A 57671-nucleotide genomic window follows, 5' to 3' on the forward strand; every position below is an offset into this window, starting at 1 on the left:
AGGGCGCGCGGGTTCGTTGCCCTCCGCACGGGGGCGGAGGGCAGGTTTTCATAGCGATCAGGCGCTTTTGAACTTGTTGACAAACTCGGTCCGAGTTTCAGCGTACCACGGAGCCTCAGCCGGCCACGGGTTGAGGTTCGCCAGCGAGTCGCCCGGATAGGCCTCGGCAAAGTTCTTCTTGTAGGTGTCGCCCGAATACTGGTCGGCACCCAGAACGGGCGAATTGTAGCCGTGGCTGTCGATCGCCACACCAGCCGGTTTCGCCTGATAAGCGAAGTCGATAAAGGCATAGATCTGATCGATATTGGCCGCACCCGTGGGCATCGCAATACCGTCAACCCAGGCCATCGCTCCTTCGATCGGCGCCTGGTAGTGGACCGGCTCACCCGCCGATTTCAGCGCAAGCGGCGGACCATCCCAAGTCTGACCGACAACAACGCCCTCGTTCAGCAGGCCGTTCTTCTGGGTGTCGGCGTCGTTCCAGATCAGTTTGATCCGGTTCTTACGCTCGATGCACCAATCGGTGATCTGGCCCCAAACCTTACGCATGGTTTCTTCGTCGCCATATGCGGCCCAGACAGAACCCGGCTCCATCTCGCCTGCGCGCTCCATGTAGAGGCCAGCGCCCAGCATCATCGAATGCGCGCGACCCATGGTCTTTCCAGCGTTCTCTTCCGACCAAACGTCGCCATAAGACGGCGCGTCGCCCTCAGGCAGCCACAGGTCCGTACGATAGGCAATTCCTTCGGTGCCCCAGATGTGCGGCAGCCAGTGCACGCCACTGTCACCGAAGTTCCACGCATCAGTACCGATTTGCGCCATCGCCGGGTTCACCAGATCAATCGGAACCTTGTTCATGTCGAAGGGCTGCAGCAGCTCCAGCGGCTCCCACTGCAACGAGCGGTTGTTGGTCGGCGAGACAATGTCAAAGCCCTGACCTTTGGTGGCCTTCATTTTGTTGATGATTTCTTCGTTCGACCCGATGCCGGTGTAATTCACCTTGATTCCGGTCAGAGTTTCAAACTCTTGCAGGAATGTGGGCGGCAGATAGTCCGACCACATCAGGATGTTGATTTCCCCCGACGAGGCCAGCGCGCTTTTGCTATACAGCGGTGCCGCCAAAGCGGCCGCGCCCGCGCCTTTCAGGACCGAGCGTCTGGAAAGGTTTTTCCGTTCAGCCATAGTAGGATCTCCCGTTATTGGACTGTGTTGTTTTTTGTTATGCGTGTCACGCTAGAGCTTTGCGAGGGCGTTGTCAGGCCAAAAGTGACAGTTTCTATTTTTAGTAAGTCCAGATGGCGATTTTTGTTCGTCCGCAAGCGAACTGAAGTTCGCAAATCATTGGCGTCTTTGACCCCAATTCGGATGCAGACGTTCCTGCCATTTCCCCGGATCACGCGCTTGCGGAACCAGACAGCCAAGCCAGGCACTACATTAAACAAGGAAAAACGCTTCGTTCTGCCGCTAACGCTAAAGCCACCAAAAACGTCACAATTCAAAGATGTGATCTTGCAAAGCCGCAGCGAATTTAAGGCGGGATCAAAGCGTCTACGCACCTTTTTTGAACACTGCCGTTCTGACCAAAATTCGGGTATCTGACCAAAAAACAAGCGCTTAAGGGGCAAATTGCTCACGCCGCTTACAAACTGCGAAAAGGCCCCGCTGCGGCAGGCCCTTGATTCGAAGTTTGATGTTGAATTGCCGACAAGCAAATCACTTACGCATGGAAATCCCACCGTGGAACAGGTGAACCTTGTCCGGGTCCGCCGAAACAGAAACGGTTTTACCCCGCATATCCCGTTGCACGCCGGGAAGCTTGGCGATTGTGGGGTCTTCCCCCTCCTTGGCCGCAAAATACAGCAACGTGACCTCACCCAAGGCTTCGGTAAAGTCCACGACACCCTGTAAAATCGCTTCGTCGTCCACCGGCAGAAAATCTTCGGGCCGGACGCCAATGTTGACCTGTTTTCCTTCGTCAGCAGCACCGGTCGGAATGCTGGAAACCGCCGTTCCACCGCCGTCCAGTTTGATCACTGTGCGCTCGCCTGTCTGCGTGATGACACCCGGCAACAGGTTCATGGCGGGTGAGCCGATGAACTGCGCCACAAACTCATTATCCGGTGTTTCATACAGTTCGAGCGGGGTGCCGACTTGCGCGATCCCCTTGTTGGCCAGCACGACGATCCGGCTGGCAAGCGTCATCGCCTCGACCTGGTCATGGGTAACGTAGATCATCGTGCTGTCCGGCATCGCCTCTTTCAGACGTGCGATTTCGATCCGTGTGGCAACGCGCAGTGCCGCATCCAGGTTCGAAAGCGGTTCGTCGAACAAATAGACCTTAGGGTCGCGCACAATGGCCCGGCCAATCGCGACACGTTGTCGTTGACCACCAGACAGGGCTTTTGGCAGACGGTCCAGAAACGGTTCAAGCTGCAGAATACGCGCGGCGCGTTCTACAGCTGCGTCAACCTCGGCGGTTGGCATCTTGGCGATTTTCAGGGCGAAAGCCATGTTCTCGCGCACGGTCATGTGTGGGTACAAAGCATAGCTCTGAAACACCATGGCGATGCCCCGCTGTGCTGGGGGCACATCGTTGATAACCTGACCTTCAATCTCGAGCGTTCCGCCCGAGATCTTTTCAAGACCCGCAATCATGCGCAGCAATGTCGACTTACCACAGCCCGAAGGCCCGACAAAAACGATCAGTTCGCCGCGCTCGATGTCCAGATTGATGTTCTTCAGGACGTCGACGCTGCCATAGGTCTTGGCCACATCCGTGAGGTTGAGTTCCGACATGGCTTACTCCTTCTCGCGCATCATCAGGCAGAACTGGGCGGGGTCGAGGGTCGTTGTTCCCGCCCCTGCGATGCCGCCCAATTCCTCCCCGATATGCTTCCAATTGCCGTCGGGCGGAGTGACCTCTGCGCTTTCCGAACCCAGGTTGAAGGCGCAAAAGACTTGCTGGGCGCTGTCTTCGCGCAAGAAGCTCAGGATGGGCCCCGATTGATCCATGTCGATCTGTTGACCGGACATCAGCGCAGAATTCGCGTGGCGCAAAGCGATGGCATGGCGATAGTGGTGCAGCATCGAATTCGGCTCTCGCTCTAGCCGGTCTACCGCGCTTGCGGCCTGCGCTTGGCTGACAGGCAGCCATGGAGCCCCTGTGGTAAAGCCCGACTGTTCATCCTGCGCCGCCCACACCATCGGAGTGCGGCAACCGTCCCGACCCTTGAATTCTGGCCAGAACTCTATGCCATAGGGATCCTGCAAGTCTTCAAACGCAACATCAGCTTCGGGCAGGCCCAGTTCTTCGCCCTGATACAGGCAGGCCGAGCCGCGCAGGCACATCATCAGAACCGCGTGCTGGCGAACAGCCGCATCGCTCAGTTCCCACCGGGATGCATGGCGCTGCACGTCGTGGTTCGAAAACGCCCAGCACGGCCACGCATCACCTGCCTTCTGCTCGAGTTGATCGAACACCTGTTTGGCATAAGCGGCTGTCAGAGACCGTTTTTCCAGGAACTCAAACGCATAGCACATGTGCATGCGCTTATCGCCGCTTGTGTATTCGCCCATGATCTCAAGCCCGCGCTGCGCGTCGCCGACCTCACCTAGGCAGGCCCGGCCTTCGTACTCGTCGGTCAGGGCGCGCAGACGCTCGAGGAACGCGATGTTTTCAGGCTGGCTTTTTGAATAGAGGTGATCCTGATGGTTGTACGGGTTCACCATCGGCGCAATTGAGGCATTGCGCTGATCCAGCGGCAGGCCCGGATTGTCGCGCAATTGTTTGTCGTGGAAGTAGAAGTTGATCGTATCCAAACGGAACCCATCAACCCCCAGATCCAACCAGAACCGCGCGACGTCTAGCAATGCGTCCTGCACGTCCGGACAGTGAAAGTTCAGGTCAGGCTGCGAGGTCAGGAAGTTGTGCAGGTAATACTGCAAACGCCGAGAATCCCATTGCCACGCGGACCCGCCGAAGATCGACAGCCAATTGTTTGGCGGCGTGCCATCGGGCTTGGGGTCAGCCCAAACGTACCAGTCGGACTTATCGTTTTCACGGCTCGATCGGCTTTCCTTGAACCACGGATGCTGGTCCGACGTGTGTGACAGGACAAGATCGATCATGATCTTAAGATCACGCGCATGCGCCTGGTCCAAAAGCTCTTTGAAATCCGCCATTGTCCCGAACATCGGATCGACATCGCGATAGTCGCTGACGTCATAGCCAAAGTCCTTCATCGGGGACTTAAAGAAGGGAGATATCCAGATCGCATCAACGCCGAGTGAGGCAATGTAATCCAGCCGCTGGGTGATCCCTTTCAGGTCGCCAATCCCATCGCCGTTGCTATCCTGAAAGCTACGCGGATAGATCTGATAGATCACGCCGCCCCGCCACCAGTCGGCGGATGCTTTGGTTGCGTTTTCGAGTTCTACGGTGTTCTGCACGTTCATCAGACGCCTCTATTTGACGGACCCGGCCAAAAGGCCGCGGACCAGATATTTCTGCATTGCGAAGAAGACAGCCAACGGCACAGCGATCGAGACGAACGCTGCTGTGGCCAGAATTTCCCAGTTGCCGCCACGCGTGCCCAAAAGCTCGACGATGCGGTTGGTCATAACGGTGGTTTGACCTGATGCGTCGATCAGGAAGACTTTGGCCACCAGAAGATCGTTCCATGTCCACAGAAACTGGAAGATCGCAAACGAGGCCAGCGCCGGGAAGCTGAGCGGCAGGATCAGTTTGGTGAAGATCTGGAACTCGGTCGCCCCGTCGACCCGCGCATTTTCGATAAGGTCGCGCGGTAGGCCGGCCATGTAGTTGCGTAGCAGGTATATGGCCAGCGGCATCCCAAAGCCTGTATGTGCCATCCAGACGCCAAGGTATCCTTTGCCGATCCCAATATTCAGATGGAATTTCAGCAATGGTATCAGGGCAAGCTGCAAGGGAACCACCAGCAGTCCAACAACCGCGGCAATTAACAGTGCCCGTCCTGGGAAATCCATCCAGGCCAGAGCATAAGCCGCAAAGGCCGCCACGAGGATCGGGATAATCGTCGCCGGTATTGTCACGGTCAGTGTATTGAAGAACGCCCGCCCCATACTGTCAGTGCTGTCCTCGGCAAGCAGAACCTTGTGGTAGTTGGCTAGGGTGAATTCGGGCGGCAATTCTGCAGTCACAAAGACACGCGCGCCCCGGCTGCCGGTAAACTCTTCTGGGTTCTCCATCCGATAGTTGCCGTCAGCATCTACGGTGATCGTACCGCCCCGACGCAATTCGGCTGTCTCGCCGGGTACAAAAGCGTCTACCGCGCGCGAACTGACACCCCATTTCGAGATTTTCGCCGTAGGTTCGCCCTCGAACAGATTGCCCTCGATGACGTAAAGCCCGTTTTCTTGAACCTGCGTTTCTGGCGCTGCACTGCGCAATGTCAGGTTTTGTTCCGACGGGAACAATGATCGCCACCAACCGCTGGTCGCGATCTGGTCTGCGGTACGGAAGGATGAGATCAGCAACCCAAGTGTCGGGACGACCCAAAGGACGACCAGAAAGATGACCGAGGCATGGACGACCCATCTGAGGGCGGGCTTGGTTCCTGCAATATCGCTCATGGCCCTACTCCATCTCTTTCCGTGCGTTGCGCACGTTCCAGACAAGGATCGGTGCGACCAGCAACATGATCACCATGGCCGAGGCCGAGCCAACGCCCCAGTCATTCGCCCGAAACAGCTTGTCGTACATGTAATTGGCCAGAACCTGCGTCTCCCACTGGCCGTTGGTCATGGCAAAGACGATGTCAAAGACCTTGAGCACAGTGATGGTGATCGTGGTCCAAACAACCAGAATCGTTGTCTTGATCTGGGGCACCTTGATCTTGAAGAAGATCTGGAACGGGTTCGCACCGTCCAGAATGGCTGCCTCAATCGTCTCTTCAGGGATACCGCGCAGCGCAGCCGACAGAATGACCATGGCAAAACCGGTCTGAATCCAGATCAGAACGACCATCAGGAAGAAACTGTTCCAGAACGGGATCGTCAGCCATGTCTGCGGTTCGGTCCCGCCAAAAAACAGGTAGAGCGCATTAAGCATACCGATCTGATCCTGCTCTGCCGGACGCGTGTCGTAGACCAGCTTCCAGATGACCGAGGCCCCAACAAACGAGATTGCCATCGGCATAAAGATCAAGGACTTGGCGATATTGCCCCAGCGTATACGGTCGGTCAGTTGCGCAACCAGCAGACCGAACGCGGTCGACATTGCGGGCACAACAATCAGCCAGAACATGTTGTTGCGCATCGCTTCCCAGAACTTGGGCTCGTTTGCCATCTGAATGTAGTTTTCCAGTCCGACCCACTCATAGCCACCGCCTGGAACTCGATCGGTCAGCGAAAGGCGCAGTGTCTCAACCACCGGATAGGCCAGATACAGCCCCAAGGCGGCCAGCGCCGGGAACAGGAACAGCCACGGCCGGATCATGTTGGCCCGGTTGATGTTGCGGCCTGCATTCGGGCCGCGGGGCGGGAACAGAACTTTGTCCAGAAACTGATTGGATAGGTAGAAATAGCCCACACAACCTGACACGCCGATGGCGATGGTCAGCAGGCCCTGAAATGCCGGATGCATGCCGCTCTCCCTTGCGACGGTAGGTTCGGGCAACCCGACAGCGCGGGTTGCCCAGTCTCAGACGCCTTTAGTCCAGAGCATCCCACGAGGACTGAATTTCATCGGCGACTTCTTGCGCGGATGCTCCGCCCGCATAGTCGACCATTCCAGTCCAGAAGGTGCCCGCACCGACGCCGCCCGGCATCAGGTCAGACCCGTCAAACCGGAAGGTGGTGGCCCCCAGAAGAATATCGTTCATCTTCTTCAACGTTGGGTCTGAGAAAACCGAAGTATCGACGCCCTTATGCGGGGTCAGGAAACCGGTCAGCGCCATCCATGTCTCATGCGCTTCGGGTGTCTGCAGATACTCGATCAATGCATGTGCGCCAGGGCTGTCATTGGTGATCGCCCAAACGGTACCGGCACCAAGAACCGGGCTGCCTAGATCTTTGCTTTCATATGCCGGGAAATAGAAGAAGTCGGCGTCCTCACCTACAACCGTGCCTTCCGGGAAGAACGCCGGAATGAAAGACGCCTGACGGTGCATGTAGCACTGCGGGGGCGAGCTGAACATGCCCTTCGGACTGTCGCGGAAGTCGGTGGTTGCTACCGCGCCGGCACCACCTGCAACGTAGTCGTCGTTGCGCGCGAATGCACCGAATTCTTCAATCGCCTCAATGACCTTGGGATCGTTGAACTTCAACTCGTTGGCGACCCAAGCGTCGTAATCCTCGGGCGACTGTGTGCGCAGCATCATGTCCTCGACCCAGTCGGTCGCAGGCCAGCCGGTCGCGCCGCCGGAACCCAGACCGATGCACCACGGCGTTTCGCCATCAGCGACGATCTGGTCGGTCAGCGCCTTCAGCTCTTCCATCGTGGTCGGTACTTCGTACCCGGCATCCTCAAAATTCTCCGGCACGAACCAGACAAGGGATTTCACATCAACTTTGTAGAACAAGCCGTACAGATGGTCCTGACCGTCCGGGCCTGCATAGGTGCCGAGATCAACCCAGGACTGTCCGGCAGCATAGTTGTCACGGATCCAGTCTGCCGTGCCATCACCCAACGGAGTTAAGAAACCCGCCTTTGCCATGTCGGCAGCCAGTCCGGGCTGAGGAAACACAGCAACACTCGGTGCAGACCCGGCCTCGGCGTCGATCCTGATCTGTTGTTCGAAGCTGTCCGAGCCGACATAGGCGTATTCGTGCCCGGTTGCAGCCGCAAAGCCATCCAGCACCTTTTCGACGTTTTCCTGATCCGGTCCAAGCCACGGACCAAACACGGTGACCTTGTCGGCATGCGCCGCGCCCGCCATCAGGGCGAACGTGGCCGCACCTGCGTAAAGCGAGTGTTTCATGAAGTTTCCTCCCAAAGTTTCTAGGCGCTTTCAAGACTCATTTTCAAAGCGCTTTGGATGGCATGCTTTATCCGCTAACATTCAATTTATGTCAATAATCTGTTTACGGATCGCCCTAAACTTAATATTCAAAACACGATCTGCGTCGCATGAGGCTAGCCACCTAAGCCACACGCAACGCACCCGACCAGCAGAATTTGAAGGCGCTTTGAAGAGAATATGAACCTTAAGCAGCTCTCAGAAATCCTTGGGCTTTCCCAAACGACGGTCAGCCGCGCGCTGAACGGCTATCCCGAGGTGAACGAGGATACGCGCGTACGGGTTCAGGCGGCCGCTGCCAAACATGGCTACCGGCCAAACAGTCGCGCCAAAGGGTTGGCCACGGGTCGATCGATGGTGATCGGACATGTGATTCCAAGCTCATCCCGGCATGAGATGGTGAACCCCATTTTTGGTGACTTTGTTGCCGGTGCCGCTCGGAAATACGCGGATCACGGCTATGATCTGATGTTCACGAATGCCGACGACACCTCGATCGAAGATGCTTATCGCAGCCTGTTCCAGCGCGGTGCGGTCGACGGCGTTGTTCTGCAGGGCCCAAAGGTCAACGAACACCGGATTGAGGTCCTGAACCGGATGGGCGTGCCCTTCATCGTTCACGGCAGATCGACCGGCGTTGAGGTGCCCTATGACTGGATCGATGTGAACAACAAACGCTCTTTTCTGCGCGCCACCCGGTTCCTGGTCGACCTTGGGCACCGCCGTATTGCCCTGATCAACGGGCTTGAGGATATGGACTTTGCCCAACGTCGCCGCGCCGGGTACCTTGAGGCGTTGCGCGAGGCAGGCCTGACCCCGGACCCCGATCTGATGCGTAGCGCCGAGATGACTGAGGTGTATGGCCACCACGAGACGCGCGATATGTTGCAGCTGGATGATCCGCCGACGGCCATTTTGACCTCGTCCATGATTTCCGCCATTGGCGTTCGGCGCGCCCTGAACGAGGCGGGCTTGAAGATGGGCAAAGACGTATCAGTCATCGCCCATGATGATGACCTGTCCTATCTGAAAAACGGTCAGGATGTACCGATCTTTACGGCGACCCGTTCCTCGGTGCGCCGGGCCGGAGAAATGGCCGCTGAGATGCTGATTGAGCGCATCAAATCCCCGAACGACCCGGTTAAAACTAGATTGCTGGAGGCCGAACTGGTAGTTGGCGGCTCAACCGGCCCCGTTCCCAACAGGCACTGAGAAATGAAATACACACGCTCTGACTTCCCCAAAGACTTCCTCTTTGGCGTCGCAACCTCGGCTTATCAGATCGAAGGACACGCCCAGGGTGGCGCGGGGCAGACCCATTGGGACAGCTTCGCCGCCTCTCCCGGTAACGTTGTGCGAAATGAAAACGGAGATCTGGCCTGTGATCATCTGAATCGTTTTCCGCAGGATTTCGATCTGGTGCGCGATGCTGGGTTCGATTGCTACCGTTTCTCGACCAGTTGGGCACGCGTCCTGCCCGACGGGCGCGGCCCGGTGAACCAAGAAGGGCTGGACTACTATGACCGCCTTGCCGACGCGCTTTTGGAACGAGGCGTTCGCCCCTGCGCGACCCTGTATCATTGGGAACTGCCCTCGGCGCTGGCCGATCTAGGCGGTTGGCGGAACAGGGACATCGCAAGCTGGTTTGCCGATTTCACCGAAGTTATCATGGGCCGGATCGGTGACCGCATGTTCAGCGTCGCACCGATCAATGAACCTTGGTGCGTGAGCTGGCTGAGCCATTTTGACGGCCATCATGCGCCCGGCATGCGCGATATCCGCGCTGCGGCCCGCGCCATGCACCACGTCCTGCTGGCCCATGGTCGGGCGATCGAGGCGATGCGCGGGCTGGGGATGTCAAATCTGGGCGCAGTATTCAATCTGGAATGGGCCGAACCCGCGGATGACAGCGCCGCCGCGCGCAAGGCCGCAGATCTTTATGATGGAATCTACAACCGGTTTTTCCTTGGGGGCGTCTTCAACAAATCCTATCCGCAAAACGTTCTGGATGGGCTTGAACCTTACCTGCCCTCTGGCTGGCAAGATGACTTCGACACGATCGGCACGCCGGTCGATTGGTGCGGCCTGAATTACTACACCCGCAAGCTGATTGCCCCCGAAGACACCGCCTGGCCAAGCCTGAAAGAAGTGCCAGGCCCGCTGCCAAAAACCCAGATGGGATGGGAGATCGAGCCGAGCGCGCTGACTCGCTTCCTGACCCGCGCCAAACAGGACTATACCGGCGACCTGCCGATTTACGTTACCGAAAACGGCATGGCCAGCCCCGAGCGCCAACAGGATGACGAGCGCATCGAATACCTCAATCAGCACCTTACAGCGGTGCAGGACGCGTTGGATCAGGATGTTCCGGTCAAGGGTTACTTCATCTGGTCCCTGTTGGATAACTACGAGTGGTCTTTCGGCTATGAAAAGCGGTTCGGTTTGGTGGACGTGGATTTCGACACTTTGGAACGCAGGCCCAAAGCGTCGTACAACGCGTTGAAGTCTGCATTGTCGGGAGAATCCGTTTCGCTGCCGATGGCGCAGCCTGCCGGAACTATGCATGAGCACTGGAATCTGGTCGCAGATATCGGCGGCACAAACACGCGTTTGGGTGTCATCTCGGATGGAAAACTTGCCGATCTGCGTAAGTATCCAACAGGTACGCTGCCCGAATTGCTGGAGGCATTCCACAACCTTCGCGACGAAATCGGTACCGACCCCCGCGCCGTTGTCGCCGCGGGCGCAGGGCCGGTCAAGGACGGCACGATCCGGCTGACAAACGCGCATTTGGACCTGTCCGAGCGCGATATCGGCAAGGCCACTGGGGCACAGCACACGTTTGTTATCAATGACTTCACCGCCGCGGCCTGGTCGGTCGCAGAAATCTCTGCAAAAGACGTCGAAGTTCTGCAAGGGGCTGAAACGCCCCCAACTGGAACCCGGCTGGTGGTTGGTCCCGGAACCGGCCTTGGCGTTGGCGCGTTGTTATACTCCGAAGGGCGTTTCCACACCGCGTCCGGCGAAGGTGGTCATGTCGGCCTCGCGCCGCGTCATTCGGATGAGGTCGAAATCTTCAAAGCTGCGCGCCAGATCGCGCCTAAATGTTTCTTTGACGACAGCTTCGTACTGGAAGCCGAAATGTTCCTGAGCGGAACCGGCCTGCCAATATTGTATCAGGCAGCCTGCATGGCTGCAGGTCACGTCGACGTCCCGACGCGCAACGCAAAAGACATCCTTGAAGATGCTCTGGCGGAATCCGATCCGGTTGCAGTAAAAACCGCGCATATGTTCACAACCCATCTTGGGGCGCTGATGGGCGACCTGGCCGTTGCCTTCATGCCCACAGGCGGCGTTTTTCTGGTTGGCGGAGTGGCCGAAAAGAACCGGTGGCTGTTCAAGGATGACTTCCGGGATGCGTTCAACGCCGGAGGGCGATTCAGCGATCTCCGGCGTTCCATGAACCTATATGTGTCCGAACAGGACGAATTTGGCATTGTTGGCGCTAACAATTTCTGTAAAAGTGCGCTCGCGCGGTAAACTGGCCGCCTGATCCCGTTACAGAAAGGACCACGGCATGATTTTGTGCTGCGGTGAAGCATTGATCGACATGATCGCCGAGCCGACCGTTTCAGGGGCGCAAGGGTTCGTGCCCCATTCCGGCGGCGCCATCTTCAACACGGCCGTCGCGTTAGGCCGCTTGGGTGCATCCGCAGGTTTGTTGACTGGCCTGTCGTCAGACATGTTTGGACAACAACTGGCAAACGCCCTTCAGGCCAGCCATGTCGATGCAAGCCACGTGATCCGGTCCGACCGCCCGACGACGCTGGCCTTTGTCCAGCTCAAGGACGGGCACGCAACTTACAGCTTTGTCGATGAAAACACGGCCGGTCGGATGCTGACGCCCGAGGATATGCCGAAACAGCTGCCCGCGGTGTCTGCGTTGTACTTCGGCGGCATCAGCTTGGCATGCGAACCCTGCGCCGACGCCTATGCAGCCTTATTGGATCGCCATGGACCAGACCGCGCTGTAATGCTGGACCCCAATATCCGACCCGATTTCATAAAGGATCAGACGCGGTACCGCACGCGGCTGAACCGTATGATCGCGCGCGCTGACATCATAAAGGTCTCGGATGAGGATCTGGATTGGATCATTCCCGGACCTGAACCCTTGGAACAGAAAGTGCCCTTACTGCTGCAGGCCGGGCCAGCTGTCGTCATCGTCACGCGCGGTAGCGACGGCGCATCAGGTTACCTGGCAAACGGGTCGAAAACGTCGGTGCCCGTCAAACCGGTGGAGGTCGTCGATACAGTGGGCGCGGGTGACACATTCAACGCTGGCGTTCTGGCTGAATTGGACCGTGCGGGTCAATTGACCAAGGCCAATTTGCGTAATCTGGGTTTAGACCAGCTTCGTTCGGCTCTGGCCAAAGGTGCAGAAGTCGCCGCCATCACCGTTTCCCGCGCCGGAGCCAATCCGCCGTGGGCGCATGAACTTTGACCCGACGAGGGACCAAGATGAAAAGATCAGACATCAACGACATCAAAACCGAGGCAGAGGCATTTATCCGCTCGTTCGGCGCTGTCCTGCCCCCCTTTGCTAACTGGTCCCCGGACCAGATGCGGAGCGCGCAAGCACAGGGCATCCGCGACCGTGGGCTTGGCTGGGACATCACCGATTATGGTCAAGGCCGGTTCGATGAGCTTGGGCTGTTCCTTTTCACTCTGCGCAATGGAGACGTACAGGATTTGAACAAGGGTCGTGGGATGCTGTACGCAGAAAAGCTGCTGATCTCGCGAGAGAAACAACTGTCGCCGATGCATCGCCATATCATCAAAGCCGAAGATATCATCAATCGAGGCGGCGGCGATCTGGTGATGGAGATCTACGCCTCGGACCCCGAAGGCGGTATTGACCGGGACAATCCCGTGGTCGTCCCTAGCGACAGCTGCCCTGTTACCATCCAACCCGGCGAACTGCTGCGGTTGAAACCGGGCCAAAGCGTGACCCTGATGCCCGGTATCTGGCACGCATTTTGGGCCGAACAGGGCGACTGCCTGATTGGCGAAGTCTCGACAGTGAATGATGACCGAACCGACAATGTGTTCGAAGACCCGATCCCGCGTTTTGCGACAATCGAAGAGGATACCGCGCCGGACTTCCTGCTGGTCTCTGACTATTGAATCGCTGTTCAGTGGGTCCCGCGCGGCACGAAGTAAGGGTCGATCAAGACCGTTTCGCTTGGCTTTGACGGGTTGGCAAGGCGCTGTTCCAATAGACCGATGACGCGCTCGACCGCGTCATTGATCGGATTGCACACCGTCGACAGATCAAAACTTGGCCACCCGGCCATTTCGATATCGTCGAACCCAACAACCGACAACGCCTCGGGCACGGCGATCCCCAAGTCTCGGGCTGCCGCCAATGCGCCAATGGCGGTTGCATCATTGGCACAAACCAACGCATCCAAGCTGTGCTTCTTCAACAAGGATGTTGCGACCTTAAACCCAACATCCACCGTGAAGTCCCCGTCGGCTTGGGCCACTAACGGCAACCCTGCCTTGGACAAAGCGCTCTCTACTCCTTGCCTGCGACCCGCGGACGAGAAGAACTGTTCTGGACCGCCAATATATCCAAACCTCGTGCGGCCCGCCTGAATCAGTTTGGACGTCGCCAGACCTGTGCCGTCGGCGTTGCGGCAACAGACGTTGTCCACGCCCCTGGCTTCGACAATGCGACCCGTGGAAATCATGGGTACGCCGATCTTACTGCAATGGGTCACGATCTCGCTCTGCATGCTGCCGCCACGCAGAATCAATGCGTCCAACGGGTATCGCAGCACCTGTTGAATTGCCTGCTCGGTCGTTTGATCCGCACCGTCAATCAAAATCGGCCACTTGTTCAGCGCGTTCAATTTGCCCACCAGCGCCATGACGAACTCGGTGTCATAGGCGCTGCGCATATTGCCAACGAAAACCGCCACAAGATGCGACCGACCACCCTTTAGCCCCGCTGCCAGAGCGTTGGGTTGGTATCCCATGCTTGCAGCGACTTCGTGGATTTTTTTTCGTTTTCCCGCATCCAGATACGCGCCCGGTGTAAAGGCCCGCGACACTGCTGAACGCGAAACACCCGCGGCTTCGGCCACGGTTTGCGCTGTTACCCGACGCGGACGTTGTGTCGTTTTGCTCTGATCATCACTCACGCCTAAGCTGTCCTCTGTTTGGGAACAATTTGTCAATATTACTACAAAAGCTTCATTGAACTGTCACACACTCCCCGTATCTGCCCACGTGTGCACATCATGTGCATCGTACGCGGCAATCGCCTGCATACGAATGATCTTTTTGCTGCAAGGGGCGCATGCCCCGCAACCAGACGCGCTGGCCCGTGAACGGGAACGGTGCTGAACCGGAGTTATGAAATGACCAACCTTAAGCTCTGCGCAACTGCTGCCGCCGTCGCCTTTAGCGCGACCGCAGCTTTCGCCGAAACCGAGATCACCTGGTGGCACGCCATGGGTGGCCAGCTGGGCGAAACCGTCAACAAGCTTGCCGAAGACTTCAACGCTTCGCAGGACGAATACAAGATCACTCCGGTCTACAAAGGCAGCTATGAAGAGACCCTGACCGCCGGTATCGCCGCCTTCCGCGCGGGCGAGCAACCCAACATCATGCAGGTGTTCGACGCAGGTGCCGCCACGGTGATTGGTGCCAAGGGCGCGACCATCCCGGTTCAGGATCTGCTGGCCAACAACGGCGTCGACTTCGACATCAACGACTACATCGCCGGTGTCCGCTACTTCTATGCCGACAGCGACGGAAAGATGATCGGCATGCCGTTCAATTCGTCGACCCCGATCCTGTACTACAATGTCGACGCGCTGGAAGCTGCAGGCGTAACCCCGCCGAAAACCTGGGAAGAGTTCCAGTCGACCACCGCTCCAGCTTTGAAAGACGCAGGCTACATCGCACTCAGCCAGTCGCACCTGCCCTGGATCTTCACCGAGAACTTCATGTCGCGCCACGACCTGCCGTTTGCCACCAACAACAATGGCTATGACGGCATGGATACCGAAATCCTGGTCAATAACGACGCGATCAAAGCGCACTTTACCGCTGTGAGCGACTGGAAAGAAAACGGGCTGTTCGAATGGTACGGCACCGGTTGGGGCGACAACGCCAAGCCGTTCGAAGAAGGCAAAGTTGCCATGTGGCTGGGTTCGTCGGGCTCTTTCGGCGGTCTGTTGCAAAAAGATCTTCCCTTTGAATTCAGCGCGACCGAACTGCCCTACTGGGAAGCTGTCGTTGCAGAGCCTACCCAAACCTTCATCGGTGGCGCAGCTCTGTTCGCGATGTCCGGAAAGTCGGACGAAGAAAACAAAGCAACAGCGGCATTCTTTGACTTCCTGACAGCGCCTGAGACCCAGTATTTCTGGCATCAGGAAACCGGTTACGTTCCGATCACCGAGGCCGCATACGAAGTTGCCAAGAAAGACGGCCACTATGACCGCTTCCCGGCTGCCGAAGTTGGCGTGAACCAGCTGCAGGACAAAGCTGGCGAGAACACCAAAGGTTACCGCATGGGCTTCTACGTCCAGATCCGCGACATCATGAACCGCGAGTATGGCCGTATTCTGACTGGTGAAACTGACGTGGAAACCGCGTTCAAAACCATCGAGGCAGAAGCCAACGCTCTGCTGGCACGTTTCTCCAAGACCCAGGGCTAAGCCCCGGATCACCCCCAGGATGGTCGCGCTTTTGCAGCGCGGCCATCACTCATTTCTCGCAATGGACCACCTATGAAACGCGCGGGCTTCGACACTATCTGGCTTCCTGTGGCACTCTTGATGCCGCAATTGATGATCATCGCCATCTTCTTTTACTGGCCCGCAGGATGGGCTTTGCAATCCTCGTTCTACCTGCAAGACCCGTTCGGGTTCGGCTCGACCTTTGTAGGGGGCGAAAATTACACATCCTTGCTGGGCAACGATCAGTACAAGCGGGTTGCGGGTTTCACGATCATCTATTCTGTATTGGTGACATTCTTGTCCTTGGCCATCGCGCTGCTGCTTGCGGTCAAAGCCGATAAGGTCATCCGCGGGGCCAAGACCTATCGCACGTTGCTGATGTGGGTTTACGCCATCGCACCACCGGTTGCCGGGTTTCTGGGCATCCTGTTCTTCGACCAAAGCACCGGTCCGATGACCAAGTTCTTTCAGATGTTCGGATGGGACTTCAAACTGGGCGTGGACTATAACGCCACCGCCACAGCAATGGTAATTGTCGCTGTGTGGAAGCAGATCCCGGTGAATTTCATATTCTTTCTGTCCGGCCTGCAATCCATCCCGCGATCGGTGCGTGAGGCGGCAATGATCGACAATCGCTCGGCCACCGGACGGTTCTGGCAGGTGACTTTCCCGCTACTGGCCCCGACCGCGTTTTTCCTGCTGATCATCAACATCACTTACGCCTTGTTCGACACCTTCGGGATCATCGACGCGCTGATGAAGGGCGAGCCGGGCAACAATCCGATGACACTGGTCTACAAGGTTTATCTGGATGGCTTCCGGGGCAACGATCTGGGCGGCTCCTCAGCGCAGTCGGTTGTTCTGATGGTGCTTGTTCTGATCCTGACCGTCTTTCAGTTCCGGCTGGTTGAACGCCGGATTCACTATACCTGAGGGGGCTGACAATGGCTGATACAACCCTTGAAACACCCGCCGTCACCCGCCACCGCCGCAGGATCAAGTGGGCGACGATCGGAGATCACACTGTCCTGATCCTCGGCTCATTGTTGATGATGTTGCCACCCCTGCTGGCGCTTACAACGGCCAGCCATGATGCGGTGACAATCCACCGCGAGGGGCTGCAATTGACGCTGGGCGACGATCTGGGCAAGAACTTCAACGCCGCCATGTTCGAAAAGGGCGGCTTTACCCAGACCGTCGACGGCACGCTGATGCTGATGAACTCGTTCATTCTGGGCATCGGCTTTGCCGTGGGCAAAATCGTGATTTCGATGATGGCTGCTTATGCCATCGTCTATTTCCGTCTGCGCTTTGCCACGTTGGCCTTTTGGGTGATCTTCACCACCCTGTTGCTACCGCTTGAGGTGCGCATACTGCCGTCTTACGAGGCAATTCAGAAGCTGGGCCTGACCAACACCTATACCGGTCTGATCGTGCCGCTGATCGCCTCGGCCACTGGCACATTCTTTTTCCGGCAGTTCTTCATGTCCGTCCCCGAGGAACTGGCCGAGGCCGCCCGGATTGACGGCGCAGGCCCGTGGAAGTTCTTCATCGACATCCTTGTCCCGCTCAGCCGAACGATGATCGCGGCGATCTTCATCATCATGTTTGTCTTTGGCTGGAACCAGTATCTGTGGCCGACCTTGATCACCACCGATGAAAGCTTTTTCACGCTGGTTCGCGGCATCAAACAGATCGTGCTGTCCTACACCGACAGTCAGATCCCCGAACATGGACAGGCATTGGCACTGGCGATCGTTGCGATGATCCCGCCGGTGGCGATCGTCGTCTTTTTCCAGAACTGGTTCGTCAAGGGCCTCACAGAATCCGACAAATAAGGAATACGCGCATGGCTCAGGTTTCTTTAGAGAGCATCCGCAAGGTCTATCCCAATGGCTTCCAGGCGGTTGAGACCACCAGCTTCACCATTCAGGACGGCGAGTTCGTCGTGCTGGTTGGCCCGTCGGGCTGCGGCAAGTCCACACTGCTGCGGATGATCGCGGGGCTGGAGGATATCACCGAAGGGATACTGAAAATCGGTGACCGGGTGGTCAACGACGTGGACCCCGCAGATCGGGACATCGCAATGGTGTTCCAGAACTACGCTTTGTATCCGCATATGACGGTCCGCAAGAATATCGGTTACGGGTTGAAGAACCGCGGCACCCCAGCAGCTGAGATTTCGGCCAAGGTGGAAGACGCCGCCAAGATGCTGAACCTGACCGAATATCTGGACCGCAAACCGGCCCAGCTGTCGGGCGGTCAGCGCCAGCGCGTTGCCATGGGCCGGGCCGTGGTGCGGGACCCGGCGCTTTTCCTGTTTGATGAGCCGCTGTCGAACCTTGACGCCAAGCTGCGCAATCAGATGCGGATCGAAATCAAGGCCCTGCAACGTCGTCTTGGTACGACGGCCGTTTACGTGACCCACGATCAGGTCGAAGCGATGACCATGGCAGACCGGATCATCGTTCTGAATGCGGGTAAGATCGAACAAATCGGCACTCCGTCCGAAATCTACCATAACCCGGCCTCAACCTTCGTCGCTTCGTTCATGGGCGCGCCACCCATGAACCTGATCGAGGCGGAAATGGGTCGGGGTCAGGTTCGGATCAACGGCTATGACCAACTGTTGCCCGTGCCCGAGACCTATGCAGGCCCGGTTACCATGGGTATCCGGCCCGAGGATGTGGTTCTGGACGAACAGGGTAGTGTCACCTTCCGCGTGGACATTCTGGAAGAGCTGGGCGCCCATCGCCTTCTGCATGGCACGATCGCTGATCAACCGTTTACAGTGATGATTGGCAAAGACGACACCGCAGAGACCGGCGAAACACGCATAACCCTCAAGCCTGAAGCACTACGACTGTTCGACAAGGCCACGGGACAAAAACTGTGATTACGCAAAATGTTACAGAACTGCCCGCCGTCACGGACGATCAGCGGGGCAGAATTCTTGCCGCCCCGCGCACTGCGCAATCTCATCGAAAGTTGCTTTCAGAGCTTCCAGCGATGAACGCCGTGCAATTGGGCGGCGCAGCCAGTACCGAGCAGCTGGCCGAAGAATTCACCGTTGCCGCGTGGAATGTGGAACGCTGTCTGTTTCCCGAAGAGACGGCGGCTCATCTGTCAAAATTATCACCGGATGTCGTGCTACTGTCCGAGGTTGACCACGGTATGGCGCGTACGGCTCAGCGACACACCACCGAAGCGGTCGCCGCTGAGCTGGGCATGGCCTACGCGTTCGGAGTGGAGTTTCATGAGCTTGATCTGGGCGGCCCGACCGAACGCGCATTCTGCGCCGACAGCTTCAACACACTTGGCTGGCACGGTAACGCAATCCTGTCTTCCGTCCCGTTTGAACGCACGGCTCTGATCCGACTGGATGACCATGGCCACTGGTTCTCTGCCGGCGCAGGTGCCGCGGACCCCGATCAGCCCCGTGTCGGCGGTCGCAACGCTATCGCCGCAATCGTACCGGGGTCCAACGGGCCTATGTGTTTCGTCTCGACCCATTTGGAAAGCAATGCAGACGCGGCCCACCGACATCAGCAGTTCGATTGCCTTATGGACGCAATCGACGCTTTTGCCCCGGGTTTGCCCGTCATGATTGGCGGGGATCTGAACACCGGCAACCATCTGCCCCCGGATTTTAACTGGCAGCGGGAAACGTTGTTCACACTGGCCGAGGAGCGCGGATATTCGTGGTCCTTTACTGCGCCGGGGACGACCACACGCCCTAGCCTGATCACGCCTCACCCCGACCGGGTGATGAAGCTGGATTGGCTTGCCGGTCGCGATCTGGCCTGCCGTGACACGGGCATTTTGACCTCGATTTCCGACGAAGGAATGCCCCTGTCCGATCACGACTGCGTCTGGTGCCAGGCGACGGTTTGAAACCTAATTCAGCGTACCCCCCTTTCCCGAACGCAAAAGATCGAAGTAACATGGTGTGTGACAAAGGAAAAAGTCGCACACCTAATGCTACGCGGCCTTCAAGGGACGACAGGAATGGTAACCAAAGCACAGCTAGAGGCCGAAGTGGCAGACCTGCGCCGCCAGTTGGCCGAACAAGCCAAAGAGCAGACTGCAAACGAAGCTCAAGAGGCAGACATAGAACCTGAAGGTTTGGCAGAAAACCTTGAAGCATGGTCCGCGCAACTTGAGGATGTCATGACCGAGCTTGAGGAGTTTCCGCACAAAAAGCCTATCCTCTTTGCCCTTGGCATCTTTGCGGTTGGTTATCTTCTAGGACGTTCCCGGTAGGAGCCCGCACATGAGTCGTATTTCTCGCAACATTTCGACCATCCTGCGCGCTGAACGGCTGATCGCACGTCGGCAACTGGCAGTTGCCGCAAAGCGCACAGGACTGTTTGCCGCCGCTGGGCTCGCCGTCGGGCTGGCCATCATCATGCTGAACGTGGCCGGTTTTTTCTGGCTGGTCGAGACAATGACCAAATCTTCGGCCGCAATGATCATGGCCGGGGCAAACCTGATCCTTGCAGTGCTGCTTGCCGTTGTGGCCAATTCAATGTCCGCCGACAGCGACACGTCGGCGGTTGTCGAATTGCGGGACCTTGCACTGCATGACATCGAGGATGAAGTCAGCGAAAACATGGCAGAGGCGCGCAAAACGCTCGAGGGCCTTCGGCGGGATCCAATCGGCGTTTTGTCACCCGACATTATTAGTACGGTCCTCAGAATTTTCCTCAAATACGCGCGACAGGGGCGCAACAAATCGGATTGATACCGCCTAGCTCAATCTGGCTGCTGCACGCGCTATCACCATCTCTTCGTTCGTCGGAATGGCCAGAATGCGAACGCGGCTGAAATCCGTCGACAGAACCGTGCCATTATCAGCGTTTCGGTTGGGGTCCATCTCAATCCCGATCCAGCGCATGCCTTCGCACACCATCTGACGGATACGGGCCGCATTTTCGCCGATGCCTCCGGTGAAGACCAAAGCGTCGATGCCTTCCAGCGCCGCGGACAACGCCCCCAACTCTCGGCGGATACGGAAGACATAGTAGTCAATTGCTCTTCGCGCTTCGGGCGTGTCGGCGGCCAACAATGTGCGCATGTCCGAGGACATCCCGGACAGCCCCAGCAAGCCAGATTTCCGATACAGCGTCTCGGCTATGTCGTCGGCCGACATCCCTTCTTGCTGCATCATGTAAAGCACGACACCGGGATCAAGCTGCCCACTGCGTGTTCCCATCGGCAAACCGTCCAACGCCGAGAAGCCCATGGTCGAAGCGACCGCCCGCCCCCCGGACACCGCGCACATCGACGCGCCGTTGCCAAGATGCGCAATGACGACACGTCCATCATAAAGACCGGGCGCGATTTCCTTCAGCTTTTGTGAGACGTAATCGTAGCTCAACCCGTGAAACCCGTATCTGCGCACACCTTTGTCGTAAAAGCTCTGAGGCAAAGCGAAGGTATCGTTCACCCACGGGTGCGTGCGGTGAAACGCGGTATCGAAACACGCGACCTGTGTGGTCCCAGGGAACGCCGCGCTGGCCGCCCGGATCCCCGCAAGACTGTAGGGTTGGTGCAGCGGTGCAAAGGGAATAAAGCCGCTGAGCGTATCAATGACCTTCTCATCCACCACAACAGGTTCAGAATAGACTGGCCCGCCATGCACGACCCTGTGGCCGACGGCCCGAACCTGAACATCCGGTAGGTATTCGCGGGTTAGCTCAAGAAACGCGTTTATGGCCTCATCATGGGATTTTGTTCCGGACAGTTGTCGATCGACCGACCGCCCCCCTGCTGACTGCGCCAACAGGCGCGGTGCATCGCCCAACCGCTCGATCTGACCGCGCCACCGCATGCTGGGGCGGCGATCTTCGAGCAATTCATACAATGCAAATTTCAACGATGACGACCCGGCATTCAGGGCCAGAACGTGCTCAGCCATGGATTTTATCCTTGTTCGCAAGTGCATGCAGGGCTGCAACCGCACATGAGGCCAGACGCGACGCATCATTATCCGCGCGTGAGGTCAGGATAATCGGTGCAGCCGCACCCACAACGACACCAGCGGCTTCGGCATGAGAGATATAAGTCAGTTGTTTGGCGACCATGTTGCCCGCCTCGATGTTCGGGACGACCAGGATATCCGCGACCCCTGCGACCTCGGATGTGATGCCTTTAGTCCGCGCAGCGTTCAGGTCGACGGCATTGTCCATGGCCAGAGGCCCATCGACGATCCCACCAGTGATCTGGCCGCGTTCGGCCATTTTTGACAACAGTGCTGCGTCCACAGATGAAGGCATATGCGGGTTGATCGTCTCGACCGCCGACAGAACGCCCACCTTGGGCATGTCGATACCGATTGAATGCGCCAGATGGATCGCGTTCTGAACGATATCGGCTTTGGTCTCAAGGTCCGGGGCAATGTTCACTGCGGCATCGGTGACCATGATCGGCCGCGACATACCCGGAACGTCCATGACAAACACATGCGACAAACGCCGTCCGGTCCTGAGCCCCTTTTCCCGGCGCAGGGCGGCGCGCAGCAGGACATCCGTGTGCAAATGCCCTTTCATCAGCATCCGGGCTTTGCCTTCAACCACCAGATCGACGGCAATATGAGCGGCAACATCGTGGCTTTGCGCGGCAACGATTTCCACCCCGGCCAGATCCGCGCCAAGTTCGACCGCAGCGGCGGTGATCTTGGCAGGATCGCCCACCAGTATTGGCGTAATGATGCTGTCGGCATGCGCCAGCAAAGCGCCGCCCAGTGAGTTCGGCTCTTCCGGGGCGACGACTGCGGTCGGCATCGGGTCCAATGGCCGCGCCTTTTCGAGAAGGGCATCAAAATGCTGGTGCCTTTGAACGATCAGTCCAGGCACCTCGACCGAGTCGAATGTCAAATGCTGCGCGGGCGGAGTGACTTGGACGGTTCCACTGAGGATCAGTGCATCATCCCCGATCCGGCGCACCTCGGCGGACAGGGTCAGGTCACCGTCTTCACGCTTTTCCACAACCGACACAAAGGCCGTCAGTTCCTCTCCCGCTAGAACCGGCGCATGAAAGCTCAGATCCGCGCGTCGCGTTTGCGTCCCCGCACCTGGAAGTATGTTTCCTATGACCGCGGCAACCAGACCAGCAGGCCAAAGGGCCGGTGCAACAGCCTCGGGGCGGCCATCACCGTCGCCGTCATACGCGGCCAGATGCAACGGGTTATGATCGCCCGAAGCCGACGCAAAGGCATACAGATCATCCACCGTGCACAGCCGCGTGACTTGCGCGGTGTCGCCAACTTTGATCTGTGAATAAGTTCGGTTTTCTTCAATCTTCATGGTGTCTGGCTTTGGTTCTGAATAATAAAGTCAGCGCTCGAGGCAAGGCGTCCGAGCTGCGATAAAACTCACCGCTTTCCTCGCCTCTGGCCCTTTCTGCGCTGCAGCGTAGTCAAGTTCTTATCGAATGACAATTCGTTAACCCCGATGCTACCGCGCCACGGAAAGCGCTTCATATGGCCTAGCAAAAGTCTGTGACACTGATTCTGCAGAACGCATCGAGCAAGCGTGTCGTGGCGCGCGCAGTTTTAATCTTGACCCAAATTCTGAACTCAGGCACTCATCATCCACGATGGTTCCCTCTGGTTCGCCAAGGGATGAAAAGGGAATACGGTGAGGTTGCCGTCTGGCACCAAGTCCGTGACTGCCCCCGCAACTGTAAGCGGTAAGCGACGCCAAATGTCCACTGGCCACGATGGCCGGGAAGGATGGCCAAGCGATGACCCGCAAGTCAGGAGACCTGCCATCAAATGTTCAACCAACTCGGGGCGGGGCGTCCTGGAAGGAGGCGATATGAAACGTCGTAGACGTTATAACATTGCATTTCGTTCGACTCGGATGTAAGCGGGGCGTGAAGTGTCAATAAAACCAGATCATTTTCTACTTATTTGTGAAACCTGCGAAGGTCATATTCGCGCGGATTCAATGTGTCAGACGCTTGCGCAGAAGCTGCCTGATGGCTTTGCAATTCGCAGAGTGAATTGCATGGCGGGGTGTGAACGCCCCACGACTGTCGGCTTTCAAGCTGAGGGTAAAGCGCAGTACTTATTCGGCGACATTCTGTCGGATCAGGACATGGACGCGTTGGTTGAATTTGCCAGCCAGTTCCGCGACAGCGAAGATGGTTGGACCAACGCGACCCAGCGTCCAAGCGCCTTGTTCGACAAAACTCTCGCGCGTCTGCCGCGGTTCGCGCAGGAGGACGGCCTATGACCTTCCTTGAGGCGCGCGCATTGGAGTACTACGCGCTCAACGGCGATGTCCTGTTGAAAGACATCAATTTCGATCTCGAAGAGGGTGCGATCCTGGCGATTGCCGGTCCGAATGGGGCGGGAAAAACGACGCTGCTTAATCTGCTGTGTGGCGTCGAGGAAATCGTGCTGGGCGACGTTCTTTTGAAAGGGCGCAGCTTGCGGCAGCTTTCGGCCGTGGATCGCGCGCGCATGATTGCCGTGGTTGGTCAGCAGGAAACGCCCGACGGACGTTTGTTCCTGCGGGACTATGTGGCGCTTGGTCAGATTCCGATCCGTGCGGATCGATCCGCCAATGAACATGCAGCAGAACTGGATCGCATTCTGCAACTGACCGGTCTGAGCACCTTGGCGGACAAGCGAATGGGTGTGCTGTCAGGCGGCGAACGCCAACGCGCACATATTGCGCGGGCACTGGCGCAGAACCCCTCGCTGCTGTTTCTGGATGAGCCGACCAACCACCTAGACCCGGACGCCAAAGGCCGGATGCTCTCGCTGGTGGCCGAGCTTGGCATCACGGTGGTCATGATCGTCCACGATCTGGTCATGATCCCGGAATTCGCCACGCATGTCGCCCTGATGAAATCCGCACAATTGACCGGATTTGGTCTGGTGCAAGACGTTCTGACCCCTGAACGGGTCCGTGAAACTTTTGGTGTCGATTATCTGTGCTTTCAACATGAAGGCCGCGTGATCCCGGCACTGGATATCCGAAGAACCAAACGCTCAAATTAAGGAACCGAGCATGAAAAATACATTTTGGTCCGCAGCCCTGATTGGCGGATTGGCCAGCGCTGCGACGGCGCACGAGGTCACTGTCGACAATTGCGGTGAGCCTCTGGTCTTTGAAACTCAGCCCGAGCGGCTGGTCGTGCACGACATGAACATGACCGACATGGCCTTTGCGCTGGGTCTGCAGGATAAGATCGTCGGCCTGACAGGCATTACCGGCTGGTACAAGACCAGCCCGGAATTCGACACGCTGCGCGGCGACATCCCCGAGCTTGCCCCCAAGTACCCGACCGTGGAAAACCTCGTCGCGGTCGAGCCTGATCTGTTCTTTGCCGGTTGGTACTATGGCATGAAGCCCGGCGGCGATGTGACGCCGGACACGCTTGAGCCGTTTGGCATCAAAACGATGATCCTGACCGAAAGCTGCGTTCATCTGGACAAAAACCGCCCCGAGGCCAGCATGGACCTGCTGTTCAACGACGTCCTGCGATTGGGCACGGTGATGCACGTCGAAGACAAGGCCAACGCGCTGGTCGATGGCTGGAAAGAAGAACTATCGGCGATCGAGGCAAAGACGGCTGATCTGTCGAAACCTCGAGTCTTCCTTTTGGATGGCCCTGCAGACGCACCGTTCACCGCTGGTAAATTTGCCATCCCTGACGCGATGATCGCAGCCGCGGGCGGCGAGAACGTAACCCATGACATGGACACCAGCTGGGGCCGCACCTCGTGGGAGGCCGTCGCCGCCTCAAACCCCGAATTCCTGGTTCTGCTGGACTATCAGACCGGTAACGGCGCTGCGGACACGTTCAAGTTCCTGCAAGAGCATCCGGTAATGTCCCAGACAGACGCGGTCAAAAACGAACGCTGGATCGGTCTGCGTTACGAGGAACTGACGCCCGGACCGGCAAACATCGAAGCAATCTCGAAAATGGCCGAGGCCATGCACCCGGGCCTGAACTGATATGGGCCGACTGGGCCTGACACTATTGCTGGGGGCGGCTGTTTTGGCCGCCCTCTTGCTGGTTTCAACCGTCTACGGGACCACCTCAATCCCTGCCGCAGATGCATTGGCCGGGGTCCTGCTTGGGACCGGGTTGGTCGACGGAGAGATGTCTCCGCTCCACCGCATCGTATTTGATCTGCGGCTGCCGCGTGCGTTGTTCGCCGCCGTGATTGGTGCCGGGTTGGGGATCGTCGGTGTGGTCTTGCAAACGACAACGCGCAACGATCTGGCGGACCCCTTCCTGTTCGGCCTGTCCTCTGGCGCGGCGGCAGGTGCTGTCTTTGTTATTACGGTCACCGGGGATGTGCTGGGCTTTTGGACCCTCCCCCTGGCCGCGTTTTGCGGCGGTCTTGTCGCCTCGGGAATTGTACTGGCGTTGGTGCACGGGCTACGCACCAGCGCGCCCGAGAAATTGATCCTGGCTGGGCTTGCGGTATCCTTTTTGTTTTCCGCCATCACCAACTATCTTATTTTCGCAGGCGACAGCCGAGCGGCGCATTCGGTGATCTTCTGGATGCTGGGCGGCCTGGGCCTTGCCCGGTGGGAGACCTTCCCCCTAGTCATCGCTGGTCTGGCGCTGATCCTGGCTTATGCTTTGTACCGCAGCCGCTGGCTGGATGCGCTACTGACCGGAGATCTCACGGCCAGCACCCTTGGTGTGCCGGTACAGGGCCTGCGGTTTCGAATGTTCTTCGTGGCGGCGCTTGCGACAGCGGTCTTTGTCTCAGTTGCCGGGGTCATTGGATTTGTTGGATTGATGGTCCCACATATCGCGCGCGGGATTGCCGGCCCGCTACACCGCCAGCTTGTCCCAACCGCCGCCGTGGTCGGCGCTGCATTGCTGACCGGCTCCGATATTCTGAGCCGCCTTTTGCTTGCGCCACAAGAGCTTCCGGTCGGGATCGTGACCACTTCGCTGGGGTCTGTTTTTGTCTTTATCCTTTTGATCCGAACCGCGCGGCCGCGGCGTTGAGTGCAATAAATCATTTATATGAATACACAAATTCGCAGAAAGCCTAAAATTCAGGCACAAAAATGACCTAAATCAAAAAAAGCCTGCACGGTTCGCGGTATGCGATACACTCGATTACAGGAATCGAGTGTAGCCAGGTCGCGTGCAATGCAACAAATGACCAGCCGACGCGCGTTTCTAAGCGCAAGGTTTCGACAAGAGGACGGCCTGATTGCCAGACCTCCGGGAGCGATTGTGCAGAGTTTTGCCGATTTGTGCACAAAATGCGGTGACTGCGCCGAGGTTTGCCCCGAGGATGTCATCGTTATAGGCACGGATGGTTTCCCCCAATTTCAACCTGTCGATGATCCCTGCACATTCTGCGGTGACTGCGCACGGGCCTGCCCAACAGACGCACTAAACATTGATCGCGTGACCGAATGGCCGTGGCGTGCTGCGCTGAAGCCCGAGAGCTGCCTGTCCATGAATGGCGTGAGCTGCCGCATTTGTCAGGACAACTGCGAGCGTGACGCGATCCGTTTCACACTACTGACCGGCGGTCGGTCAGAGCCCGGACTGGACGCTTCTTTGTGCAACGGTTGCGGGCTTTGCCCAAGCCTGTGCCCTGCCGACGCTATTGCCCTTGAACGCCAACCCGAACCTGAAATGGAAGCCCTTCAATGAACATCTGCGGTTGCCTTGCCCATGTCGCGCCCGACCACACCAGCGCCGCAGCGCGCGCGATGAAAAACACGCAGGGTGTCGAAATTCACGCCGAAACAGAAGATGGACGTTTTGTTGTTGTAGTCGAAGACACCCCGACCCGACTTGCGTCCGAAACCATCATGGATCTGCACCAGATCCCTGGCGTGATCTCACTGACCCTTACTTACCATCATTTCGAGGATCTCGCGGATGCTGATCCGCAGCCCGATGCCCCAAGCCCAACCACCAGCCGGAGGCCCAAGCAATGACACATTCTGAATCTCGTCGGACTTTTCTAAAGGCCTCAGCAGCCGCAGCAACTGCGTCAGCCGCCGGCATCCCGCTTGCGGCCGGTCAGGCCAGTGCACAGATTGGTGTGCCAGACATCCGCTGGGACAAGGCCGCGTGCCGGTTCTGCGGCACCGGCTGTTCCGTTCTGGTCGGCACCAAAGAAGGCCGTGTGGTCGCCACCCAAGGCGACCCGGATGCGCCAGTGAACCGCGGTCTGAACTGTATCAAGGGCTATTTCCTGTCCAAGATCATGTATGGCAAGGACCGCCTGACAACGCCCTTGCTGCGCAAAACCAACGGCGAATATGACAAGAATGGTGAGTTCGAGCCCGTCAGCTGGGACGAAGCCTTTGATGTCATGGCCGCCAAATGGAAAGAAGCCTTGGCCAAGAAAGGCCCAACCAGCGTCGGCATGTTCGGTTCCGGTCAATGGACGGTCTGGGAAGGCTATGCTGCCTCTAAGCTGATGAAGGCGGGTTTCCGGTCGAATAACATTGACCCCAACGCGCGCCACTGCATGGCCTCGGCCGTGGTGGGCTTTATGCGCACCTTCGGCATTGACGAGCCGATGGGCTGCTATGACGATCTCGAACACGCGGACACCTTCGTGCTGTGGGGCTCGAACATGGCCGAGATGCACCCGATCCTGTGGTCGCGCCTGACCGATACGCGCCTGACAAAGCCGGGCTGTGAGGTACACGTTCTGTCGACCTTTGAACACCGCTCCTTCGAACTGGCCGACAATGGCATCGTGTTTGAACCGCAGACCGATCTGGCGATCCTGAACTACATCGCCAATTACATTATCCAGAACAACGCGGTGAACGAGTATTTCGTCAGAAATCACGTCAACATCACTAAGACTGCGACCGACATCGGCTATGGCCTGCGTGAGACCAACCCATTGCAGCAAGAGGCCGAGAACCCGAACTCGGGCAAACTCGAAACGATCAGCTTTGAGGAATACGCAGAAGCGGTTGCGCCTTACACGCTTGAATATACTTCGGAACTGTCCGGCGTTCCGGCGGACAAACTCGAAAAACTCGCACAGCAATATGCCGACCCGACCCGCAAGGTCATGAGCCTTTGGACCATGGGCTTTAACCAGCACACGCGCGGTTCCTGGGTGAACTCGCTGATGTATAACGTGCATCTGCTGGTGGGTAAGATTTCCGAACCCGGCAACTCGCCCTTCTCGCTGACTGGCCAGCCTTCGGCCTGTGGTACGGCGCGTGAGGTTGGCACATTTGCCCACCGCCTGCCCGCAGACATGGTGGTCGCCAATGATGAGCATCGCCAAATTTGCGAAACCGCGTGGAACATCCCGGAGGGCACCATTCCGCCCAAGCCCGGCTTCCACGCCGTACTGCAACACCGCAAGCTGAAGGATGGCGAGCTGAACGCCTATTGGGTGCAGTGCAACAACAACATGCAGGCCGCGCCCAACATCAACGAAGAAGGCTATCCCGGCTACCGCAACCCGGAAAACTTCATCACAGTTTCTGATCCGTATCCGACGGTCACTGCAGTTTCCGCCGACCTGATCCTGCCAACCGCCATGTGGGTTGAGAAAGAAGGCGCCTACGGCAACGCCGAACGCCGCACGCAATTCTGGCGGCAACAGGTGCAGGCACCGGGTGAGGCCAAATCCGACCTCTGGCAGTTGATGGAATTCTCCAAACGCTTCACCGTCGAAGAGGTCTGGGGCGAAGAACTTCTAGCCAAAATGCCCGAGCATCGCGGCAAAACCATGTTCGACGTGCTTTACGCCAACGGCAAGGTCGATCAGTTCCCATTGTCCGAGACGGCGGAAGGCTTCCATAACGACGATGCCGAACATTTCGGCTTCTACGTTCAGAAAGGTTTGTTCGAAGAGTATGCCGATTTCGGTCGCGGCCACGCCCACGATCTGGCCCCGTTCGAGATGTACCACGAAGCCCGCGGCATGCGCTGGCCGGTCGTCGACGGCAAGGAAACGCTCTATCGTTTCCGCGAAGGCTTCGATCCCTATGTGCCCGAAGGCGCGGGCGTGAAGTTCTATGGCCACAAAGACGGCAAGGCCAAGATCATCTTTGCGCCTTATGAACCGGCTGCTGAGGTCCCGGATGACGAGTACGATCTGTGGCTGTCCACTGGTCGCGTGCTCGAGCACTGGCACTCGGGTTCGATGACGCGTCGTGTACCGGAATTGCACCGGGCTTTCCCCTCCGCTGTCGTCTACATGCATCCAGAGGACGCCAAGGATCGCGGTCTGCGTCGCGGGCAGGAAATCGTACTGTCAACCCGACGTGGCGAGGTCACCAGCCGGGTCGAGACCCGCGGACGCAACAAGGTGCCGCGCGGGTTGGTCTTTATGCCTTGGTTCGACGAACACCAGCTGACCAACAAACTGACGCTGGACGCAACCTGCCCGTTGTCGAAAGAGACCGACTACAAGAAATGCGCCTGCAAGGTCGAGCGCGCGTAACGGACTAGCGAGGCAAAGGTCGTCCCCATGCCCTTCGAAGGTAAACCCCTTTCGCCGCAAAGGCGTCGCTTCCTGCAGGATGTGGCGCGGGCGACGGGCGGCTGCGTGGTCGCCGGGTCATTGCTGGCCTGGCTTGCCCGCGATGCCCGCGCCCTGCCGGCCGAGGCGTTGCGCCCCCCCGGCGCGCTACCCGAAAAGGAGTTTCTTTCTGCATGCATCCGCTGCGGGCTGTGCGTGCGGGACTGTCCTTACGACACGCTGAAACTGGCAGAATTGGGGGCGGATGCGGTGGCAACCGGAACACCCTATTTCACCGCGCGCGACGTGCCATGCGAAATGTGTGACGACATCCCTTGTGTGGCCGCCTGCCCAACTGGGGCACTGGACCCGGGCCTTGATGATATTGACGATGCCAAGATGGGTGTCGCTGTTCTGGTCGATCAGGAAAACTGCCTGAACTTCCTCGGCCTGCGCTGCGATGTCTGTTACCGGGTCTGTCCGGTGATTGACGACGCGATTACGCTGGAAACGGCCCATAACGAACGCTCGGGTCATCATGCGATGTTCATCCCCACCGTTCACGCCGATCATTGCACTGGTTGCGGCATGTGCGAGAAAAGTTGTGTTCTGCCAGAGGCCGCGATCAAGGTTCTGCCCGCCCGTCTGGCCCGCGGCAGCAGCGCCGACCACTACCGCAAGGGCTGGGAGGAGAAAGAGGCCAAGGGTGGCCCCCTCGTCGAGGGTATCATCGACTTACCCGACCGCCTGCCTGGGCCCGGAACAGACAACCTGTCCACGCCCGGCGGGTTCGCACCGTCCTATAATTTGCCGGGGGCCGGACAATGAGCGCCCGAACACATATGCCAGTCGGCCAGGAGGCTATCGACGAGAAGGGCTGGGTGCGCGCACACAAGTACCTGTTGTTGCGTCGCGCAAGTCAGCTCTTCTTTTTGGTCCTGTTCCTGTTGGGGCCGTGGTTCGGTATTTGGATTGTTCAAGGCACTCTTGCCGGGTCTCTGACACTGGGCGTGCTGCCTTTGACGGACCCGTTGATCCTGTTTCAAAGCGTTATGGCGGGACATTGGCCCGAGATGACCGCACTGATCGGGGGCGTGATCGTTCTGATCGCGTACGCTCTGATCGGTGGGCGCGTCTATTGTTCATGGGTCTGCCCAATCAACCCGATCACCGATGCGGCCAATTGGCTACACAGACGTTTGGACCTGCCGAAAGGCTGGCAACCCAAGCGCAGCACCCGCCTTTGGGTATTGGCGACTGTCCTGATCGTCTCGGGGGCGACCGGCGTGATTGCCTGGGAGTTGGTCAACCCGATCACCATGCTGCACCGCGGCCTGATCTTTGGTGCGGGGTTCGTCTGGGCCATGGTTGTGGCGATTTTTGCTTTTGACGTCTTCGTTGCCCGTCATGGCTGGTGCGGTCACATCTGCCCGGTCGGTGCTTTTTACGGGCTAATTGGCGCGAAGGGCCTGTTGAGGGTCAGCGCCGCAAACCGAGCGGCCTGCGATGACTGCATGGATTGCTATGCGGTATGCCCGGAAAATCAGGTCATCTCACCCGCGCTGAAAGGCAGGCCTGGATCAACACCCCTGATCCTTTCCCCCGACTGCACCACATGCGGTCGCTGCATCGACGTCTGCGCCGTCGACGTTTTCAAGTTTACTCACCGGTTCGACGACCAGATCGCCGTGCCTTCCGATCCAGTTCCCGCGCCCGATCCGCGCGAAGCCAGACCTATCTAAGGGAGTGCCAAGATGAACAAGCCAATCCGTACAGGCCTTACAGCCCTTATTCCCGTATTACTCTTGGGCGGGTTCGCTCTTGCGCAATCTGCGAATGTCGACACCCTGCGTGGCGCTGATGTGGATGAACTTATCCCCCTTGATAAGGTTCACAAAAACATCGAAGGACGCATGCAGCGCAACTATCGCCAGCAACCACCCTTGATCCCGCATTCGATCGAACAATACCAGATCGACACGCGCACCAACCAGTGCCTGACGTGCCACGATTGGACCAAGGCTGGCGAGCGCAACGCGCCGACCCTGTCGATGACTCACTATCTGGATCGCGAAGGCAACGAATTGGATCACATCGCGGGCACCCGTTACTTCTGCAACCAGTGCCACGTGCCGCAAGCTGACGCGCCGCCATTGGTCGAAAACGTGTTTCAGCCGTCCTCGGGCAATTAATCCAACCCAAGATTGAAAGGAGCACCGACATGGCAGACTCTCCTGAAAAGCGCGGTTGGATTGGCCGCATCTGGAACTGGATCTGGACGCCAGCAGTGGCCTTCAGTTCTGGGTTTCTGATCCTCGCGGGTTTCTTGGCCGGCATCCTGTTCTGGGGCGGCTTCCACTGGACGCTTGAGCTGACCAATACCGAAGAGTTTTGCGTTTCCTGTCATACGATGGAAACCAACCTCGGCGAATACCGTGAAACGATCCATTACAACAACCACTCGGGTGTGCGGGCCATCTGTTCCGATTGCCACGTGCCGCACGAGTGGAACCACAAGATCAAAGCCAAGATCATGGCGGTCAAAGACGTCTATCACGAGCTTGTCGGTACGATCAGCACGCCCGAAAAGTACGAAGAGCATCGTCTGAGCATGGCGACTGCGGTTTGGAAAAAGATGAAAGCCTCCGACAGCCGCGAATGCCGCAATTGTCACAACTTCGACTATATGGATTTCACGCTACAGGAGGCGCGCGCCGCCTCGGAACATCAGCGCGCAATTGACGAAAACATGACCTGTATTGATTGCCATCAAGGTATTGCTCACAGCCTGCCACCGGGCCATCAAGAACGGTATCAAGAAGTCATCGACACTCTGGCCGGAAAGACATCAAGTCAGCTGCAACGGCACGCTGCAACAAACGGCGACGACATCAAGTCATTCCTGACCTCGCGCGCAGACTAAAAGGGACACGATATGCTGGAATTTCTGGGAACAGTCGGAGCCAACATCATCAGCCTGCCGGGAATCCTCGGGTTGGCTCTGGGCATGATGACACGTCGCGTCTGGCTAGGTGCGTTGATGGGGGGCATTGTCGCGTTGCTGCAAACCGTGATCTTTGCCCATGGATCATTTGCCCAAGTCAATACGTTTGAACTGTTGATCGCAGTTGTCATCGGCCTCTGCGCGGGCAGCCTGGGGTCGGCCATTCGTATCAAGGGCGCAACGGTTTAAGGCTGGACCGCAATTGAATGATCCGGCGGGCGGGTCCCCGTCCGCCCTTAGGCACCCTGCAACGACGTTTTTGAAACCGAATTATGCCGCGACATCCGGAGTGCTGGAAGGCGAAAGACTCGTCCAAGCATCATATTGCGACAGGAAAACGCGCCCGTTCAGTTCCTCAAGGAAATGCGACCGTTTCAATCGGTCCATCACAGGGCCTTTCACCTCGGACAGGTGCAACCCGATACGCATATCGGCTAGCCTACGGTTGATCGCCTCGAGGCTTTCCAGGGCAGAATAGTCGACCTCATTCACAGCAGAAAACATCAATATGACATGGCGAATGGTACTGCTGTCCGTCACACGTTTCTGCACCAAGTCCTCAAGAAAGCGCGCGTTCACAAAGTACAGGCTTTCGTCAACGCGCAGCGTCACCACAGTTGGATCGGTCAGGACATCATGACGAAGGATGTTGCGAAAATGCTGGGTGTCCGGCACCAATCCAACCTCGGCCACATGCGGTCGGGACGTTTTGTAGAGATGCAGCCCTACGGACAGCACAACGCCAGCAGCCACCCCAACTTCGACCCCAAGCCCCAACGTCAGCAGTATCGTTGCTGTGACAGCAGCAAAGTCGGCGCGCGAATAGTCCCAGGTCTTTTTCAGGATCGATAGATCAACCAGTCCAAGCACAGCGACAATGATCGTCGCCGCAAGCGTCGCATTGGGCAGGAAGTACACCAGCGGCGTCAGGGCCAGGGCCGCTATTGCCAGACCAATCGCCGTGAATGCGCCTGCCGCAGGCGTTTCAGCCCCCGCATCGAAATTGACAACAGACCGCGCAAAGCCACCGGTCACCGGATACCCTCCGGTAAAGGCCGCTCCAAGATTTGCTGCACCCAGACCAATCAGTTCCTGATCCGGGTCAATTCTCTGACGTTTCTTTGCCGCCAGCGTTTGCGCCACCGACACGCTTTCGACAAAACCAATGACTGAGATCAGGATGGCTGGGACCAGCAACGCGTTCACGAGATCCAGGGAAAACCCGGGCATCGTCAAAGGCGGCAGGCTTTGCGGGACCGAACCCACAATTTTGACGCCCTGTCCGGCCAGATCAAAGGCCCAGACGCAAACCGTGGTCGCGACGACAGCGGCAACCGGCCCTGCCTTTGTCAAAATGTCGGCCAGCAACGGGGGCACCCGCATCGCGCGTAGTGTGGATTTCAGCGATGCGCGAACCCAAAACAAGAACACCGTTGCAGAAACGCCGATTGCCACCGTAACCCAATTCAACTGTGGCAGGTGGGACAGGATCGACATCACCATCTCGGGCAGCGTGTGCCCGTGGGCATCGACACCGAGAATGTGCTTGAGCTGGCTGGTTGCGATGAGGATACCCGAGGCTGTGATGAACCCGGCGATCACCGGATGGCTGAGGAAATTCGCAAGCAATCCCAGGCGCAGAATGCCCATCAGCACCAAAAACCCACCCGACAAAAACGCCAGTGTCAGAGCGGCTACAGCATATCCTGCCGTCCCCTGCTCGGCCACCTGCCCGACGGCCGATGCCGTCAACAATGACACAACCGCGACCGGACCAACCGCTAGGGAACGACTTGTACCAAAGATGGCATACAACAGGATCGGCACGATCGAGGCGTAAAGACCCGCCTCGGGCGGCAGCCCCGCCAGCAACGCGTAAGCCAGCGATTGCGGGATCAACATGATCGTTACGATCACCGCGGCAATCAGGTCGTTCGACAGGGCCGATTTTGTGTAGCTCCGCCCCCAATCCAGGATCGGAACATAACGGCGCCATGCCTTCTGGGATGAGCTCATGTTCAGTCCGCTGCCACCGTCAGCTTCTCTGGCTTGGCCAACCATTCCTTACCGCGCAGCATTGCCTGCCAGTAGATCGGCGGCAGCAGTCTTTCCTTCAAAAGCCAAGCGAGGCGCGAGGGTTTGGTGCCATCAATCAGGAAAGAAGGGAAGCTGGGCTTCAAAGCTCCACCATAGCCAAATTCGGCCAACACGATCTTGCCGCGCTCGACAGTCAGAGGGCAGGATCCATAACCATCATATTGTGCCACTGCGGACCGCCCCTCGATATCAGCCGCGATATTGTCGGCGACTGTTGGGGCTTGCTTGCGCGCTGCAGCAGCGGTTTTGGCGTTCGGGGCGTTCATAACATCGCCCAGAGACCAGATGTTGTCATAGCTTTTATGGCGCAAGGTTGATTGATCCACATCAACCCACCCCGCCGCATCGGCCAAAGGCGATACGCGGATGAAATCCGGCGCTGTCTGAGGTGGGCAGACATGCATCATGTCAAACTCGACCTCGACGATTTCCTTGTCTGCATCTGGTTTTGCTACCTCGAAACGGGCTGTTTTGGCAGGCCCATCCACTGCGACCAGATTATGGAAAAAGTTCAAAGCGGCCCCATACTTTTCGACATAAGCCTCAAGCGCAGGGACATAGTCCTTAACGCCAAAAAGCACTCCGCCCGCATTCATGAACTGAATATCGATTTCCTTAAGCGCGCCGCTGCGGAACCACGCATCGCCAGACAGATACATCGCCTTCTGCGGAGCGCCCGCGCATTTGATTGGCATCGGCGGCTGGGTAAAGACGGCCCGACCGCGTTGCAGATCCTGTACCAATTGCCAAGTATAGGGCGCCAGATCGTAGCGGTAATTCGAAGTGACCCCATTTCGGCCCAGGGTCTCCTCCAACCCTTCAACCGCACCCCAATCCAGCTTGAGGCCCGGACACACCACCAGCCGGTCGTATTTCACCACTCGGCACCCATCCAGGATCACCGCATTGTTTTCGGGCTCGAACGCCGCAACTGCTGACTTGAGCCAATGCACCCCTTTTGGGATCAGGCTGCCCATCGTCCGCGCGGTGGTTTGCGCGTCGAAAATGCCGCCACCCACCATCGTCCAACCGGGCTGGTAGTAATGAATATCAGCCGGATCGATCACTGCGATGTTCAGATCGGGCTTGCGCGACCTCAGGCTCGCTGCAACCGATATGCCGCCTGCACCGCCGCCGACAATAACAACGTCGAAATGTGCGTCACCCGTGTCTGTTGGTGTCTTGCCACCGTTGGCAATCCGGCGCGCGACCCCTTTCATGTCGTACCCTGCCGTTGCAGTCGCAGAAAGAATCTCGGCCATCGGGCGCGTCGGGGCCTCGTGGAATGACCACAAGGTGACTGACCGTGTACCGGTGCGGCAGTAGGCCAGAACCGGCTTGGGCAGGTCTTGCAGGACGACCCCGAAGGCAAGCACATCGGTATCTTTCACCATGCCGCTTTGAATAGGGACATACCGCGCTTCGATGCCAACCGCTTTGGCGGCGGCCTCAATCTCTTCGAAAGACGGTTGGTCGGGGGCCTCGCCATCGGGCCGGTTACAGATTATGGCCCGGTATCCGTTGGCGGCAATGACCGGGACATCCTCTATCGAAATCTGAGGGCTGGCGGTAAATTGCGGTGTGATTTTTCTGAGATCCATATCTCTGCCCTCCGAGATCAAAGCGTGTTTACCGGAACTTTGAGCATCGGGTTGCCGTCACTATCGGTCGGCACTTCGCCTGCACGCATATTGACCTGCAGCGAAGGGATGATGAGCTTGGGCATGTCCAGAACCGCGTCACGTTCGGTCCGGAACTTGACGAACTCATCCTTTGTCTTGCCCCCGCCGACATGGATGTTTTGCGCCTTCTCGTCGGCAACTGTGGTTTCCCATGCGATGTCGCGGCCGTTGGGCCCATAGTCATGACACATGAACAAACGTGTCTCGTCCGGCAAGGCCAGAACCTTTTGGATCGAGTCATACAACGTACCCGCATCGCCGCCCGGAAAATCCGCGCGAGCAGAACCGCCATCTGGCATGAAAAGCGTGTCCCCCACAAAGGCCGCGTCACCCATCACATGCACCATACAAGCCGGAGTATGGCCCGGCGTATAGATGGCGAATGCCTGCATGTTTCCGACCATGTAGGTGTCCCCATCATCGAACAAGGCGTCAAACTGCGACCCGTCGCGCTGGAACTCAGTGCCTTCGTTGAACACTTTTCCGAACGTGTCCTGAACCACCATGATCTTGGACCCAATACCAATCTTGCCGCCCAGCTTTTCCTGAATGTAAGGGGCGGCAGACAGGTGGTCAGCGTGGACGTGGGTTTCGATAATCCACTCCAGCTTCAGGCCCTGATCCTGTATCTGCCGGATCAGCTCATCCGCGTGATCATAAGTGATGCGGCCGGCCGCATAGTCGATATCCATGACGCTATCGACAATCGCACACGCGGGCGATGTCGGGTCTTTGACAATATAGCTGATGGTGTTCGTGGCCTCGTCAAAAAAGGCCTGAACGACCGGCTTTGTCTCAAGGTTCACAGGGTAATCTGTCATATCGAATGTCTCCTCCGGTTGCGGATCAGGGCGCTAGGGATGTTCTGTCACCCGCAATTGCGGCAGGTTCTCAAGCCAATCACGCTGTAGATCGGGCAATTGCCCACCAGGGCAGTCAGGGTGAAAATCGCCGCTACGGCCAGCGCGACCCAAAACAAAAGGCCCGACCCCAAAAGCCCGCTACCGAAGGCCAGGAATACCAAAACACCCGCGACAGCGATGCGCGCGGCCCGGTCAAATTTTCCCATATTCGTTGTCACGACTCACTCCATCAAGATGCGATGAATCGTTCTTGCCATGACGATCCTTCAACCTTTGGTGACAAGATCACTAAACCCGGAATTTTTTGTTCAAAGGTGCATGCCGGAAGATCTGACCATATGTTCAAGCGCGGCGCGATCCGTCAGATGAACCTCACCGCGGGACTGTTCAATCCAACCCCTGCGGTGGAATTCCGACAAGGTGCGCGAGACGACCTCTCGCGCGGTCCCAAGCTCATTGCCAAGCACCGCATGTGTAGCGTGAACAACGTTACGCGCGTCCGACAGCTCTAGCAAACGGGACGCAAGCCGGACATCCATGCGTCGAAAAACGATGTCATCTATCAGTGCAAAAAGATCTGAAATCCTGCGCGAATAGGCCGCGAATACGAATGTGCGAAAGACGGGTGATTTTGCGACCAGATCGTCAAATGTCGCGCGGGGGATGGCGACCGCGCGCACATCCGTTTCGGCAATCCCGTCGGCCGAGTAATCCTCGAACGCGAGCATACATGCCGTGGTCAGCACACAGCTTTCGCCTGCGTGGACGCGGTACAGAAACACTTCGCGCCCGGTATCGGACTTTTGCTGGACACGGATTGTCCCGTCCAGCAGCAACAGCAAGTTGTCAGCCGTCTGCCCCGGCGCAAAAACTTGCGTTCCCGCCGGAACGCTTACGATCTGACTGCCCGCTTCAAGCTGATCCCGAATGTCAGGAGGCAGTTGGCTCAGCCCTTTAAACCGGTCAATCCATGACGCACTCATAGTCGGCGATCCCTAGTCAAAACGCATTCAGGTAAACTGGGCACTGAATACATCTATTTTGCCGCATGTGACACTGCGACAAACGCACTCTGCTGGGTCTGCAGAAAAACACAGCGCGACAAGTGATCTGAAATCAGTAGTATAGATCGGACATAGCTTTGAATTGGACGCGATGTTCCGCGTTTTCTGATCACCCAAATCAGGAGGCATCCATGCCGCGAAGACTACGAAACGGGCGTCTTGTGACCTATGCCATTGCGGCCGTTTTTGGGTTTCTGGTTCTTGATCAGGCAGCGGCTCAGTCAAATACCAACAGGGCTGAGGACCAGAGCGCCTCATGGGCAGAGGTCCAAGACATTCTAAACCATCGCTGTGTGGTCTGTCACAGTTGCTATGATGCGCCCTGCCAGCTCAAGCTGACGTCACCGGATGGTCTGCTGCGCGGTGCCAGCAAGCAAGCGGTCTATCACACCGAACGTCTGACCGACGCGCAGCCTACAAGGCTTGGCATTGACGCACAGACCGTTCCCGAGTGGCGCGCGCTTGGGTTTTTCTCGGTTCTCCGCTCCTCCGATCAGAATGATGAGGACGGCTCGCTGATGGAGCGGTATCTCAATCTAGGGCGCCAAGAACCGCTGGACGCAAATGCCCTGCTCCCGCAGGACCTAGGCCTTGCTCTAGATCGTCAATTGGCCTGCCCTACACCGCAAGAGTTCGATGCCTACAGCGCATCAAACCCCATGGCTGGAATGCCTTATGCCGCTGCTCCGCTTACCGACGACGAATATCAGGTGTTGATGACCTGGGCGCAAATTGGTGCCCCCATGCCTCCGACAGCGCCGGAACTGTCGGACGAAGTCCAAGCGCAGATCGCATCGTGGGAAGTGTTTTTGAATACACCCGACCCGCGCTACCAATTGATGGGCCGATACATCTACGAACATCTGTTTTTGGCCCGGCTGCACTTCCCCGGAACGGATCCGCGGCAGTTCTTTCAGCTGGTCCGTTCAACCACACCTCCTGGATCCGAGATCGAGGTCATCGCCACACGGCGGCCCTTTGACGATCCCGGCTCGGCACCTTTCTACTATCGGTTGCAGCCGTTCGACGAAACGATCGTGCACAAGGATCACTTGGTCTACGCCTTCGGCGCGGATCGCATGGTGCGTTATCAGCAACTATTCCTCGAACCGGATTGGCTTGTTACTGCTCTGCCCGCCTACGGAGAGGATGAGGGCAGCAACCCGTTCAGCACATTCGCTGAAATCCCGGCCCGAAGCCGTTACCAGTTTCTTTTGGATGACGCGTTATTCTTTGTGCGCAGCTTCATTCGAGGCCCTGTCTGTCACGGTGAAACCGCCGTCGATGTGATCGAAGATCGGTTCTGGGTCAGTTTCCTTGATCCCGACGCGGATCTGTCGGTTACGGACCCAAGCTTTCTGGCCGATGGCGCGGCGTTTCTGGAATTGCCCGTCGGTGCCTTGGATGGTCGCGTGTTGGGGGACCTACAAGGCCTATCTCACGAAAATCAGGTCAAATATTTGGAGTTTCGCGAGACTCGGTATCGGGAAAGCACCGCTCATAAAACCGGGTTGGGTTATGATGCCATCTGGGACGGAGACGGCACCAACCCGCAAGCACTGATCACCGTTTTTCGCCATTTCGACAACGCCTCAGCCATGACCGGGTTTCACGGCGGTATTCCGGAAACCGCCTGGGTCATAGACTTTCCGGTGTTCGAACGCATCTATTACGACCTGGTCGCCGGCTACGATGTGTTCGGGCGGGTCGAGCACCAGCTTTCGACTCGGCTTTATATGGACGAGTTGAGAATGGAGAGCGAGGATACCTTTCTGTTCTTCATGCCCCCCGACATCCGCCAAGCCATGCATGACACCTGGTATCAGGGCACACTGGCCGAGCTGCACACATATTGGCACCGCCGTTATGTCGACCCAAGTTTTCCGACTGGTATCACGTTTGATACTGACACGCCCAAACAGGAATTCCTTTATGAGTTGCTCGATCGAGGCAACGGCCTGTGGGCGATTACCGACCCGATCAACAGATGTGACGATCCCGCCTGTTCTGATGATGACCAGACCGGACTGCGTGCGCTGGCAAATCAAACCGGTGAATGGGTTCGGTTCTTTCCGGATGCATCTCTATTGCTGATAGAGACCGAAGACGGGTCAACAGACCTGTATTCTGTGCTTCACGACAAAGCCCACTTCAACGTGGCTTTCCTGTTCAATGAAGAAGATCGCCGGGACCCACAGGCCGACGTTCTGTCAATTCTTCAGGGGGTGGTCGGAAGCTATCCAAACTTTTTCTTCCGGGTCCGGCAGGATCAGATGGACTCCTTTGTGACTTCTGCCATAGCAGTACGGTCACAAGAAGACTGGATGAAATTCGTGGCGACCTTTGGCCTGCGTCGAACAAGCCCCGATTTCTGGCAGACAAGCGATCAGGTTATGGCCATGTTCCTGGCAAACAACCCTGTTCAAGCCGGCGTTCTGGATCTGAACCGCTATAAAGACCCCCGTCCGGACGGCAACCCGGACAACAATTGAGAGAAACGGTCATGAACCTGACCATCCGCTGAGTAATCCTGCCCGGCTTCCCGAAGGGTATCCCTCAGGCCGAACACTTGACCGTTCAGGACGGCCCGGCGTCGAAGTTGCCGGATGGCTCCACACAAGTCAAAACCGCTTACTGGTCGCCTGACCCGGCGCAGGGCGTTCGTACTGCAGTTTGTGGAACCGCCACTCTGACTGATTAGGACGCGATTTTGATGCTCTTTCGCAGTGGGATTATCAGCCGCGGGACCCTTTGCATACTTAGGTGACAACGCAGGCAAGATCTCACTCTAGGAATATATTTTTGAAATTTTCAGTTGTGTTTTTGCCGGAAAACACGTTTTCAATACAAATGTATTGATATGCAGCGGACTTCGTGCGATTAGCGTTGTCATCTTAGACAATAAATCTGCAAGCTACGCACGAAATGAAATTTCAAGCCCATTCCATACGGTGTTGCAGAAGCAAAAGGAACGCTGACCTCACTCAAACAACCGACGCGGCGATGTCGGATCAAATTCCAAATCAAAAATCATCATCAGGGGCGCGCGCGGCTCAAACCGGTGCCGCCCCTGCGCACCTGCTGCGCGCACTCAGACCGATCAAAGGGAAAGTGACGCAGGCTGCGCACAAAAGCCGCGAAGAAACGCGTCAGCGCAAACCGGAGAACCCAAACACAATTGGGCTTCGGCGAACGGGAGGACACAAATGAACACCAAAACGGACGCCCCGTCGGCACGCATGCAGCTCTTTTACGGGGCAGGCGGTGTGGCAAATGGCATTTTGACAAACGGCCTCAGCTTTTTCCTGCTGATTTACTACAACCTGGTTATTGGGTTGCCTGCGGAAACCGTTGGGTTAGCCCTGTCTATCGCCTTGATTTTTGACGCAATCTCGGATCCACTTGTCGGCTATCTGTCGGACAATACGCGTTCTCGCGCAGGCAAAAGGCACCCGTTCATCTATCTGGCGATAATCCCGATTGCCCTTCTTTACTGGTTCATCTGGAACCCGCCCGAAACGCTGACAACCGAGAACCAGCAATTTTGGTTCCTGCTGATCACAACGATCTTGTTGCGCACAGCAATGACCTTATTTGACGTGCCGCACAACGCGATGGTGCCGGAACTGACCAAGGATTATGCCGGACGAACGACGCTGTCGGGCCTGAAGGTTTCAATAGGCTGGATCGCCGGTCAGATTATGGTCATCGCCATGTATGTGATCTGGCTGGTCCCGACGGATACAATGCCTTACGGCATCCTCAATCAAGCCGGGTATCAACAGGCCGGGTTCGTCGGAGCTGTGATCATAGCTCTGGCCATCGCCTTCTCGGCGCTCGGCACCCGACGCTGGCAGGATCGGATGATAGATATCTCTCATGACGCCACCTACAGCGCGTCCGGGTTCTTCAAACAGTCCATCGCAGCCTTCAAACTGCCCGCCCTTCGCGCAATTTTCATCAGTTCGGCCATCTATGCCGTAGGAGCCGGGATCGGAGCCGCGTTGTGGACCTATCTGACGTCGTTCTTCTGGGAGCTGAACAACGACCAGATCTCGCTGATCCTGATTGCGAACCTGATCGGGGCTTTGATCGGAGGCGTAACCATTGGGCTGATTTCCCGATCGGGCGACAAGAAGGCCAGCGCGATCATTCTATCGATCCTCTCGGCCGTGGTTGGCGCTGCACCTTATCTGCTCCGTGAGATCGGGTTCTTTCCCGCAAACGGAACCGAACTTTTGATCTGGCTGCTGTTCGCCCATGGCATTCTGCAAATCGTTCTGATCGTCTGGACTACCGCGCTTTTGACTTCGATGACAGCGGATGTCGTCGAGTTGGGTATGAGCCAAAATGGATTTCAGAACGAAGGGATCATCACCTCGGTCATCACATTTGTGCTCAAGGCCGGGACCGCAGGCGGGTTGGCAGCATCGGGGGTATTCTTGGCCTTTGTCGGATTTCCTGAAGCTCCGGACCAATCGAACCTGACCGCCGAGGTTACTCGGGCACTTGGCTGGAACTACGCCTGCCTGACACTTGTGGTGTATATGGCATCGGTTATCGCGTTGATGTTCTATCGGCTGGACAAGTCGCAGTTCGACGAATTGCTGGCCTTGCAGAAGTGAGGTGAACGCCCGCGCGACCTGATAGGCGCGCGGGCGGCACGTATTGCCCCTTCACGCCGGCTGGTCTATCGGATGACAATTAAGTTTAAGGCCGTACAATCAAAGTAAGCGCCAAAAAATTTAGATTGTCTATGTTGACAGTATATTGTCTAGACGATACCTTGTAACAATTGCAAACAAGCAGAGTATTCGCATGGGTCGACCTTCGGTACAAGATCAACGGAAGAAAGAAGTCCTGGACGCGTTCATGACGTGCGTGGTGTCCTATGGCGTTGAAGGGGCAACGCTGGAACATATCGCGGCTGCGGCCGGGCTGAAACGGCCTTTGATCCGACACCACCTTGGCAACCGCAAAGCCATGGTTCTGGCTCTTGGCAACCACATCGCCGAAACCCTCAGTGGTCAAAGTGAAGCACTCCGCGTGGCCCTTGCTGACCACCCCGGCGTTCGAAGTTTGATCGAGGCTTTGTTCAATTCAGAAGGCGAGTTGGATCCAAGGATCAACATCTGCTACCAGTCGCTTGTCAATTCCGTCGAGATATACCCGGAACTCCGTCAGCCTTTGCTGGATTCCATGGACGATTTTTACAAAGTCGCGATGGACATCGTACTTGCGTCTCACCCTAAGGCAGACAAGCAGGCTTGTGAAATAGTCGCGCACGGTATCGTAAACCTGTACATCACGACGGACGCGTTCATTCCACTGAGACCTCCCAAAACATGGGCCTATTCGTCATACTTCGCCGCATTGAAGCTTGCCGAAAGCTTGGAATCTATACCCTGACAAAGCGCGTCAATCATAGGTGACTGCCACCTTCTCCGAGGTGGCAACGGCCTGACAGGAAAGAACCGCCCCTTTGGCGATTTCCGTGTCATCCAAAGCGGTCCGTGCACGCATATGAACTGAACCTTTCTTCAGCTTGCACCGGCACGCCCCGCAGACACCCGACTGGCAGGAGTATGGAGGCTCCATTCCGGCCTTTTGGGCGGCTTGCAATATCGTTTGGCCGGGCGCTATCGGAACGGACTGCCGATGGCCATTCAGAGTAATGTCCACGACCGCATCAATACCCTTTATGCCATCATCCGCGACCTGCGCGCCACCGTAGCTTTCCATGTGGATCCGGTTCGCGGGCACGTCCAACGACATCAACGCCTCTTTCACCGATCCATTCATACCGCCGGGGCCGCAGATGTAGTACTGCGCATTTTGGGCATAGGGCGGGTTTTCGGCCAGAAACGCCTGAACCGCATCCTTGTCGATGTTTCCTCGCCGCCAATAGTCGAAGCTAGACCACATTGAGGGTTTGGACAGCACGTGCTGTACTGTCAGGCGATCCGCAAAGGCCTCTTGGTACTCGGCGAACGCGTCTTTGAACAGGATGCTATCCGCGTTTGCATTGCCATAGACCAGATGCACATAAGACCACGGTTCGGCCAACAGAACAGATTGCAGCATGGAATGCAGAGGTGTAATCCCGCTGCCCGCACCCAGAAAGTAGTGCGTACGCCGCTCGGTCGGGTCAGTATCCAGACAAAAACTACCAAACGGCGGCATGACATCAATCACATCACCAGGCTGCACATTGTCATTGATATGGTTGCTGACAAGCCCCTTCTTCACCCTTTTGACGGTGATGCGCAGGGGGTCGCCCGAAACAGGTGACGAAGAGATCGAGTAGCTTCTGCGCACCTCTTCGCCCTTGATCTGAAAGCGCAGCGTAACATGCTGCCCAGCCCGCCACGCAAACGCCTGCGCGAGATGCGGGGGCACGTCGAACATCACGGATTTGGCTTGCCCGCCGATTTCTTCACGAACGTCACGCACCGTCAGCGGGTGGAACTCTCTGGTCATTGGGGGCCTCCGGCATTCGTGCCACGCGATGGGGCGATGTATTTGATGTTATTCGATTTGCATCGAACTTTTGAAACCCGCAGTTCAAGCATTGGCAGTGTCTTTTTCTGCAGGGGCGTTGATCCGCTCGGTTATTTCAGACAAACGCGCGAGGCTTTGCAAAACCATCGGCAAAATCACGACTGATTGCACGAACTCGAACGAGTAAGTGACAACCGAGAAAATTTGACCCGCCGTCGCACCGCTTTGCGTCGCCGCAAACCATAAATTGAACGCCAGCATACTGAGCAAGACGGCAAAAATCGCGCCATATACAAACGCCTCGGAGTCCGACAGCCGAACTTCATGCGAGCGCAGTCTGAAAAAGTGCTGACCAATCTTTCTTAGATCCATGCTCTGCAACGCGGTCACCTGTCGTTCGGATTGCTGGTTCAGCAAACCGTTCAACCGAAAGAAACGGCGCGAAAACAGACCAAAGATGATCAAAATCAGCACCGCAGCCGTCCCCGCTGCGGTCGCAAGCGCGCGGTGGAAGGACAACAGGATACCAACTGAGACAACGACCTGAACGGCTGCCCCCATCGATTCCGGAGCTTCGCCTTCCAGGAAGTCGACCAATTCCCGCCCCATCAGAACGCGCGCGTTCAAGACGGATACCTCTTGCGACGCACCCCTCTTAGCTTGCGCTTCGCCCAGCTCAACCCGGATCGTGCCATAGGCTCGTGTGTCATACACACGCCGCACAATTCCAACGACAAGAAGCATTGCCATCGCAATGCCGAAATGGACAAACGACGTGTAATCGCCATTCGACAGGCCATCGATCGAATAGCCAATCAATAGCGGGAGAATGGCAAACAAAGCTGTTTCGCAAAGAGTCAGACCCCAGGTCATCGCGATCTTTGCCCGGAAGACCCGTAACAAAGTTGCTATGGACAGGCGGTCTTTCGGACCGATCATTTTTCCTGCAACCACTCGCGCACAACCCTTTGGTGCTGCACCACGGGGCTTTCACCCACAGAGGCCGGGCCAACCTCGAAATAGGGCGAGGTCAGGGATTTCTGCTGCTGCTCACAGGCATAGATATCTTCCTGAGTGAAATCGCCCGACGCCATCGGATCGTTTTCGCCATAGGCATCATCGTCTTCGTATTTTCCTTTGATCCCGAAGCTGTTCCAGAAGGATCCCGAACGGCTTGCTTGTTTCGAAAACTCCCAGCTTGAAGCGTTGGCCACGCGGGTCCGATTCAGAACCCGTGTCCTGTCCGGAGCCAAAGGCGTGACGATGAAAACATTCCATACGTCTTCGGACGCACCAATTCCAATTCCCGGAAACAGCATCGGAACCCAAGCGCCATTTTGATCTTCGGGCACGACCCTCGGCATCTGCAGCTTTTTGTTCTGATCCTTTGCGAACTCTTCTACGGGCGGTTCCCAAAAGATATAATGAGGCCCATACCAACCATACTGCGCCTTGGCATGGTCATACATCTGCAACGTGTTCGAGTGCAGGTGGCTCAGGTGGTATACGTCAATGTAGTTCTCAATGACGATTTTCCAGTTGGCCTGAATTTCATATGTGTTTGAAGTGCCCTCATGTTCCACCAGTTCTTCGGGCACATGCGGGCCGACCTTGTCGTCGACATCGCCAAACCATTTCATGATCGACCCTGCGTTCGGGTCAGGATGCACAAACAACATGCCCTTCCAGATGTCGACAGAAGCGGGTTTCAGACCAAGGCAGGATTTGTCGACCGAGCCATACTCGCGATCTTCGTCCGGCACTGAAACCAGATTGCCTTCCAGGTCATAGGTCCAGTCATGATACGGGCAGGTCAACGCCTTTTGTGTCTTGCCGACGGCCCGGATCAATTGCGTGCCACGGTGTCGACAAATGTTGTGAAACGCCCGCAGCCGGCGATCGCGGCCCATCACGATGAACAAATTGTTCAGCCCCGCTTGAACCGAAATATAGTGGCCGGGCTCAGGCACATCTTCCATAAAGCCCGCAAAACGCCAGGTTTTCGAAAAGATCTCGCGCTGTTCCTGGTCAAACCATTCCTGCGACGTGTACGCTTCTGCGGGAAGCTCATGGTACATTTGTGGCACGCTATCCCCTCCTAGGGCCGTAGAACTTACGGTTGGCAAGCTGATCAATAGGACACCAGAGGCAATGGTCAGCACAAGCTGGGTCGCAAGGATGCCTCGAAGCGAGATAGGTAAACAACACTGCGCTGTCAATAGTGACAATCTTCTGGCCCAGGGTTCCGGCCCAATCTCGGCGCCTGATTGCGAACTTACTGCCACCCATCAGTGCGATCTTGCGCATGCTCAGGGGTTTCACTCGCGTTCGTTCGGAATCTGGCGAACCTGACTCAACAATTGGCGCGACCACGGATAAAGAGCCGCGACTCTTTTGACACGGATCGCCCCCATGCCCTCGTTCAAGACTTACCTATCTGTTGTGCTTGTGTTGGCGCTGACCGCATGTGCAGGCAGCTATGACCGAACCGATCTTACACCCACGGCTGAAAACTATGAAACCTTTCTGCCGGTTGGCGCTGGTATGGACAGCCGATACTTTGAAGACGACAGCCGCGACCAACTGACCGCCCTCAAAGCAGAAATGCGAAAAACGCTGGCACAGGTTCCAAGGGGCCGCGGTCTAGACATTCTTGCCCTGTCAGGCGGCGGTCAACACGGTGCCTACGGTGCCGGTGTGCTCAACGGTTGGACCGATACAGGAACACGCCCGACCTTTGACGTGGTCACTGGCATTTCAACAGGTGCGTTGATCGCGCCCTTCGCCTTTCTTGGTTCAGACTATGACGACCGCTTGCAGCGGTTCTACACCGAGACGGCCACACGCGACGTTGTTCGGCTGAACCTGCCGGGCGCGGTCTTTGGGCGTGGTTTCCTGACCAAGGCGACCCCGCTGAAAGAGGCAATCCGTCAAGAGCTGACAGATGATCTGATCAGGAAGATCGCTGAACAGCACAGAAAAGGTCGCCAGTTGCTTATCGGAACCACCAATATCGACGCCGAGCGGCCCGTGCTTTGGAACATCGGGGCGATTGCCCAATCTGACACGCCCAAGGCGCGGGAACTGATCCGAGACGTCATTCTGGCGCCGGCCTCGATACCCGTCGTGTTTCAACCGGTATCCATTGAAATAACGAACGGCGAGGTACAGCGCGAAGAACTACATGTGGATGGCGGGCTGACGCGTGAGATTTTCGCCTATCCTCACGATTTGCAAATGCGCCAACTGCTGCGTGCAGCAGGGTTAAGCAATCAGAAAAACCGTATCTGGCTGATCCACAACAAAAAACTGGAGCCGACCTTCGATCCGTTGCCGGGGAATGCCACAGCGGTCGCAAACCGCGCGTTCGAAATGCTGATCCGCTCACAAAGCCTGGGCAATATTGAGAGCATTCTGGCGCTCTCCAACCGAGACGGGTTTCAGGCGAACATCACTTATATTCCCAAAGAATTTCAGACCAAACCAGATGAACCCTTTGATCCGAAATACATGACCGAGCTGTTCTCGGTCGGATACTGGGTCGGACAACACAAGGACGGATGGATCTACGACGCCCAAAACTGGCAGTGACGAGCATGCAGGCGTCGACGCATAACTTCTCGCTTGAACAAAATGCACATAACGGCCAAGTTTTTTCTCAAAACATGAGTATTTTGCATAAATGGTAACGCCGCGCCGCCTTTTCCCTTCAATCTCGTCCCTCCGCGCGCTGGAAGCGTTGGACAGGCTGGGCTCGGCGTCCGCAGTCGCCGATGAGCTTGCCCTGACCCAAAGCGCCGTTAGCCGGCAATTGCAAGCGCTGGAGGCCCAGTTGGGCGTCGACCTGATCCGCCGCGACCGCAAACGCTTGTTGCTGACTCCGGTCGCGCAAGACTACGTGGCCGAGGTCCGTCAAGGGCTGAACCAGATTGCTCAGGCCTCATTGAAACTGCACGTAGCACCAGCGGGCGGCACGCTAAACCTAGCCATTCTGCCCACGTTCGGGATGCGATGGCTTGTACCCAGACTCCCCGAGTTCGCGCGCTTGCACCCGGACATCACCATCAATATGTCCACCCGCCTGCGGCCTTTCAGCTTTACGAGCGAACCTTTCGACGCGGCACTGCATTTTGGTGAGCCTGACTGGCCGGGAACGGACCGGCTGCTGCTGAGGGCCGAAAGCGTTTTGCCAGTTTGCGCACCGTCACTGCTTCCCAACGGCGCACCGGAATCGCCCGGCGACCTGTTGAAACTCCCATTGCTGCATATCCAAACCCGACCACGCGCATGGCAGGAATGGTTTGACCATATGGGAACCCCTCACCCCGAGGCTCTCCCGGGCACGATCTACGATCAATACACCACAATCAACCAGGCGTCGGTGCACGGCTTGGGGGTTGCGCTGCTGCCCAACTATTTGGTCGAACAGGATCTGGCGACAGGCAAACTGATCGCGGCCTTTCCCGACGCGGTCGAGATGATGGGCGCCTATTATCTGGTCTGGCCAAAAACCAAATCTGACGATCCGTCGTTGCGCAGCTTCCGGCACTGGCTGGCCACTCAGGCGCAACCGGAAGAGGGCCTTCCGCGCTGAGACCGCCGCGCTGAAAATCTAAACCGACTATTAAGTGCAACGCCAAGCGCCCGGCTGGCGACCGTCTCCGTACGTCGAAACAGGCTGGCCGAATGTCAGTTTTTATTGACAAGCACCCATCCAAATTTTATTTGTCATTTTTGACAATTAAATTGACATCCAGTTACTTGAGAGACGCAAAATGCAGAATCCCAGCCAGATGCCAGAGGTCGCAACCCAGGAACTTCCGCCCGAAGCCTACACGTCGGAAGAGTGGTTGGCGCAGGAGAACAAAAACCTGTTTTCGCGTAGCTGGGCGTTCGCAGGCACCGAAGCCAAAGTGGCCAATGCCGGTGACTACATCACCGCTACCGCAGGACACTTCACTCTGGTCGTGATCCGTGGCTCCGACGGAGAATTACGGGCCTTCCACAATATCTGCAGGCACCGAGGAACCGAGCTGCTGGACCGCGGCTGCGGCAACACCGGCAAGACCATTGTGTGCCCCTACCATTCCTGGACCTTCGGACTGGACGGTGCGTTGCGTGGGGTTCCGGAACAAAAATCGTGCTTCCCTGAAATCGACAAAAAAGAAAACGGCCTCCACCCGGCATCAGTCGCCGTGTTCAAGGGCCTAGTTTTCGTAAATCCCGAACCAGACCAAGAGCTATCAGACTGGCTAAGCGGATTGGAGGATGTTGTCTGGCCGCACGACATCACCAGCCCCGAGCTGATTTCATATGATGAACTGGTTACCTATGAAATGCAGTGCAACTGGAAAGTGTTCTTCGAGAATGCAATCGACGGATACCATCTCGCCTACTTGCACAAGAACACATTGGGCGGTCCGACACAGGACAAAAACATCTGGGATCCGTACGGGGACAATCAGGTCTGGTATTCGATCGAAAACGAAAACCTGCGGTCGCGTGTTCCGAATTTCGTCTCGACACGCTATGACCGCTGGGAAGCGCCAAAGATCCCACATGCGGCACAGGAAGGGTATGGGGGCGTCTATATGCTGTTCCCGACAACCCTGATTGTTGCAAGCCCATGGTCATTTTCCATCTCGGTGATGGAGCCAATCAGCGCCGGCGTCACCCGGTTGCATGTCTATGTCTGGGCAGCGAAGTCTTGGATTTCCAGCCGCGGCTCGGTCGAGGACATCCCCGGATACGACAAGGCCACCGGCCTTATCAAAAGTTCTCACTGGCAAGTGCACCCGCTGGAAACAGAGGATTTCCAGACTGAGGACATCTATGTTGTCGAAAAGATGCAGAGGGCATTGAAGTCGCCCCGATACGCTGTTGGGAAATTGGCCGCCGGACCCGGAGCCGAGTCTCCGCTGACGTACTTCCAGCGGTCCGTTGTGCGACACATGGAAAGTTGAGGTTTCCGACCAGGGACGTGATCACATGTCCCTGGCCGTTTGTTTCAAAGGCCTTCCTGACCCGGCCACAAAAGGCCGAGTCAAAAACTGATCAGGCTGCTCCGCTTTGGCTCGCCTGACTGCAAATTTCAATAATCTCACGCTTCTGGATCTTACCGGTCGGCCCCTTGGGCAAAGTCTCCCAGATTTCGATCTCTTTAGGAATCTTGAAGTTGGCGATCTTGCCCCGGCAATACTCTCGCAACTCCGCACCAGTCAACACCGATCCCGAGCTCAGCGTAACAACCGCATGGATACGGTCGCCCCATTTCGGGTCAGGAAGGCCCACAACACTGACTTCGTCCACGGCATCATGCTCGGCCAGGCAGTTTTCAACCTCGACCGGGAAGACGTTATAACCACCGGACTTGATGCGGAATTTGGCACGGTCTTTCAGGTGGACAAAGCCTTCGGCGTCAATCACCGCGATGTCCCCTGTGTGCAGCCATCCGTCGCGCACAGTTTCGGAATACTCAACGGCCTGGTTCCAATAACCCGGGATTACGTAGGGCGAATGAATCAACAATTCGCCCGCTTCTCCGTCGGGCAGATCATTGCCCGCGTCATCAACCACCCGGACATCCACATAGTACAGCGGCCGCCCGGCGCTTTCGAGACAGTTGTGGCCGTCTTTCAGCGCGCGCTCGTGGTCGGTTGCTGTCAGCATCATGCCCATGCCCATCAGCTCGGTCGTTCCGAACATCTGAAGGAACTCACAACCAAATGCCTTGAGCGCATCCCGAACTGTCGCCGGTGGAATCGGAGCAGACCCATAACCCAACTGACGGATAGACGAACAATTGAATTTCGTGATCAGGCCGGATGACAGCAGATCATTCAACATTGTCGGGACCAGGACGCATATTGTGGCTTGTTCGCGGTCAATCAACGTCAAAGCTGTCTCAACATTCCACTCACCAATAATCGCGCATTTGGTGCCGTGGAACAGGTTGCGCAGCAAATGCACGATCGGAACACCCGACGCGGGCATGGCATGTAGCCACACGTCATCAGGGCCTGCTCCTTCGGCCAGAGCCACAGCGGCCATCGACTCCAGCATCAGTTCGTGCGGATAGATCGCGCCCTTCGGCAACCCTGTGGAACCCGTCGTGTAGCAAATCATCAATTGCTCATGCGGGGTATGGGCAAATGCACCGCGGTCAAGCTCGGCCGAAATCAACGATTCATAATCCAGCTCAAGCTCATGTGTCCCGATTGCAATCAGCTTGGGCTGGCGTTTGCTGAAGGTCAGCGCCTCTTGGGCGATTGCAACTTTCGAGTCCTGAACGACCAGAACATCCGCTCCGGAGTCATCGATTAACTCACCGATTTCACGGGGTGCCAGACGATAGTTGAGCCCCACACGGATTGCCCCGGCCTTGGCACAAGCCCCGATGGTTTCCACCACCTCAATGCAGTCGGAAAGGATCACACCCACGCGGTCACCTTTGCGAATGTTAAGCCCGCGCAAAGCATACGCCAATGCATCCGTACGCGCGCCCAATTCGCGCCAGCTGCGGCGGCGCTCCAGTTCCACATATGCATCCAGATCACCAAAACGGTCGGCGTTCCGATCAATAAGCTGGCCAAGGGTTGGCATTGATGTCTCCTCCCTGGAGGTCGTTTCCGTTCGTAAATGAGCGGTCTTTATTTTTCGATCTATCAGGGTGCAGCAATTTGCAGACGAAGATACTCGTCCAGGCTGCCCTGACGGTTTTAGTCGCCCGAAAAGGGCGTCACGCGTCCAGCGGAGTCAGCTTGTGAAAGCCTTTACGCCCATAGATCAGCGCGGATTTTTCAGGGTTGAGATGGACCTGTTTGACCATACCGAAAAAGACCGCATGGGTCTTAGTGTTTGCCCAATTGTCGACGACGCATTCGAAGGACACGACCGCCTCTTCCAGAACTGGGATACCCAAATCGCCTTTAGCCCAGGTTCCAGCCGCGTGGAACTGTTGTTCCTTGTCCATTTTTGACGAAAACGCACCCACGACCTCGGTCATGTCATCCGGCACGAGGTTCACCGCAAAACGGCGACTGTCCATGACATATCCGTAGGTCCGCGCCGTTCGGTTGATGCACACAAGCAGCGCTGGCGGATCGGCTGTAAGTGAACAAACCGCCGTCGCCGCCATGCCCGCGCGCGCGCCTTCAAACTCAGAGGTGATGATCGTGGTCGAGGCAGCAAGCAACTGCATGCCGGTCTTGAACCTGTCTTCTGTGGTCAGGGTCATACTGTGCTCTTGCTTATTAGTGAACGATCACTTACCTTCCATATTGCAGAGCGATTGTCAATGCAGACTTCACCGCCAGCGAACACAGGAACAAAAAGCCTTCACTCTTGAAGCCACGAGAACAAAGAAGGCAAACCTACCAACAGGAAGGCGGTTTATGACCGCAGGAGACAAAAAGTGAACCAGCAAAATTCTCAGTCATTCGAGATCCTTTCGGACCTTCTGGCGATGCAAAAGGCCCATCATGCGACGCATGGCGCGCCAGGCGCGGCCGAGCGAAAGGATCGCCTGACTCGTCTGATCGATCTTATGGTGGACAATCAGGATGCCATCGTCGACGCAATCTCGGCGGATTTCGGCAACCGTTCTCGTCATGAAACCATCGCAGCGGACATTGTCGGCACTCTGAAAGAGATCAAGTACGCGCGCAAAAACCTCGATCGCTGGATGCGGCCCGAAAAGGCAAAGCCTGAGTTTCCGCTGGGACTGTTTGGTGCCCGCGCTCGTATCCAGTATCAACCACTGGGCGTGATCGGGATCGTCAGCCCGTGGAACTTTCCCATCATCCTGTCCGTCGGACCCATGGCCGAAGCTTTTGCTGCTGGCAATTCGGTTATGCTGAAACCATCCGAGTTCACGCCGCGTACTTCGAACCTGTTGAAGTCTCTGCTCGAAGCCAAGTTCGCGCCGCAAGAGGTGACAGTCTCCACCGGAGGGGTCGAGGTTGGGCAGGCCTTTACCAGCTTGCCGTTCGACCATCTTCTATTCACTGGTGCCACCAGCATCGCCCCGCACATTCTGCGCGCTACTGCCGACAACATGGTTCCGACGACACTGGAACTTGGGGGAAAGAACCCGGCTATCGTCGCCCCAAGCGCCGACATGGATCTGGCCGTTGCCCGGATCGCGGCAGGCAAGATTTTTAACGCCGGTCAGGTTTGCCTTGCGCCAGATTATGTGTTCGTCCCGCGTGCAAAAATGGAAGATTTTTCCACCGCGTTGGCCAACAAGATTGCAGAGTACTTTCCGACGCTTTCAGGCAATCCGGACGTTACTCATATTGTAACCGACCGTCAGTTCGATCGCCTCAAGGGTTTGGTAGAACGGGCGCGATCCGCCGGTGCGCGTATTGTTGAGGTCAATCCCGCGAACGAAGACTTTTTGACCTCGAACGAGAAAATTCTGCCACCGACCTTGGTGATCGATGCGGATCCGGATCTTGAGCTGATGCAGAACGAAATCTTCGGACCGATCCTGGCAATCCTACCCTATGACTCTTTGGACGATGCGATTGCCTACGCCAATGCCCGCCCGCGCCCACTGGCGGCTTATGTGTTTGCCAAGGACAAGGCCGAGCAGGAAAAGGTCATGGATAACACCATCTCGGGCGGGGCCACGGTGAATGACATGATCATGCACATGACCCAGATGTCCCTGCCTTTCGGCGGTGTTGGTGCCAGTGGCATGGGGTCGTACCACGGCGAGCACGGTTTCAAGCGCTTCAGCCATGCGAAGGCGGTCTACAAGCAGATCAACATGGACGGGTTCTTCAAGGCCGTGCGTCCGCCGTACGGTGACAAATTCTTCAAGACGATGGGTCCGTTCCTGAAGAAGTAATCCTATCGAAACAAAAAAAGGGAGCTCAAAAGAGCTCCCTTTTTTTTGGGGTCGTGCGGCGGCTCAGACCTCAAGCCATTCCTGACGGATGGTTGCGTTTTCCTTTAGCTCTTGAGGCGTGCCCTCGTACACCATGTGGCCGTGACCCATGACATAAACCCGGTTCGTCACCTGAAGGGCAATTGTCAGCTTTTGTTCGACCAACAAGATGGACACGCCACGCTCGGCGATCTGCAGCAACAAATCGCCGACCTGCTCGACGATCTTGGGGGCCAGACCCTCGGTCGGTTCGTCGATCATGATAAAATCCGGGTCGCCCATCAGTGCGCGGCAGATGGTCAACATCTGCTTTTCGCCACCTGACATGACCGAGGCATCCACGTCTGCGCGATTGCGCAGGTTGGGGAACATCTCGAACATATCCTCCATGCACCAACGCCCGTCGCCGTCCTTTTGACCGGGTTTCAGACCCAGCATCAGGTTCTGCCGCGTCGTAAGGCCCGGAAAGATGTCCCGGTTTTCGGGCACATAACCGATCCCGGATTTGGCGATCTCAAAGCTCTTGCGGCCAGCGATTTCCTTGCCCCGGAATTGGATCGAGCCATGCGGCGCGACCTCGCCCATGATAGCCTTGCAGGTGGTGGATCGACCCACCCCGTTGCGACCCAGCAGCGAGACAATCTCACCCTCGCCCACCTCGAGGTTTACGCCCTGAAGGATGTGGCTTTTGCCGTAGTAGGCGTGCAAGTCGGTGACCTGAAGCATTACACCGCCTCCTCTTCCAAACTTGCGCCCAAATAGGCTTCTTTCACTTTTGCTGAGGCACGCACAACATCCGGCGTACTAGATTCGATCACTTCGCCGTAAACAAGGACCGAGATCTTATCGGCCAGATCAAAGATCACACCCATGTCGTGTTCGACGATCAACAGCGTCTTGTCCTCGGTTACTTTACGGATCAGATCGACGATCAGATCGGTCTCCGAATGACTCATCCCGGCGCAGGGTTCGTCCAGCAAAATGATATCTGCGCCACCAGCGATCGTGATCCCGATCTCAAGCGCGCGCTGCTCGGCATAGGCCAACGTACCCGCCAGCTCGTTCCGGCGTTGCGTCAGGTTGATCTGCGCTAGGATTTCTTCGGCCTTTTCAGTTACGTCCTGCTGCCGCCCAATCATGTGCCAGAACGAGTATCGATAACCCATTGTCCATAACAACCCACAACGAATGTTCTCGAACACGGTCATGTTGGGAAAGATGTTAGTGATCTGGAACGACCGGCTCAGACCGCGTCGGTTGATCTCGAACGGCTTCATGCCAGTGACGTCTTCGCCATGCAGGAACACGCCACCCGAGGTCGGCGCGAAACGACCAGTGATCAGGTTGAACAAGGTCGATTTCCCAGCCCCGTTCGGCCCGATGACTGCATGGCGTTCACCCTTAGCAATCTGCAGGTTCACTCCTTGGATGATCTTGGCTAGGCCAAAGTTCTTCTCAAGGTTTTTCAGCTCGATGGCGGGAACGCTCATGCCCGGGCCTCCGCGTGGTTCGCATTGTCCCAGGCCGCGCGGATTTCCGGCAGCACGCGGGATACAAGGAAGAGTGAGACAGCTGCGATCACTGCTGCCATGACAAGCGCGTGGTAGCCGCTGCTGTCAAACGAGATGCCATACAGCACCATCTCATGATCACCTCCGTAGCCATGACGTTTGTGGAACAGGATTTCCAGGATGGCGGCCAGCGACAAAGTGCTGGTGACCGCAGGGATCGCGACCTTGAGATAGGGTTTGACCAGCAGGTTCAGTTTACCCAACGCAAGCGGCCGACGATGCATTGCGATCAGCCCGGCAAAGCCCGACGGAAAGAACATCACGCAGCCCACGAAAAGTATGCCCAGATACAGCGCCCAAAGTTCGGTATGCAGACCCAGAACCGTTTGCAGCAAGGTAAATACGATGGCTCCAATAATTGGCCCCACAAAAAAACCAGCCCCTCCGATGAAAGTGACCAACAGGATCGACCCCGAGGTGGCGAGGTTCAGGTTTTCTTCGGTCAGGATTTCAAAGTTGATCGCGAACAACGATCCGGCGACACCAGCAAAAAAGCCCGAGGCACAGAAGGAAATCCAACGCACATTACGCTGGGAATAGCCCAGAAACTCCGCCCGCTCTTCGTTGTCACGGACCGCGTTGGCAATCCGCCCAATCGGCGTGCGCGAAAACAGGTACATCAGCAGAGTGGCCAGCAGCAGCCAAAAGACAGTCAGGTAATAGACTTCTTGTTGCGACAAGAACTCATAGCCGAAAACCGGCGGCCCCATTGTACGGTCGCCCGAGATCCCTTCTTCGCCGCCAAAGAACACGACGATGATAACGGAACAGGCTGCGATCAACTCACCGACTCC

General features: G+C 57.0%; 52 protein-coding genes, 1 pseudogene and 1 riboswitch (1 of these 54 cut by a window edge). Of the genes and pseudogenes, 31 read left to right on the plus strand and 22 right to left on the minus strand.

Annotated elements, in window-relative coordinates:
• Positions 1-57: 57 nt before the first annotated feature.
• The 6 genes from ACR0MV_RS07200 to ACR0MV_RS07225 form a co-directional block, all read right to left on the minus strand.
• Complete coding sequence (locus ACR0MV_RS07200; RefSeq protein WP_170423598.1) at positions 58-1182, minus strand: extracellular solute-binding protein; 1125 nt, start codon at positions 1180-1182, stop codon at positions 58-60.
• Positions 1183-1713: 531 nt separating this feature from the next.
• Positions 1714-2796 carry an ABC transporter ATP-binding protein gene (locus tag ACR0MV_RS07205; protein ID WP_480701580.1) on the minus strand — a complete coding sequence of 361 codons (1083 nt, stop codon included), beginning with the start codon at positions 2794-2796 and terminating at the stop codon, positions 1714-1716.
• Positions 2797-2799: 3 nt separating this feature from the next.
• On the minus strand, positions 2800-4455 hold the full coding sequence (locus ACR0MV_RS07210) for an alpha-amylase family glycosyl hydrolase (RefSeq protein WP_480701581.1): 1656 nt from the start codon (positions 4453-4455) through the stop codon (positions 2800-2802).
• 9 nt (positions 4456-4464) lie between these two features.
• A complete protein-coding gene (locus tag ACR0MV_RS07215) occupies positions 4465-5613 on the minus strand; it encodes a carbohydrate ABC transporter permease (protein WP_170423606.1) in 1149 nt (382 codons plus the stop codon).
• Between the two features lie 4 nt (positions 5614-5617).
• Positions 5618-6625 carry a carbohydrate ABC transporter permease gene (locus ACR0MV_RS07220; RefSeq protein ID WP_170423608.1) on the minus strand — a complete coding sequence of 336 codons (1008 nt, stop codon included), beginning with the start codon at positions 6623-6625 and terminating at the stop codon, positions 5618-5620.
• A 67-nt stretch (positions 6626-6692) separates the two neighbouring features.
• Complete coding sequence (locus ACR0MV_RS07225; protein WP_170423610.1) at positions 6693-7961, minus strand: ABC transporter substrate-binding protein; 1269 nt, start codon at positions 7959-7961, stop codon at positions 6693-6695.
• Positions 7962-8180: 219 nt separating this feature from the next.
• Between ACR0MV_RS07225 and ACR0MV_RS07230 the strand changes: the two genes are divergently transcribed.
• From ACR0MV_RS07230 to ACR0MV_RS07250, 5 genes and pseudogenes are all read left to right on the plus strand, one after another.
• Positions 8181-9212: a LacI family DNA-binding transcriptional regulator gene (locus tag ACR0MV_RS07230; protein ID WP_480701582.1), complete on the plus strand. Its 1032-nt coding sequence runs from the start codon at positions 8181-8183 to the stop codon at positions 9210-9212.
• 3 nt (positions 9213-9215) lie between these two features.
• Positions 9216-10517: pseudogene (locus tag ACR0MV_RS07235) on the plus strand (GH1 family beta-glucosidase); the annotation flags it as partial.
• A gap of 42 nt (positions 10518-10559) precedes the next feature.
• On the plus strand, positions 10560-11540 hold the full coding sequence (locus ACR0MV_RS07240; RefSeq protein WP_480701870.1) for a glucokinase: 981 nt from the start codon (positions 10560-10562) through the stop codon (positions 11538-11540).
• Positions 11541-11577: 37 nt separating this feature from the next.
• Complete coding sequence (locus ACR0MV_RS07245; RefSeq protein ID WP_480701583.1) at positions 11578-12504, plus strand: carbohydrate kinase family protein; 927 nt, start codon at positions 11578-11580, stop codon at positions 12502-12504.
• Between the two features lie 17 nt (positions 12505-12521).
• Positions 12522-13187: a D-lyxose/D-mannose family sugar isomerase gene (locus ACR0MV_RS07250; protein WP_170423618.1), complete on the plus strand. Its 666-nt coding sequence runs from the start codon at positions 12522-12524 to the stop codon at positions 13185-13187.
• 8 nt (positions 13188-13195) lie between these two features.
• On the opposite strand, the gene ACR0MV_RS07255 is transcribed toward ACR0MV_RS07250, so the two are convergent.
• Positions 13196-14209 carry a LacI family DNA-binding transcriptional regulator gene (locus ACR0MV_RS07255; protein ID WP_480701584.1) on the minus strand — a complete coding sequence of 338 codons (1014 nt, stop codon included), beginning with the start codon at positions 14207-14209 and terminating at the stop codon, positions 13196-13198.
• 219 nt (positions 14210-14428) lie between these two features.
• Here ACR0MV_RS07255 and ACR0MV_RS07260 point away from each other — a divergent pair, with 219 nt between their 5' ends.
• The 7 genes from ACR0MV_RS07260 to ACR0MV_RS07290 all read left to right on the plus strand — a co-directional run bounded on the left by ACR0MV_RS07260 (position 14429) and on the right by ACR0MV_RS07290 (position 20498).
• Positions 14429-15733 (plus strand): extracellular solute-binding protein, encoded by a 1305-nt coding sequence (locus ACR0MV_RS07260; protein WP_480701585.1) that lies wholly within the window; start codon positions 14429-14431, stop codon positions 15731-15733.
• A gap of 72 nt (positions 15734-15805) precedes the next feature.
• Positions 15806-16687, plus strand: a complete 882-nt coding sequence (locus tag ACR0MV_RS07265; RefSeq protein WP_170423624.1) for an ABC transporter permease subunit — start codon at positions 15806-15808, stop codon at positions 16685-16687.
• A gap of 11 nt (positions 16688-16698) precedes the next feature.
• Positions 16699-17592, plus strand: a complete 894-nt coding sequence (gene ugpE / locus ACR0MV_RS07270) for a sn-glycerol-3-phosphate ABC transporter permease UgpE (RefSeq protein ID WP_480701586.1) — start codon at positions 16699-16701, stop codon at positions 17590-17592.
• 11 nt (positions 17593-17603) lie between these two features.
• On the plus strand, positions 17604-18650 hold the full coding sequence (locus ACR0MV_RS07275) for an ABC transporter ATP-binding protein (RefSeq protein WP_480701587.1): 1047 nt from the start codon (positions 17604-17606) through the stop codon (positions 18648-18650).
• Positions 18647-19648 (plus strand): endonuclease/exonuclease/phosphatase family protein, encoded by a 1002-nt coding sequence (locus ACR0MV_RS07280; protein WP_480701588.1) that lies wholly within the window; start codon positions 18647-18649, stop codon positions 19646-19648. Before ACR0MV_RS07275 ends, ACR0MV_RS07280 begins: the two co-directional genes overlap by 4 nt.
• A 114-nt stretch (positions 19649-19762) precedes the next feature.
• Positions 19763-20017 carry a hypothetical protein gene (locus tag ACR0MV_RS07285; protein WP_475206456.1) on the plus strand — a complete coding sequence of 85 codons (255 nt, stop codon included), beginning with the start codon at positions 19763-19765 and terminating at the stop codon, positions 20015-20017.
• A 10-nt stretch (positions 20018-20027) separates the two neighbouring features.
• Positions 20028-20498 (plus strand): phage holin family protein, encoded by a 471-nt coding sequence (locus ACR0MV_RS07290; protein ID WP_480701589.1) that lies wholly within the window; start codon positions 20028-20030, stop codon positions 20496-20498.
• Positions 20499-20504: 6 nt separating this feature from the next.
• Here ACR0MV_RS07290 and ACR0MV_RS07295 read toward each other — a convergent pair whose 3' ends face one another.
• Positions 20505-21674: an acetate/propionate family kinase gene (locus tag ACR0MV_RS07295; RefSeq protein ID WP_170423634.1), complete on the minus strand. Its 1170-nt coding sequence runs from the start codon at positions 21672-21674 to the stop codon at positions 20505-20507.
• Positions 21667-23061 (minus strand): bifunctional enoyl-CoA hydratase/phosphate acetyltransferase, encoded by a 1395-nt coding sequence (locus ACR0MV_RS07300; RefSeq protein WP_480701590.1) that lies wholly within the window; start codon positions 23059-23061, stop codon positions 21667-21669. Before ACR0MV_RS07300 ends, ACR0MV_RS07295 begins: the two co-directional genes overlap by 8 nt.
• 276 nt (positions 23062-23337) lie before the next feature.
• Positions 23338-23543: riboswitch (cobalamin riboswitch) on the plus strand.
• Between the two features lie 163 nt (positions 23544-23706).
• On the opposite strand from ACR0MV_RS07300, the gene ACR0MV_RS07305 reads away from it, so the two are divergent.
• The 12 genes from ACR0MV_RS07305 to ACR0MV_RS07360 all read left to right on the plus strand — a co-directional run bounded on the left by ACR0MV_RS07305 (position 23707) and on the right by ACR0MV_RS07360 (position 33396).
• On the plus strand, positions 23707-23994 hold the full coding sequence (locus ACR0MV_RS07305) for a DUF1636 family protein (protein WP_475206447.1): 288 nt from the start codon (positions 23707-23709) through the stop codon (positions 23992-23994).
• Positions 23991-24767 carry an ABC transporter ATP-binding protein gene (locus tag ACR0MV_RS07310; RefSeq protein ID WP_170423640.1) on the plus strand — a complete coding sequence of 259 codons (777 nt, stop codon included), beginning with the start codon at positions 23991-23993 and terminating at the stop codon, positions 24765-24767. The genes ACR0MV_RS07305 and ACR0MV_RS07310 overlap by 4 nt, the downstream gene beginning before the upstream one ends.
• A gap of 10 nt (positions 24768-24777) precedes the next feature.
• On the plus strand, positions 24778-25728 hold the full coding sequence (locus ACR0MV_RS07315) for an ABC transporter substrate-binding protein (RefSeq protein ID WP_170423642.1): 951 nt from the start codon (positions 24778-24780) through the stop codon (positions 25726-25728).
• A gap of 1 nt (position 25729) precedes the next feature.
• Complete coding sequence (locus ACR0MV_RS07320) at positions 25730-26743, plus strand: FecCD family ABC transporter permease (RefSeq protein WP_480701591.1); 1014 nt, start codon at positions 25730-25732, stop codon at positions 26741-26743.
• Between the two features lie 147 nt (positions 26744-26890).
• Complete coding sequence (locus tag ACR0MV_RS07325; protein ID WP_480701592.1) at positions 26891-27406, plus strand: ferredoxin-type protein NapF; 516 nt, start codon at positions 26891-26893, stop codon at positions 27404-27406.
• Positions 27403-27696, plus strand: a complete 294-nt coding sequence (locus tag ACR0MV_RS07330; RefSeq protein WP_170423649.1) for a chaperone NapD — start codon at positions 27403-27405, stop codon at positions 27694-27696. The genes ACR0MV_RS07325 and ACR0MV_RS07330 overlap by 4 nt, the downstream gene beginning before the upstream one ends.
• On the plus strand, positions 27693-30185 hold the full coding sequence (gene napA / locus ACR0MV_RS07335) for a nitrate reductase catalytic subunit NapA (protein ID WP_170423651.1): 2493 nt from the start codon (positions 27693-27695) through the stop codon (positions 30183-30185). The genes ACR0MV_RS07330 and napA overlap by 4 nt, the downstream gene beginning before the upstream one ends.
• A gap of 27 nt (positions 30186-30212) precedes the next feature.
• Positions 30213-31031 carry a ferredoxin-type protein NapG gene (gene napG, locus ACR0MV_RS07340; RefSeq protein WP_170423653.1) on the plus strand — a complete coding sequence of 273 codons (819 nt, stop codon included), beginning with the start codon at positions 30213-30215 and terminating at the stop codon, positions 31029-31031.
• On the plus strand, positions 31028-31945 hold the full coding sequence (gene napH / locus ACR0MV_RS07345; RefSeq protein ID WP_480701593.1) for a quinol dehydrogenase ferredoxin subunit NapH: 918 nt from the start codon (positions 31028-31030) through the stop codon (positions 31943-31945). The genes napG and napH overlap by 4 nt, the downstream gene beginning before the upstream one ends.
• A gap of 12 nt (positions 31946-31957) precedes the next feature.
• Positions 31958-32395, plus strand: a complete 438-nt coding sequence (locus ACR0MV_RS07350) for a nitrate reductase cytochrome c-type subunit (protein ID WP_170423656.1) — start codon at positions 31958-31960, stop codon at positions 32393-32395.
• A gap of 29 nt (positions 32396-32424) precedes the next feature.
• A complete protein-coding gene (locus ACR0MV_RS07355) occupies positions 32425-33126 on the plus strand; it encodes a NapC/NirT family cytochrome c (protein ID WP_480701594.1) in 702 nt (233 codons plus the stop codon).
• 12 nt (positions 33127-33138) lie between these two features.
• The gene (locus tag ACR0MV_RS07360; protein ID WP_170423661.1) at positions 33139-33396 is read left to right on the plus strand and encodes a hypothetical protein; all 258 of its coding nucleotides are present in this window, start codon (positions 33139-33141) and stop codon (positions 33394-33396) included.
• 81 nt (positions 33397-33477) lie between these two features.
• Here ACR0MV_RS07360 and ACR0MV_RS07365 read toward each other — a convergent pair whose 3' ends face one another.
• The 5 genes from ACR0MV_RS07365 to ACR0MV_RS07385 all read right to left on the minus strand — a co-directional run bounded on the left by ACR0MV_RS07365 (position 33478) and on the right by ACR0MV_RS07385 (position 38832).
• Complete coding sequence (locus ACR0MV_RS07365; protein WP_480701595.1) at positions 33478-35223, minus strand: SulP family inorganic anion transporter; 1746 nt, start codon at positions 35221-35223, stop codon at positions 33478-33480.
• A 2-nt stretch (positions 35224-35225) separates the two neighbouring features.
• Positions 35226-36905, minus strand: coding sequence for a bifunctional protein tyrosine phosphatase family protein/NAD(P)/FAD-dependent oxidoreductase (locus ACR0MV_RS07370; RefSeq protein ID WP_480701596.1), 1680 nt, complete (start codon positions 36903-36905; stop codon positions 35226-35228).
• Between the two features lie 17 nt (positions 36906-36922).
• Positions 36923-37807 carry an MBL fold metallo-hydrolase gene (locus ACR0MV_RS07375; RefSeq protein ID WP_480701597.1) on the minus strand — a complete coding sequence of 295 codons (885 nt, stop codon included), beginning with the start codon at positions 37805-37807 and terminating at the stop codon, positions 36923-36925.
• A 47-nt stretch (positions 37808-37854) separates the two neighbouring features.
• The gene (locus ACR0MV_RS07380) at positions 37855-38067 is read right to left on the minus strand and encodes a YgaP family membrane protein (RefSeq protein WP_170423669.1); all 213 of its coding nucleotides are present in this window, start codon (positions 38065-38067) and stop codon (positions 37855-37857) included.
• Between the two features lie 90 nt (positions 38068-38157).
• Positions 38158-38832, minus strand: a complete 675-nt coding sequence (locus tag ACR0MV_RS07385; RefSeq protein WP_480701598.1) for a Crp/Fnr family transcriptional regulator — start codon at positions 38830-38832, stop codon at positions 38158-38160.
• A gap of 212 nt (positions 38833-39044) precedes the next feature.
• Here ACR0MV_RS07385 and ACR0MV_RS07390 point away from each other — a divergent pair, with 212 nt between their 5' ends.
• The 3 genes from ACR0MV_RS07390 to ACR0MV_RS07400 all read left to right on the plus strand — a co-directional run bounded on the left by ACR0MV_RS07390 (position 39045) and on the right by ACR0MV_RS07400 (position 44322).
• Positions 39045-41405, plus strand: a complete 2361-nt coding sequence (locus tag ACR0MV_RS07390; protein ID WP_480701599.1) for a fatty acid cis/trans isomerase — start codon at positions 39045-39047, stop codon at positions 41403-41405.
• 714 nt (positions 41406-42119) lie between these two features.
• A complete protein-coding gene (locus tag ACR0MV_RS07395; protein ID WP_480701600.1) occupies positions 42120-43538 on the plus strand; it encodes an MFS transporter in 1419 nt (472 codons plus the stop codon).
• Between the two features lie 193 nt (positions 43539-43731).
• On the plus strand, positions 43732-44322 hold the full coding sequence (locus ACR0MV_RS07400; RefSeq protein ID WP_170423677.1) for a TetR/AcrR family transcriptional regulator: 591 nt from the start codon (positions 43732-43734) through the stop codon (positions 44320-44322).
• Positions 44323-44331: 9 nt separating this feature from the next.
• Here the strand turns inward: ACR0MV_RS07400 and ACR0MV_RS07405 are convergent, their stop codons facing one another.
• The 3 genes from ACR0MV_RS07405 to ACR0MV_RS07415 form a co-directional block, all read right to left on the minus strand.
• Positions 44332-45393 (minus strand): 2Fe-2S iron-sulfur cluster-binding protein, encoded by a 1062-nt coding sequence (locus ACR0MV_RS07405; RefSeq protein ID WP_480701601.1) that lies wholly within the window; start codon positions 45391-45393, stop codon positions 44332-44334.
• Between the two features lie 84 nt (positions 45394-45477).
• Positions 45478-46353 carry an ABC transporter six-transmembrane domain-containing protein gene (locus ACR0MV_RS07410; protein ID WP_480701602.1) on the minus strand — a complete coding sequence of 292 codons (876 nt, stop codon included), beginning with the start codon at positions 46351-46353 and terminating at the stop codon, positions 45478-45480.
• On the minus strand, positions 46350-47492 hold the full coding sequence (locus ACR0MV_RS07415; RefSeq protein WP_480701871.1) for an aromatic ring-hydroxylating oxygenase subunit alpha: 1143 nt from the start codon (positions 47490-47492) through the stop codon (positions 46350-46352). Before ACR0MV_RS07415 ends, ACR0MV_RS07410 begins: the two co-directional genes overlap by 4 nt.
• Before the next feature lie 334 nt (positions 47493-47826).
• Here ACR0MV_RS07415 and ACR0MV_RS07420 point away from each other — a divergent pair, with 334 nt between their 5' ends.
• The 3 genes from ACR0MV_RS07420 to ACR0MV_RS07430 all read left to right on the plus strand — a co-directional run bounded on the left by ACR0MV_RS07420 (position 47827) and on the right by ACR0MV_RS07430 (position 51377).
• Positions 47827-49005, plus strand: a complete 1179-nt coding sequence (locus ACR0MV_RS07420) for a patatin-like phospholipase family protein (protein ID WP_480701603.1) — start codon at positions 47827-47829, stop codon at positions 49003-49005.
• Between the two features lie 91 nt (positions 49006-49096).
• Positions 49097-50008: a LysR substrate-binding domain-containing protein gene (locus tag ACR0MV_RS07425; protein WP_480701604.1), complete on the plus strand. Its 912-nt coding sequence runs from the start codon at positions 49097-49099 to the stop codon at positions 50006-50008.
• Between the two features lie 181 nt (positions 50009-50189).
• Positions 50190-51377 carry an aromatic ring-hydroxylating oxygenase subunit alpha gene (locus tag ACR0MV_RS07430; RefSeq protein ID WP_480701605.1) on the plus strand — a complete coding sequence of 396 codons (1188 nt, stop codon included), beginning with the start codon at positions 50190-50192 and terminating at the stop codon, positions 51375-51377.
• 91 nt (positions 51378-51468) lie between these two features.
• On the opposite strand, the gene ACR0MV_RS07435 is transcribed toward ACR0MV_RS07430, so the two are convergent.
• The gene (locus tag ACR0MV_RS07435; RefSeq protein ID WP_480701606.1) at positions 51469-53016 is read right to left on the minus strand and encodes a class I adenylate-forming enzyme family protein; all 1548 of its coding nucleotides are present in this window, start codon (positions 53014-53016) and stop codon (positions 51469-51471) included.
• Positions 53017-53152: 136 nt separating this feature from the next.
• On the minus strand, positions 53153-53650 hold the full coding sequence (locus ACR0MV_RS07440; RefSeq protein WP_170423692.1) for a flavin reductase family protein: 498 nt from the start codon (positions 53648-53650) through the stop codon (positions 53153-53155).
• Positions 53651-53827: 177 nt separating this feature from the next.
• On the opposite strand from ACR0MV_RS07440, the gene ACR0MV_RS07445 reads away from it, so the two are divergent.
• Positions 53828-55267, plus strand: coding sequence for a coniferyl aldehyde dehydrogenase (locus ACR0MV_RS07445; RefSeq protein WP_480701607.1), 1440 nt, complete (start codon positions 53828-53830; stop codon positions 55265-55267).
• A gap of 63 nt (positions 55268-55330) precedes the next feature.
• On the opposite strand, the gene ACR0MV_RS07450 is transcribed toward ACR0MV_RS07445, so the two are convergent.
• The 3 genes in view from ACR0MV_RS07450 to ACR0MV_RS07460 are tightly spaced (each overlapping or abutting the next) and all read right to left on the minus strand, a layout consistent with a single transcriptional unit that may run on beyond the window.
• A complete protein-coding gene (locus ACR0MV_RS07450) occupies positions 55331-56032 on the minus strand; it encodes an ABC transporter ATP-binding protein (RefSeq protein ID WP_480701608.1) in 702 nt (233 codons plus the stop codon).
• Positions 56032-56796, minus strand: coding sequence for an ABC transporter ATP-binding protein (locus ACR0MV_RS07455; protein ID WP_170423696.1), 765 nt, complete (start codon positions 56794-56796; stop codon positions 56032-56034). The genes ACR0MV_RS07450 and ACR0MV_RS07455 overlap by 1 nt, the downstream gene beginning before the upstream one ends.
• Positions 56793-57671, minus strand: the 3' portion of a protein-coding gene (locus ACR0MV_RS07460) for a branched-chain amino acid ABC transporter permease (protein ID WP_480701609.1). 408 nt of this gene lie beyond the right edge of the window; 879 of the gene's 1287 nt are visible here — the last part of the coding sequence; its start codon lies beyond the right edge, outside the window — the gene reads right to left on this strand; it ends in the stop codon at positions 56793-56795. The genes ACR0MV_RS07455 and ACR0MV_RS07460 overlap by 4 nt, the downstream gene beginning before the upstream one ends.

Source organism: Ruegeria sp. BC3, from assembly GCF_056539265.1.

Bases quoted from the DNA above. Each gene is read 5' to 3' on its own strand.
- ACR0MV_RS07200 (WP_170423598.1), bottom strand. From the start codon at position 1,182: ATGGCTGAACGGAAAAACCTTTCCAGACGCTCGGTCCTGAAAGGCGCG.
- ACR0MV_RS07205 (WP_480701580.1), bottom strand. From the start codon at position 2,796: ATGTCGGAACTCAACCTCACGGATGTGGCCAAGACCTATGGCAGCGTC.
- ACR0MV_RS07210 (WP_480701581.1), bottom strand. From the start codon at position 4,455: ATGAACGTGCAGAACACCGTAGAACTCGAAAACGCAACCAAAGCATCC.
- ACR0MV_RS07215 (WP_170423606.1), bottom strand. From the start codon at position 5,613: ATGAGCGATATTGCAGGAACCAAGCCCGCCCTCAGATGGGTCGTCCAT.
- ACR0MV_RS07220 (WP_170423608.1), bottom strand. From the start codon at position 6,625: ATGCATCCGGCATTTCAGGGCCTGCTGACCATCGCCATCGGCGTGTCA.
- ACR0MV_RS07225 (WP_170423610.1), bottom strand. From the start codon at position 7,961: ATGAAACACTCGCTTTACGCAGGTGCGGCCACGTTCGCCCTGATGGCG.
- ACR0MV_RS07230 (WP_480701582.1), top strand. From the start codon at position 8,181: ATGAACCTTAAGCAGCTCTCAGAAATCCTTGGGCTTTCCCAAACGACG.
- ACR0MV_RS07240 (WP_480701870.1), top strand. From the start codon at position 10,560: ATGCATGAGCACTGGAATCTGGTCGCAGATATCGGCGGCACAAACACG.
- ACR0MV_RS07245 (WP_480701583.1), top strand. From the start codon at position 11,578: ATGATTTTGTGCTGCGGTGAAGCATTGATCGACATGATCGCCGAGCCG.
- ACR0MV_RS07250 (WP_170423618.1), top strand. From the start codon at position 12,522: ATGAAAAGATCAGACATCAACGACATCAAAACCGAGGCAGAGGCATTT.
- ACR0MV_RS07260 (WP_480701585.1), top strand. From the start codon at position 14,429: ATGACCAACCTTAAGCTCTGCGCAACTGCTGCCGCCGTCGCCTTTAGC.
- ACR0MV_RS07265 (WP_170423624.1), top strand. From the start codon at position 15,806: ATGAAACGCGCGGGCTTCGACACTATCTGGCTTCCTGTGGCACTCTTG.
- ugpE (WP_480701586.1), top strand. From the start codon at position 16,699: ATGGCTGATACAACCCTTGAAACACCCGCCGTCACCCGCCACCGCCGC.
- ACR0MV_RS07275 (WP_480701587.1), top strand. From the start codon at position 17,604: ATGGCTCAGGTTTCTTTAGAGAGCATCCGCAAGGTCTATCCCAATGGC.
- ACR0MV_RS07285 (WP_475206456.1), top strand. From the start codon at position 19,763: ATGGTAACCAAAGCACAGCTAGAGGCCGAAGTGGCAGACCTGCGCCGC.
- ACR0MV_RS07290 (WP_480701589.1), top strand. From the start codon at position 20,028: ATGAGTCGTATTTCTCGCAACATTTCGACCATCCTGCGCGCTGAACGG.
- ACR0MV_RS07295 (WP_170423634.1), bottom strand. From the start codon at position 21,674: ATGGCTGAGCACGTTCTGGCCCTGAATGCCGGGTCGTCATCGTTGAAA.
- ACR0MV_RS07300 (WP_480701590.1), bottom strand. From the start codon at position 23,061: ATGAAGATTGAAGAAAACCGAACTTATTCACAGATCAAAGTTGGCGAC.
- ACR0MV_RS07305 (WP_475206447.1), top strand. From the start codon at position 23,707: ATGTGTCAGACGCTTGCGCAGAAGCTGCCTGATGGCTTTGCAATTCGC.
- ACR0MV_RS07310 (WP_170423640.1), top strand. From the start codon at position 23,991: ATGACCTTCCTTGAGGCGCGCGCATTGGAGTACTACGCGCTCAACGGC.
- ACR0MV_RS07315 (WP_170423642.1), top strand. From the start codon at position 24,778: ATGAAAAATACATTTTGGTCCGCAGCCCTGATTGGCGGATTGGCCAGC.
- ACR0MV_RS07320 (WP_480701591.1), top strand. From the start codon at position 25,730: ATGGGCCGACTGGGCCTGACACTATTGCTGGGGGCGGCTGTTTTGGCC.
- ACR0MV_RS07325 (WP_480701592.1), top strand. From the start codon at position 26,891: ATGCAACAAATGACCAGCCGACGCGCGTTTCTAAGCGCAAGGTTTCGA.
- ACR0MV_RS07330 (WP_170423649.1), top strand. From the start codon at position 27,403: ATGAACATCTGCGGTTGCCTTGCCCATGTCGCGCCCGACCACACCAGC.
- napA (WP_170423651.1), top strand. From the start codon at position 27,693: ATGACACATTCTGAATCTCGTCGGACTTTTCTAAAGGCCTCAGCAGCC.
- napG (WP_170423653.1), top strand. From the start codon at position 30,213: ATGCCCTTCGAAGGTAAACCCCTTTCGCCGCAAAGGCGTCGCTTCCTG.
- napH (WP_480701593.1), top strand. From the start codon at position 31,028: ATGAGCGCCCGAACACATATGCCAGTCGGCCAGGAGGCTATCGACGAG.
- ACR0MV_RS07350 (WP_170423656.1), top strand. From the start codon at position 31,958: ATGAACAAGCCAATCCGTACAGGCCTTACAGCCCTTATTCCCGTATTA.
- ACR0MV_RS07355 (WP_480701594.1), top strand. From the start codon at position 32,425: ATGGCAGACTCTCCTGAAAAGCGCGGTTGGATTGGCCGCATCTGGAAC.
- ACR0MV_RS07360 (WP_170423661.1), top strand. From the start codon at position 33,139: ATGCTGGAATTTCTGGGAACAGTCGGAGCCAACATCATCAGCCTGCCG.
- ACR0MV_RS07365 (WP_480701595.1), bottom strand. From the start codon at position 35,223: ATGAGCTCATCCCAGAAGGCATGGCGCCGTTATGTTCCGATCCTGGAT.
- ACR0MV_RS07370 (WP_480701596.1), bottom strand. From the start codon at position 36,905: ATGGATCTCAGAAAAATCACACCGCAATTTACCGCCAGCCCTCAGATT.
- ACR0MV_RS07375 (WP_480701597.1), bottom strand. From the start codon at position 37,807: ATGACAGATTACCCTGTGAACCTTGAGACAAAGCCGGTCGTTCAGGCC.
- ACR0MV_RS07385 (WP_480701598.1), bottom strand. From the start codon at position 38,832: ATGAGTGCGTCATGGATTGACCGGTTTAAAGGGCTGAGCCAACTGCCT.
- ACR0MV_RS07390 (WP_480701599.1), top strand. From the start codon at position 39,045: ATGCCGCGAAGACTACGAAACGGGCGTCTTGTGACCTATGCCATTGCG.
- ACR0MV_RS07395 (WP_480701600.1), top strand. From the start codon at position 42,120: ATGAACACCAAAACGGACGCCCCGTCGGCACGCATGCAGCTCTTTTAC.
- ACR0MV_RS07400 (WP_170423677.1), top strand. From the start codon at position 43,732: ATGGGTCGACCTTCGGTACAAGATCAACGGAAGAAAGAAGTCCTGGAC.
- ACR0MV_RS07405 (WP_480701601.1), bottom strand. From the start codon at position 45,393: ATGACCAGAGAGTTCCACCCGCTGACGGTGCGTGACGTTCGTGAAGAA.
- ACR0MV_RS07410 (WP_480701602.1), bottom strand. From the start codon at position 46,353: ATGATCGGTCCGAAAGACCGCCTGTCCATAGCAACTTTGTTACGGGTC.
- ACR0MV_RS07415 (WP_480701871.1), bottom strand. From the start codon at position 47,492: ATGTACCATGAGCTTCCCGCAGAAGCGTACACGTCGCAGGAATGGTTT.
- ACR0MV_RS07420 (WP_480701603.1), top strand. From the start codon at position 47,827: ATGCCCTCGTTCAAGACTTACCTATCTGTTGTGCTTGTGTTGGCGCTG.
- ACR0MV_RS07425 (WP_480701604.1), top strand. From the start codon at position 49,097: ATGGTAACGCCGCGCCGCCTTTTCCCTTCAATCTCGTCCCTCCGCGCG.
- ACR0MV_RS07430 (WP_480701605.1), top strand. From the start codon at position 50,190: ATGCAGAATCCCAGCCAGATGCCAGAGGTCGCAACCCAGGAACTTCCG.
- ACR0MV_RS07435 (WP_480701606.1), bottom strand. From the start codon at position 53,016: ATGCCAACCCTTGGCCAGCTTATTGATCGGAACGCCGACCGTTTTGGT.
- ACR0MV_RS07440 (WP_170423692.1), bottom strand. From the start codon at position 53,650: ATGACCCTGACCACAGAAGACAGGTTCAAGACCGGCATGCAGTTGCTT.
- ACR0MV_RS07450 (WP_480701608.1), bottom strand. From the start codon at position 56,032: ATGCTTCAGGTCACCGACTTGCACGCCTACTACGGCAAAAGCCACATC.
- ACR0MV_RS07455 (WP_170423696.1), bottom strand. From the start codon at position 56,796: ATGAGCGTTCCCGCCATCGAGCTGAAAAACCTTGAGAAGAACTTTGGC.